The 56,847-nt window shown below is 38.8% G+C and carries 41 protein-coding genes and 1 tRNA gene; 24 read left to right on the top strand and 18 right to left on the bottom strand.

The genetic code is table 11. The features are described from left to right. Positions 1–1,249 precede the first annotated feature (1,249 nt). The 4 genes from LVD51_RS16770 to LVD51_RS16755 all read left to right on the top strand — a co-directional run bounded on the left by LVD51_RS16770 (position 1,250) and on the right by LVD51_RS16755 (position 4,198). A complete protein-coding gene (locus LVD51_RS16770; RefSeq protein WP_236972519.1) occupies positions 1,250–1,801 on the top strand; it encodes a TetR/AcrR family transcriptional regulator in 552 nt (183 codons plus the stop codon). Between the two features lie 62 nt (positions 1,802–1,863). Continuing rightward, positions 1,864–2,295 (top strand): SRPBCC domain-containing protein, encoded by a 432-nt coding sequence (locus tag LVD51_RS16765; RefSeq protein WP_236972518.1) that lies wholly within the window; start codon positions 1,864–1,866, stop codon positions 2,293–2,295. A 287-nt stretch (positions 2,296–2,582) separates the two neighbouring features. After that, positions 2,583–2,999, top strand: coding sequence for a tRNA (adenosine(37)-N6)-threonylcarbamoyltransferase complex ATPase subunit type 1 TsaE (gene tsaE / locus LVD51_RS16760; RefSeq protein WP_236972517.1), 417 nt, complete (start codon positions 2,583–2,585; stop codon positions 2,997–2,999). Between the two features lie 2 nt (positions 3,000–3,001). Continuing rightward, positions 3,002–4,198 carry an alanine dehydrogenase gene (locus tag LVD51_RS16755; RefSeq protein WP_236972516.1) on the top strand — a complete coding sequence of 399 codons (1,197 nt, stop codon included), beginning with the start codon at positions 3,002–3,004 and terminating at the stop codon, positions 4,196–4,198. A 69-nt stretch (positions 4,199–4,267) separates the two neighbouring features. Here the strand turns inward: LVD51_RS16755 and purN are convergent, their stop codons facing one another. The 8 genes from purN to LVD51_RS16715 form a co-directional block, all read right to left on the bottom strand. Further along, complete coding sequence (purN, locus tag LVD51_RS16750) at positions 4,268–4,858, bottom strand: phosphoribosylglycinamide formyltransferase (protein ID WP_236972515.1); 591 nt, start codon at positions 4,856–4,858, stop codon at positions 4,268–4,270. Further along, complete coding sequence (gene porD, locus LVD51_RS16745) at positions 4,858–5,766, bottom strand: type IX secretion system protein PorD (protein ID WP_236972514.1); 909 nt, start codon at positions 5,764–5,766, stop codon at positions 4,858–4,860. Before porD ends, purN begins: the two co-directional genes overlap by 1 nt. Position 5,767: 1 nt before the next feature. Next, positions 5,768–6,964 (bottom strand): bifunctional phosphopantothenoylcysteine decarboxylase/phosphopantothenate--cysteine ligase CoaBC, encoded by a 1,197-nt coding sequence (gene coaBC / locus LVD51_RS16740; RefSeq protein WP_394803188.1) that lies wholly within the window; start codon positions 6,962–6,964, stop codon positions 5,768–5,770. 118 nt (positions 6,965–7,082) lie between these two features. Beyond that, positions 7,083–7,430, bottom strand: coding sequence for a DNA-directed RNA polymerase subunit omega (locus LVD51_RS16735; protein ID WP_236972512.1), 348 nt, complete (start codon positions 7,428–7,430; stop codon positions 7,083–7,085). A gap of 3 nt (positions 7,431–7,433) precedes the next feature. After that, positions 7,434–8,249 carry an outer membrane protein assembly factor BamD gene (locus LVD51_RS16730; protein ID WP_236972511.1) on the bottom strand — a complete coding sequence of 272 codons (816 nt, stop codon included), beginning with the start codon at positions 8,247–8,249 and terminating at the stop codon, positions 7,434–7,436. A gap of 98 nt (positions 8,250–8,347) precedes the next feature. Beyond that, complete coding sequence (locus LVD51_RS16725; protein ID WP_236972510.1) at positions 8,348–9,856, bottom strand: GH3 auxin-responsive promoter family protein; 1,509 nt, start codon at positions 9,854–9,856, stop codon at positions 8,348–8,350. A 30-nt stretch (positions 9,857–9,886) separates the two neighbouring features. Further along, positions 9,887–10,534 (bottom strand): LolA family protein, encoded by a 648-nt coding sequence (locus LVD51_RS16720; protein ID WP_236972509.1) that lies wholly within the window; start codon positions 10,532–10,534, stop codon positions 9,887–9,889. 133 nt (positions 10,535–10,667) lie between these two features. Beyond that, positions 10,668–13,187: an FtsK/SpoIIIE family DNA translocase gene (locus tag LVD51_RS16715; RefSeq protein ID WP_236972508.1), complete on the bottom strand. Its 2,520-nt coding sequence runs from the start codon at positions 13,185–13,187 to the stop codon at positions 10,668–10,670. Positions 13,188–13,371: 184 nt separating this feature from the next. Here LVD51_RS16715 and LVD51_RS16710 point away from each other — a divergent pair. The 3 genes from LVD51_RS16710 (at position 13,372) to xylA (ending at position 16,949) form a co-directional block, all read left to right on the top strand. After that, positions 13,372–13,457: transfer RNA gene (locus LVD51_RS16710), tRNA-Leu, on the top strand. Between the two features lie 670 nt (positions 13,458–14,127). Further along, positions 14,128–15,618 (top strand): xylulokinase, encoded by a 1,491-nt coding sequence (locus tag LVD51_RS16705; RefSeq protein ID WP_236972507.1) that lies wholly within the window; start codon positions 14,128–14,130, stop codon positions 15,616–15,618. A 2-nt stretch (positions 15,619–15,620) separates the two neighbouring features. Then, positions 15,621–16,949 carry a xylose isomerase gene (gene xylA, locus LVD51_RS16700; protein ID WP_236972506.1) on the top strand — a complete coding sequence of 443 codons (1,329 nt, stop codon included), beginning with the start codon at positions 15,621–15,623 and terminating at the stop codon, positions 16,947–16,949. A 245-nt stretch (positions 16,950–17,194) separates the two neighbouring features. On the opposite strand, the gene LVD51_RS16695 is transcribed toward xylA, so the two are convergent. After that, the gene (locus tag LVD51_RS16695) at positions 17,195–18,967 is read right to left on the bottom strand and encodes a T9SS type A sorting domain-containing protein (protein ID WP_236972505.1); all 1,773 of its coding nucleotides are present in this window, start codon (positions 18,965–18,967) and stop codon (positions 17,195–17,197) included. A gap of 1,546 nt (positions 18,968–20,513) precedes the next feature. Next, positions 20,514–22,280: a zinc-dependent metalloprotease gene (locus tag LVD51_RS16690; protein WP_236972504.1), complete on the bottom strand. Its 1,767-nt coding sequence runs from the start codon at positions 22,278–22,280 to the stop codon at positions 20,514–20,516. A 955-nt stretch (positions 22,281–23,235) separates the two neighbouring features. On the opposite strand from LVD51_RS16690, the gene LVD51_RS16685 reads away from it, so the two are divergent. Then, positions 23,236–23,412 (top strand): hypothetical protein, encoded by a 177-nt coding sequence (locus LVD51_RS16685; protein ID WP_236972503.1) that lies wholly within the window; start codon positions 23,236–23,238, stop codon positions 23,410–23,412. A gap of 1,115 nt (positions 23,413–24,527) precedes the next feature. On the opposite strand, the gene LVD51_RS16680 is transcribed toward LVD51_RS16685, so the two are convergent. The 4 genes from LVD51_RS16680 to pgi form a co-directional block, all read right to left on the bottom strand. Next, complete coding sequence (locus LVD51_RS16680) at positions 24,528–25,994, bottom strand: glutamate synthase subunit beta (protein WP_236972502.1); 1,467 nt, start codon at positions 25,992–25,994, stop codon at positions 24,528–24,530. Between the two features lie 14 nt (positions 25,995–26,008). Next, positions 26,009–30,544, bottom strand: coding sequence for a glutamate synthase large subunit (gene gltB / locus LVD51_RS16675; RefSeq protein WP_236972501.1), 4,536 nt, complete (start codon positions 30,542–30,544; stop codon positions 26,009–26,011). A gap of 500 nt (positions 30,545–31,044) precedes the next feature. Then, complete coding sequence (gene manA / locus LVD51_RS16670; RefSeq protein WP_236972500.1) at positions 31,045–32,220, bottom strand: mannose-6-phosphate isomerase, class I; 1,176 nt, start codon at positions 32,218–32,220, stop codon at positions 31,045–31,047. After that, positions 32,211–33,854, bottom strand: a complete 1,644-nt coding sequence (gene pgi / locus LVD51_RS16665) for a glucose-6-phosphate isomerase (protein ID WP_236972499.1) — start codon at positions 33,852–33,854, stop codon at positions 32,211–32,213. Before pgi ends, manA begins: the two co-directional genes overlap by 10 nt. A gap of 142 nt (positions 33,855–33,996) precedes the next feature. On the opposite strand from pgi, the gene LVD51_RS16660 reads away from it, so the two are divergent. From LVD51_RS16660 to LVD51_RS16625, 8 genes are all read left to right on the top strand, one after another. Further along, positions 33,997–34,368, top strand: coding sequence for a YraN family protein (locus LVD51_RS16660; RefSeq protein WP_236972498.1), 372 nt, complete (start codon positions 33,997–33,999; stop codon positions 34,366–34,368). A gap of 1,971 nt (positions 34,369–36,339) precedes the next feature. Then, entirely contained in the window at positions 36,340–36,984 is a 645-nt protein-coding gene (locus LVD51_RS16655; RefSeq protein ID WP_236972497.1) for a hypothetical protein, read from the top strand. A gap of 390 nt (positions 36,985–37,374) precedes the next feature. Then, on the top strand, positions 37,375–38,232 hold the full coding sequence (locus tag LVD51_RS16650) for a hypothetical protein (RefSeq protein ID WP_236972496.1): 858 nt from the start codon (positions 37,375–37,377) through the stop codon (positions 38,230–38,232). A gap of 15 nt (positions 38,233–38,247) precedes the next feature. Continuing rightward, positions 38,248–38,901 carry a hypothetical protein gene (locus LVD51_RS16645; RefSeq protein WP_236972495.1) on the top strand — a complete coding sequence of 218 codons (654 nt, stop codon included), beginning with the start codon at positions 38,248–38,250 and terminating at the stop codon, positions 38,899–38,901. A gap of 72 nt (positions 38,902–38,973) precedes the next feature. After that, positions 38,974–41,295 carry a TonB-dependent receptor plug domain-containing protein gene (locus tag LVD51_RS16640; protein ID WP_236972494.1) on the top strand — a complete coding sequence of 774 codons (2,322 nt, stop codon included), beginning with the start codon at positions 38,974–38,976 and terminating at the stop codon, positions 41,293–41,295. Between the two features lie 12 nt (positions 41,296–41,307). Then, complete coding sequence (locus LVD51_RS16635) at positions 41,308–42,189, top strand: DUF4249 domain-containing protein (protein ID WP_236972493.1); 882 nt, start codon at positions 41,308–41,310, stop codon at positions 42,187–42,189. Between the two features lie 891 nt (positions 42,190–43,080). Then, the gene (locus tag LVD51_RS16630) at positions 43,081–43,656 is read left to right on the top strand and encodes a hypothetical protein (RefSeq protein WP_236972492.1); all 576 of its coding nucleotides are present in this window, start codon (positions 43,081–43,083) and stop codon (positions 43,654–43,656) included. Between the two features lie 196 nt (positions 43,657–43,852). Continuing rightward, on the top strand, positions 43,853–44,071 hold the full coding sequence (locus LVD51_RS16625) for a hypothetical protein (protein ID WP_236972491.1): 219 nt from the start codon (positions 43,853–43,855) through the stop codon (positions 44,069–44,071). Between the two features lie 637 nt (positions 44,072–44,708). Here LVD51_RS16625 and holA read toward each other — a convergent pair. Both holA and hemH read right to left on the bottom strand, forming a co-directional pair. Continuing rightward, positions 44,709–45,713: a DNA polymerase III subunit delta gene (holA, locus tag LVD51_RS16620; RefSeq protein ID WP_236972490.1), complete on the bottom strand. Its 1,005-nt coding sequence runs from the start codon at positions 45,711–45,713 to the stop codon at positions 44,709–44,711. A gap of 10 nt (positions 45,714–45,723) precedes the next feature. Further along, positions 45,724–46,743, bottom strand: coding sequence for a ferrochelatase (gene hemH / locus LVD51_RS16615; RefSeq protein WP_236972489.1), 1,020 nt, complete (start codon positions 46,741–46,743; stop codon positions 45,724–45,726). A 299-nt stretch (positions 46,744–47,042) separates the two neighbouring features. Between hemH and surE the strand changes: the two genes are divergently transcribed. The 7 genes from surE to LVD51_RS16580 all read left to right on the top strand — a co-directional run bounded on the left by surE (position 47,043) and on the right by LVD51_RS16580 (position 52,434). After that, positions 47,043–47,828 (top strand): 5'/3'-nucleotidase SurE, encoded by a 786-nt coding sequence (gene surE, locus LVD51_RS16610; protein ID WP_236972488.1) that lies wholly within the window; start codon positions 47,043–47,045, stop codon positions 47,826–47,828. Then, positions 47,818–48,123, top strand: coding sequence for a hypothetical protein (locus tag LVD51_RS16605; protein ID WP_236972487.1), 306 nt, complete (start codon positions 47,818–47,820; stop codon positions 48,121–48,123). Before surE ends, LVD51_RS16605 begins: the two co-directional genes overlap by 11 nt. Then, positions 48,123–49,253, top strand: coding sequence for a lipid-A-disaccharide synthase (lpxB, locus tag LVD51_RS16600; RefSeq protein WP_236972486.1), 1,131 nt, complete (start codon positions 48,123–48,125; stop codon positions 49,251–49,253). The genes LVD51_RS16605 and lpxB overlap by 1 nt, the downstream gene beginning before the upstream one ends. 19 nt (positions 49,254–49,272) lie before the next feature. Further along, the gene (locus tag LVD51_RS16595; RefSeq protein ID WP_236972485.1) at positions 49,273–49,935 is read left to right on the top strand and encodes a TetR/AcrR family transcriptional regulator; all 663 of its coding nucleotides are present in this window, start codon (positions 49,273–49,275) and stop codon (positions 49,933–49,935) included. After that, the gene (locus LVD51_RS16590; protein WP_236972484.1) at positions 49,928–50,875 is read left to right on the top strand and encodes a TraB/GumN family protein; all 948 of its coding nucleotides are present in this window, start codon (positions 49,928–49,930) and stop codon (positions 50,873–50,875) included. The genes LVD51_RS16595 and LVD51_RS16590 overlap by 8 nt, the downstream gene beginning before the upstream one ends. After that, the gene (locus LVD51_RS16585; protein ID WP_236972483.1) at positions 50,862–51,377 is read left to right on the top strand and encodes a gamma carbonic anhydrase family protein; all 516 of its coding nucleotides are present in this window, start codon (positions 50,862–50,864) and stop codon (positions 51,375–51,377) included. The genes LVD51_RS16590 and LVD51_RS16585 overlap by 14 nt, the downstream gene beginning before the upstream one ends. A gap of 121 nt (positions 51,378–51,498) precedes the next feature. After that, positions 51,499–52,434: a ribose-phosphate pyrophosphokinase gene (locus LVD51_RS16580; protein WP_236972482.1), complete on the top strand. Its 936-nt coding sequence runs from the start codon at positions 51,499–51,501 to the stop codon at positions 52,432–52,434. Positions 52,435–52,901: 467 nt separating this feature from the next. Here the strand turns inward: LVD51_RS16580 and LVD51_RS16575 are convergent, their stop codons facing one another. Then, positions 52,902–54,455: a hypothetical protein gene (locus tag LVD51_RS16575; RefSeq protein ID WP_236972481.1), complete on the bottom strand. Its 1,554-nt coding sequence runs from the start codon at positions 54,453–54,455 to the stop codon at positions 52,902–52,904. Between the two features lie 518 nt (positions 54,456–54,973). Between LVD51_RS16575 and LVD51_RS16570 the strand changes: the two genes are divergently transcribed. After that, complete coding sequence (locus tag LVD51_RS16570; protein ID WP_236972480.1) at positions 54,974–56,011, top strand: outer membrane beta-barrel protein; 1,038 nt, start codon at positions 54,974–54,976, stop codon at positions 56,009–56,011. Positions 56,012–56,634: 623 nt separating this feature from the next. Here LVD51_RS16570 and LVD51_RS16565 read toward each other — a convergent pair. After that, positions 56,635–56,847, bottom strand: a 213-nt coding sequence (locus tag LVD51_RS16565; RefSeq protein ID WP_236972479.1) for a hypothetical protein, incomplete at its 5' end; no start/stop codon positions are given.

Raw genomic sequence — 56,847 nt, 5'->3', positions numbered from 1 at the left:
GACTTTTTTCTAGGAAGGCATCCTTTTCATAGGGTTTCACCCTATGCTATTAGACTACGTCCTTTCAGGACTTTTCTATTGTTATATTATACGATTTACATTTTATGATGACGGAAAAGATTTCGAAAATATTTGGAGTTAGACGAGGCTATGACTGAATATAACTGAATGAAGTCACATAGTGACCAAATACCCTTAATGGGTATTTGATGAGGGCACCAATGTCACCGCGCATTGGGTGGGAGAGGAAAGTGCCATTGACCGTAGATCGGTCAATGATGAAGGAGCCAAAACCTCCGCGTTTCGGGAGGGGGTGCCAGCATAGCCGTAGCTACGGCGAGTATTTTAAACGATGTAAAACTTCAAATAAATCGAAAGATTTCCGTTAATTATAAATGTAATTCGTATTAGATTGGTTTGCCCAAAGCCAGTGGTTAAACCCTAACAAATTACGGGGCAGTCACGCCATTTTGTAGAGGCATGACCGAATGCAGTACAAAGTACCCAATCGACTTAACGTCGATTGGATGATGATGACTGAATGAAGTTGTCCTGTTGGACAACCTGATGGATTAAATATCCATCGGATGAAGGAACCGAAACCACCGTGTTTCGGGTGGGTGGACCTCCCAGTCGTGGGTGGGTTGGCCTTGCGTCTCCTGTCATATATTTTAATGCAGTCTCGTCGCAGCACAGTGGAAATCTGTATAAATCTTATTGATGCCTAGCTGGAGCCAGTGGCTGAGAACCTGATGAATTATAGGGCAGTCACGCCAAACAAACAAAAAGGAGTCCTGAAAGGACGAAATATGTCAGCGTAGGGTGAAACCCTATGAATTAATTGTCATCTTGAAAAGAAGTCCTGAAAGGACGTCATAATAGCATCGGGTGAATTCCTGATTCATATTCTTATCTTTTAATATCAAAACCACACCGGCAGTTTTCACAAATATTAGTCATGCCGCAGTGGGCATGACTTCTCTCATCCGGCTTACCCACCCAAAGCCAGTGGCTTTGGTGCCTTCGTCATTGGTAGATTGACTACCAATGGTCCTGTGGACCCTACTCAGTTAGATTTAGTCCATCGGGTTGCACTTCGTGCAACTGCATTCAGTCATAACTCTGCCTACTTGGCCAACACAAGAATTAACATCCTTCAAAATATTTAATTATAAATTTTTAATAAACGATACCGTTTATTAAAAAAGAACACATACATTTGATTTTATTAAACGACAACGTCTATAAAATGCCAAAAATAATAGCAAAGAAAGAAAACTGGATCAGCCTAGGGTATAGATTATTTTCTGAAAATGGAATCAACGGAATAGTAGTTGAGAAAATGGCCATAAAACTAAACGTAAATAAATCAAGTTTTTACTGGCACTTTAAAACGAAAAAAGATTTTATAAACGAGGTAATTTCTTATTGGGTTTCAATAGATACAAACAGAATAATTACAACTGTAGAAAGTAAATCATCAGGCAGGGAAAAATTTGATGAATTAATCAAAATAGCATTTAAGAAAGAAACCAATTTAGACTTCATTTTTTATCTAAAAAGATATGCGCTCAAGGACCAAAAAATCCAAACATTAATAGATCAAATAGATGATGAAAGAATTGACTACGTCAAGCATATATTAATGGAAATTGGATTTTTGGAACAAGAAGCCTTTACAAAATCATCGATATTCTATAAATATTTAATAGGCTATCACGAAATGATTCGCTACAAAAATCAAACTGACACCTATATAACAGAAGTTAAAAAAGAAATACATCAATTTATAGAGTATTAATTATGAAAATACAATTAGCCCTACTGACAATTATATTAACTGTAAATGCAAATGCACAAAATATGAAAGATTATAAAATTGATATCACCATCGATGCTCCAAAACACAAAGTGTGGAATGCAATAACAGACTTTAAAAATTACCCGTCGTGGAATTCGGTTCTAACCATGGACAATAATGATAGCCTCCTCCTTGGAAGGAATTTTCAAGTAACTATTATTCAACCCAATGGCAAGAAATCACAATTTAAAGCAAAGGCAATGGACAAAGAAATTTTGCAGTCCTTCTCTGCAACTCAAACAATAGTCGGCAAATGGTTTTTTACTGCCACTCACCTATTTACCATAGAAGAAATAGACGATGAACATACACGGTTTATTCAAGAATGGAAACTTAAAGGAGTTCTCGCAGCGCTGTTCCGCAAACAGATATTTAAGGAATTAGTAGTTTTTAACAATATGAATCAAGAACTCAAGGAACTGGTTGAAGAATAATTTATCCTATTTGATATACAAAGGCTGCTGTGGATTTAAAAAAGACTATTCAAAAAATACAGTCAAACCTCAGATCCGCAGGAGAATTTGAAGGCATTCACACTTTTATCCTCCTACTATTGCACCGGACAAAAAGTGTGACAAATCCAAAGAACCATATTCTTTTTTGCCACTGACATCTACTTAATAGATTTTATACCCACAACTGGTATTATTTTTGTCATTCTGGATTTAGAAAACTAATATTGTTTATTTTGTGTTCACAAAATAAAGGAAGCAATTAAATTATGGAATGGGACCTGGATCACGAAAGTGAAATAACAAATATATTACCGGCATTAATGCCCTATATCAATTCCGCAAAAATCGTGCTATTACAGGGCGAAATGGGAAGCGGCAAGACTACCTTTGTCCGTTATTTTAATGATTTTATACAAGCAGAAACAGCGACCAGTCCCACCTTTAGCATCGTCAATGAATACTCTTATCCCCAAGGTCGATTCTACCACTTCGACCTTTATCGGCTAAACAGTGCGGAAGAATTAGATGAAATCGGTTTCGAAGAATACCTTGATTCCAACAATTTTTGCTTAATCGAATGGCCGGAATTGGGAAAAGACTTTTACCCCGAATCCGCTATTCTTCTCGAATTTATTAAAACCACAGCAACCACTCGTAAGTTGGTATTAAACACCCTCCAATAACTATGACTTTTTCTATAAAATCTAAATGGAAAACACAGGAAGAAAAATTGGATGTGAGAAATCGATCCAAGACATGGAGTATTGGTTTACCCTTTGGAGCACAAGACGAAAATAGGATAGGTCTTATACCCTCCGCAGTGTGTACCCTAACCGAACAAGGGTATCGAGTAATCGTAGAATCCAAAGCCGGAATAAAAGCCGGATATTCGGATAAAGACTATATCAACGCCGGCGCGGAAATCACCCAATCGCGCAAAGAAATATACCAAGCCGACATCATCTTACAATGTAGCCCTCCCACAATGGAGGAAATGGAGTTAATGACTCAAGAACAAATCTTTATTTCCCCTCTCCATGTTGCCACCAGGTCGTATGAGCTCATAGAAACCATGAAAAAGAAAAAAATTATTGGTTTGGCTATGGAGTATTTAAAAGACAAAAACGGCACCTTCCCCATTGTGCGTATCCTCAGTGAGTTGGCGGGTACGGCAGCCATTCTCCAAGCGGGGCAATTGCTATCCCAGTCCGATGATGGACCCGGTCTATTACTCGGAGGCATCTCTGGAGTATGTCCTCCCAATGTAGTCATTCTAGGTGGTGGAGTCGTGGCAGAATACGCCATTAGAGCATCACTGGGCCTAGGTCTTCAAATCAGTGTATTCGACAATAATATCTCCAAACTCATGAGGCTTCAAAATATCATTGGTCAGCGATTGAACACTTCGGCGCTGAACTATGAAGCACTGCAAAAAGCCCTTCTTTCGGCCGACGTTGTGATTGGAGCTATGCATTCCGTCAATGGAAGAACCCAAATGATTGTTTCGGAAGAAATGGTTATGAGAATGAAAAATGGTTCCGTGATTATCGACATCAGCATCGACCAAGGTGGATGCATCGAAACCTCAGAAGAAACCAATCATAAGGAACCGACTTTTGTCAAACACGGCGTGATTCACTATTGTGTACCCAATATCTCAGCCAAATATCCAAAATCGGCTTCTATCGCCATAAGCAATATTGTGAGTTCTATATTTTCCGATGCCAATATGGCCAGTAATGTAGGTCAATTTATACTACACTTCGAAGGATTGGCTCATGGAGTCTATATGTACAAAGGAAGTATTACCAATAAATACCTAAGTTCCAAATTTGGACTTACTTATACCGAATTAGAACTATTATTGAATCCAGATATATAATTACATCTTATACGAATTATACCCAATGCAATGGGTATTACCTGCAAGAGGAATGAGAATCAGTATTCACTAGTCAAAATTGATTTCGACTTGCTCCCCCTTCACCAAGTATTCTACAACGACGGGAAAATATCGATGCTCCAAGGTCAAAACTTTTTTCTGAATATCCTGAGGACTTTCATCGGCCAATATTTCGCATTGGGCTTGAAAGACCATTTCTCCAGCATCGTAAACTTCATTGACCATGTGAATGGTAATTCCAGTTACCTTTTCTCCAGCTTTGTGTACAGCCTTGTGTACATGCATCCCATACATTCCCTTGCCTCCATAGGCCGGCAACAAAGCGGGATGAATATTTACTATTTTATCGGGATAGGCCTGAAGCAAATAATTGGGTATTTTCCTTAAAAACCCGGCCAAAACGATAAAGTCGATACCGTAATCTTCCAAGATAGGCAAGACCTTTTGGCTATACTTCCATTCGGAATTTCCAATAACTTCAACATCTACCTTCCAATTTTTTCCGTGTTCCAACACACCGGCATTGGCATTATTGGTCACAATCAATGCAACTTTTATATCGGTAGAAAATTCAAAATATTGTAAAATTTTCTCAGCATTACTGCCTGATCCACTGGCGAAAATAGCAATTTGTTTCATTAGCGAATCAACTTATCGTATTTCTGAGAATTGGCAGCATCCATATTCCTAATCATATTGAATACCTCTATTTTTTCGGCCCGCGCACTTATCGCAAATATTTCATTGAGCTCTGAAGCTTTGGCTAGAAAAAACACATTGATCATCATTGAATTGGGATTTGTACTATGAACCTCTTCCATTTCGTGAAGCGAAGCCAACATTACCTGTTTTCCCGCCTCGGCATCATCGTGCATTTCGTCTAAAGCCAACCGGTGATAATTATAGCTTGCCTTGCGAATGGGTCTCAAACTTGGATCGAAAACTTCTTCGATCAACTGTGCTCTATTTCTTGAATTTCCCGTGGCACTCCATCCCGATTGTCCATCGTTTTGTAATGATGACGGCAATCGCTGCACAATATTCCTCGCCATTTTGAAATGATCATCTCCTCCGTATAAGGAAAAACTATCACCATCCAATCCCAATATAAAATGCATATAAAAAGCGATAATTGCGGAAAGGTTATCCGTATAGGTATTCTCACTATATCTCAGCGCAGAAGATTGGTCATATGAAAAACCTATCTGACGGTCTCTAAAATTGAAGAGTACACTTTCATAACTCGTCCCAAATACTGGACGGCTGGCAATAATATCCATTTCTGCTCGAAAGCTAGTAGGACCTTCTTCCTTGGTAATGGTCAAACTTATATTGCCCTTAATTTTTTCAAAATCTTTGTATTCGACATCGGTCCAAGCCGTATTATTTACAAATTCGTACAATTTGGTTTCCAATGAAGTAAAGACCGCCTTATCGACATTCTCTAGATTAGGGGTATTGATCTTTACTGACATTTTAAACTCCTGAGCCAAAAGCCCATGCATCAGCACTACAAAAAATAAAGTAAGGGGAAATAACCTAATCATACTATTTTAATATTTTGTCCAATTCATTAACAATTTCAAAGGCTACTTTATTTTTAGTTTGAAGGGCAAAATTCTTTATTTCACCATTCGCTGTCAAAAATTTCACCTTATTGGTGTCATGACCAAATCCAGCTCCTGTGTCATTAAGCGAATTTAATACAATAAAATCAAAGTTTTTCTTCTCCAATTTTGCTTTGGCATTTACTTCTTCATTTTGAGTTTCTAGGGCAAAACCGACTAGGAATTGATCCTCGCGTTTTTGTTTACCCAGCTCGGCAGCGATATCCTTGGTTCGCATAAGAGGTAGTGACCAGTCTCCAGATTGTTTCTTTATTTTTTGGTCTGCTATGGTCGTCGGTGTATAGTCAGCTACGGCAGCAGCGAGTATACCCACATCACATTGGGACCAAAGCCCTATGGCCTTGTCATACATGTCAGCCGCAGACTTAATGGAATGTACATGGATGCCGTCCCATTGAGGACGAAGTGCAGTTGGGCCCAATACCAAATGAACATCGGCACCAGATAAATAACATGCTTCAGCGATAGCTATCCCCATCTTGCCCGAACTCCAGTTGCCTATATAGCGGACTGGATCTAAAGACTCATAAGTGGGGCCAGCAGTGATAATTATTTTTTTCCCATTTAGCGATTTGGGACGACTGTATAAAATGGGTAGTATTTCGGAAACAATATCTTCGGGTTCTGCCATGCGTCCATCACCCACCAATCCACTGGCCAACAATCCATGACCTACTTGCACAACCTGAACTCCATCGGATTTTAATTGATTGATATTGCGCTGAGTGCTGGGATGAGCCCACATATCGAGATCCATAGCTGGCGCAATAATTACTGGACAGCGCGCCGATAGATATGATGCCAACACCATGTTGTCGCATATTCCATGAGCCATTTTGGCTATGGTATTAGCAGTGCAGGGCGCTACAATATACAGATCAGCCCACAATCCCAATTCTACATGATTATGCCAAGTAGATCCATCTTGTAAGCTGTGAAAAACTTCATTATTGGAAAGCGTAGAAATCGACAATGTAGTCACAAAGTCAAGAGCTGATCCAGTCACTACAACTTTGACCTCTGCTCCGGCTTTGACCAATTCACGTACAATCAACAACGATTTGTAAGCGGCAATACTCCCGGTAATACCCAATAATATTTTTTTCCCGTGGAGCACTTCATTCTTCATGTCTATCGTCTAATACAAAAATTCGAGCATTAATTTACGGCATCAGATCTCTTTGATTAAAAGACCAGAATCACTACGACATCAATGCTGTAAGCAAAAGAATTGACTAATCTTCCTCAGTTTTCACTTCGGCACCCACTTCTTTGATAACGATTTCGTTGGCCAAAAATTCATGAGTGGCTATAATAGCTGCATTAGGCAACTTTTCGTAGTATTTTGAAATCTCTATCTGTTCTTTATTTTCTTGAACTTCTTCGATAGTATCAGTAGTCGTTGCAAATTCTTCCAACTTTTCTTTAAGCTCGTGCTTAATGCTTTTGGTCAATTGATCAGCACGCTTAGAAATGATAACCAGGGATTCGTAAATATTTCCCGTTTTGGCCACCATTTGTCTAACATTCTGAGGTTGAGCACTTGGTTCTATGGTTTGAACTCTTGATCGGATATCACTCATAATTTACAATTCATTTATTTTTTGAATAGAAAAATCCCTATACTGAATTACCTTTTTCTGATGGTCGCTGTTGGGATATCTTTTAAGAAACGCATCTGCATAAGTATTAGTTTTCAGATATCGTTCTTTTTGTTTTTCATATACACTATTTACCGCCAATTGATATGAAGCATCGACGATCATATATCTTATTTCTTCAGCATTTTTGGTCTCTGGAAAATCTTTTAATAGGTTTTCAAAAACCTGAATAGCCGCTTCATATTTTAATAAATCTTGGTATAGTTTAGCCTCGGCAAATCTTTTCTCTTCCAATTTTTTACGCAAATCATCGATCAACTTATTGGCTTGTTCCACTCTATCACTCGATGGGAAAGTATTGACAAATAACTGAAAAGCATCGATGGATTTGTTGCTATAGTCTTGATCCAATCGATAACTGGGTGACAACAAATAATAGGAATAGGCCATCATAAAATCAGCCTCTTCTCTCAATGTCGATGATGGGAAAGTACTGCTAAAGGTCTCAAATAAATTCGCAGATGTAATGTATAAACCTTGATAATAGCTCGAATAAGCATACTTAAAGTATAGCTCCTCCCCTTGGGCCGAACCTCGGTAAGTACTCAATATCAGCTCCATCAATGTGTTGGCCTTAGAATAATCTTCTTTTTCATAGTATTCTAAAGCTTTCTCATATATCATCTCCGAATCACCGCTGGTCCGAATTTGCTCAAATTCAGACTTACAGGAAAAGATGGATATTGTGAGCCCAAGTATAATAAAGGTTTTAAAACCTGATTTTTTAAGGAATTTCATCATAAGGCGCAAAGATAAAAAAAATTCTGATCAATATTGATAACCAATTAGAAAACGGTTAAAAAGTCTCATTAATAGCAAACCACTGGCTTGACTCCTCATTATAACGTAGAAGAAGATGAAAATGCAGCCAAAGCATCGGCGATTTTTCTGTCATTGGCCAATCGAGGAACCTTATTTTGCCCCCCCAATCGCCCCTGCGACTTCATATAATTTCTAAAGGCATTAGGTTGGAGAACGGTGACTACAAGATGTCTTAGAATCTGACCTTCGATTAAATCGCGATAATATACATTTTGCTCCACCATTTCTTCATCCAATTTACTGACAAAACCCTGTAAATCGTCCGGCATTTCACCAAATTCAATAAACCATTCGTGGTAGGGTAATCCCGAAGCTGGATTGACTTGAGGCGCTACAGTAAATTCCACTATTTGGGCAGGATGGACCTCACAAGTCAGCCTCATAGCTTCTTCTACTTCCTTGCCAATAACGTGTTCGCCAAATGCAGAAATAAAATGCTTTATCCTGCCACTAACCACGACTCTATATGGATTAAGCGAGGTAAACATCACCGTATCCCCAATATTATAGCCCCAGAGTCCGGCATTGCTATTGAGAATAATCACGTAGTTGACATTCATGACCACATCGGCCAGAGACAGTCGACTTGGATTTTCATCGAAAAATTCACTTGCCGGAATAAATTCAAAGAAAATACCTGAGTGGGTATTGAGTAGTAGTCCTTCGTGAGGGAATCGATCTTGAAAGGCGATAAAACCTTCAGATGCGGGGTATGTCTCCACACTGGGAAGGGTCTTGCCCACGAGTGATTCCAATTTATGCCTATAGGGTTCAAAATTCACCCCCCCATATACAAAGACAGAATAATTGGGAAAAACCTCCATCACCGACTTTTTCCCGGTAGCCTTCAACAATCGTTCGTAATACATCTGCACCCAAGGCGGTATTCCAGAAATCAATCTTAAATCCAAATCCTTGGTCTCCTCCACTATGGCGTCTACCTTGGTCTCCCAATCTTCAATACAATTGGTTTCCCAGGTCGGTACTTGATCTTTTTTCAACCAATTGGGCACTTCGTGATTGACGATACCAGATAGTCTTCCATGCAATATCCCATTGGATTCTTCCAACAAAGGCGATCCGGACAAAAAGATCATTTTGCCATCTAAAAAAGACGATTGTTTGGTCTTGATCAAATAGTGAAACAATGCATTTCTGGCCGTATTAAAGTGATTGGGTAGAGAATCACGAGTGATGGGTATATATTTAGCTCCAGAGGTAGTCCCCGAAGTTTTGGCCAAATAAATGGGTTTTTCTGGCCATAGGACATTTCCCTCACCGTCTTTGACTCGGTCAAAATAATTCTTCAGCCCTTCGTAATCCCGGACAGGAATGTTTTTCTTGAAATCGTCATAGTTGTGGATCGAATCGAAATTATGGTCTTGGCCAAAAGCCGTTTGTCTGGCCGTCTCCACAATTTCCTTTCTAATTTTTTCTTGGTCTGCTAGTGCATTTTCTGCCATTTTATCAATGGACTTAGACACCAATTTAGCGAATGGCTTAATAAAGAGTGATTTCCATCTCATAAGTTGTATCGTTCTAGGGCTTATATTGAATTAATCAATTCTTAAGTCCTCAATGTAATAATCTTTAAAATCATTTACATTCCATTTATACATTTTTTCGTCTATTTTATCGGGAAATGATGTTTCGGTAATATTCATTTGAAATCGACTTCCATCCCTTGAAAAAACCTCGATATATTTAATCTGCTTAGACCTAGTATCTTGAGATATCCTTATCTTAAAATAATCACTGTTTTTGTCTAGAGGTATCATTTCTATGATAAACAGCGAAGCATTATTGGTCGCCAAGGCAGATTTATCAAAATACTTAAAAGAATTTTCATCTAAATATTTCAATATTCCGGCGGGACTAGATAATTCCGCACCTTCGGGATCGACAGTGGTTATCTGCACTTCTTTGTTTTCCTTAAAGATCGTCCACTGAGCCTTGCCATTAGAATAGATCTGATAGTCATCGAAATAAACTCCATACTCGCCATTGGATTGATAAAATGCCCCGGAATATTCCTGTACCTCTGATTCGGAATACCTCATGGTAATCTCAAATTTCATCACGGTGTTTTCTTTCGACGTATATTGATTAATTATCGCATCGATATCTTTTTTAAGTCCAGGATCTTGACTGAATGCGAGAAGGCCAATCAACATAAATAATATTATAGACAATGATCTTATCATAGTTGTATTCATTTACATCAAGGACGACTGTGATTTGGAAATCGGCTTGATTTTAAAAGTTTTAACGGAATAATAACGAGTAGTATTTGATTCGCAATGGCCAAAGATACTCAGCAAAGATTATTGTTTACCATTAATTGGTCTTAAAAACCATTTCTAAATGCTCCATTAATTCACTTTCTGTCATGATGTACACTTCCCGTGCCTTGCTGCCTTCATTGGGTCCTACTACTCCAAAAGCCTCCAATTGATCCATTATCCTACCCGCTCGATTGTAGCCGAGTTTTAGCTTGCGCTGCAACATTGAAGTACTTCCCGACTGATTGGCAACAATGAGATGGGCAGCTTCTGAAAACATTTCATCCAATTCAGAGGCTTTAATGCTGCCTGCCCCACCTCCCCCTTCATCGGGATCGGTATATTCTGGTAGTAAGAAGGGCTCTGCAAACCCCCTTTGATCGGAGATAAAATCAATAACTCTTTCCACTTCTGGTGTATCTACAAATGCACACTGCAATCGAATGATATCACTTCCTGAAGCCAACAACATATCCCCGCGACCGATTAATTGATCGGCTCCACCGGAATCTAAAATAGTTCGCGAATCGACTTTTGAAGTCACCTTAAATGCCAGTCTCGCTGGAAAATTGGCCTTAATCACCCCGGTAATAATATTGACCGAAGGTCTCTGAGTAGCTATAATTAAATGGATACCCACGGCTCTAGCCAACTGAGCCAGTCGAGCAATAGGCATCTCTACCTCCTTGCCCGCCGTCATAATTAAATCGGCAAATTCATCGATGACCAATACTATAAATGGTAGATATTTATGGCCATTTAATGGATTAAGATTTCGCGCTGTATATTTCTTATTGTACTCTTTGATATTTCGCGCATGTGCTTTTTTCAACAAATTATACCTTTCGTCCATCTCTATACAGAGACTATTTAAGGTGTGGACAACCTTCTTGGTATCGGTAATAATGGGTTCTTCCTGACCAGGTAAAAAAGCGAGAAAATGCTTATCCAATTTAGAATACGGAAACAATTCCACCTTCTTGGGATCGATCAACACCAATTTGACCTGACTGGGATGCTTGCGATACAACAAGGACATGATAATAGTATTAATACCCACAGATTTCCCTTGACCAGTAGCACCAGCAATCAACAAATGCGGCATTTTTGCTAAATCTGCGATAAATACTTCGTTGCTTATCGTTTTTCCCATGGCTATGGGCAGCTCCATCTTGGCGTCCTCGAATTTCTCCGAATTCATGGTCTCTTTCAAGCTTACAATCTGCTTTTTCTTATTGGGAACTTCAATCCCAATGGTTCCTTTTCCAGGAATGGGAGCAATGATCCTAATCCCCAATGCAGCCAATGACAGGGCTATATCATCTTCCAGGTTTTTTATTTTAGAAATACGAACCCCGGGGGCCGGAACTATCTCATACAGAGTGACGGTTGGTCCGATGGTAGCTCTGATTTTGGTAATCTCTATTTTATAGTGTTGCAAAGTGGTGACGATCTGATTCTTGTTCATCTCCAACTCACTTCTATTTATGGAAATATCGTCGACCATATAGGTATCCAATAAGTCCAAAACGGGACTCACGTATTTGCCCAACTCCATAGTGGGATCATAGGGTTCTAGGAGCTTGGTTTTGTCATCCATTTCTACTTCCAACTTGCGATTTTCTTCCACATCAGCCGTTCTTACCTGGGGTATTGGTTGGGCTTCTTGTGGTTGTACGGGTTGGGGAACTACTTCTTCTACTTCTAAAGGCAGATCGGCGATAGATGTCTTTGATTTTGACTTAGGCACTTCCACTTGAAGAGAGGACATATCCAATTCTATGCCCGGCTCAAGGGACTTGACTTCTTCCGCAGCAGCATTGACTTCATTATTTTGAGGGATAGATGGCAATTCCGTGATGGTATCTTCAAATTCATCTTCTTCCGTTTCTTCTTCCCTGTCATTTTCCGACATAGGATCTACCGATTCAAACATTTGACCGGACAAGAAGGTATCGACGACTTTTTTCTGTTTTGACCTAAATACCGACCATTTAAACTCAAATGTATTTTTGATTTCAGGTAGATATTCATTGTGCCAATAAACCAAACCGATAAAACAGAACAACAGCAAAACTCCAGTACCCACCTTGCCAATAAAGGCCTCGAGGTAATTGTGCAAACTCAATCCGATGGCTCCACCCCATGAAAATTGAGCCTGAGTAAACAGAAAAGAAAACAATAATGGAAACAGTAAAAAAGCTATGGTTAAATACGTCGTCATGCGCAGCAGTTTCATCCAATGTTTGCGTGCGACAATGATAATGGCCGTTCCCAATCCATAAAAAGGCAGTAAAAATGCAGAAATTCCCACTCCCCAAAATACATATTGATGGGCGATTACAGCCCCCAATCTACCCAACCAATTGTCCACCTTCACCTCTTTGGCAAAAAGCAGATTCCACGAAAACTTCAACACCTTATCTTGATCTTGCTTCCACGTATATAAATAACTGGTCAAAGCGATAAGTAAAAAAACCGACAACATAGCTACAAACAAAGCTAGGATTGCTCGCCCTCTTTGATCTATGCCTCGTTTTTTAGTTTTTTTTGCTTTTTTCTTTTTAACTGCCATACTTTGATGTTCATCCTAAGAGTAATAATTGGCTAATATATTAAAAATATATCACATATGTAATATATTGCCAAACAAGTACAAATTTAACACGAATCCCTCTATTTATTCAAATTCAAAAAAAATAATTAGCGCAAGTAAAAAAGTATTATCTTTGTCGTCCTTTAATTCGCACACTTTATATACCCGGGTGGCGGAACTGGTAGACGCGCAAGGTTGAGGGCCTTGTGTTCAATTACGAACGTGCAGGTTCAAGTCCTGTTCCGGGTACATTAAACGGAAATATACATGGATCTTGTATTTTTCCGTTTTTTTTTAGTCGCAGAAATTCTGCATTTTACCATTTCAAATAAAACATTTCCCATCATAATATTTTTTGTCTCTTGGTTGACATGATGATTTCGACGGTGAACAGCGACTGAAATTTTCCTTACTCCTAATATTGAAGAAAGGACTAGGTATTTTATATGAAATCCACTTGGGATAATACAAAATCCACTTAGTATAAGGTAATCCACTACTGAAATCATAGGTATTTTCACTAATAAACACATAAAATGGTGGCCGTAGAAATATATACAATGTCGCCATTTGAATATTCACCTATCGACGTAGTCATAGTTAAGTCTAGATCCAAAGTATTGAATGCTAGATTTTTGCATTGTCGCCGCTACAGGTAATACCTGACGACAATTGTCAGCCCACCAACCTCCTCGTTATCCAACGACCTATCGTAATAACCATATATTAAATCCATTTATCTTATTGTTCCACACTATTATTATAAGGAAACTATACCTCAATGAGAATCCCATTTAATTTAGTACTTTCAATAATTATTTAATATATTCATCGATGAAAAAAGGAGTCAAATATTAATAATTATTAAGTTTGAAATTATCCACATTTTATTTCGAAACACACATAACCCAATTCAGATATGTATTTGTTAGGATATGATATTGGTAGTTCATCTATCAAAGCGGCCTTGGTAGAAGCCGATACAGGACGGACGATATTGACGGTGCAGGCACCCAATACAGAAATGAAAATAGATGTACCTGAAAAAAATCATGCCGAACAAGATCCCAGTACTTGGTGGAAATATATCGTGGAAGCAACACAGAAATTATTGACCCAATACCCCGGGGCGCGAGACCAAATCATAGGGATTGGCATTGCCTATCAGATGCATGGCCTCGTGTTGATCGATGAAGACAAGGAAGTCATTAGACCCTCTATAATATGGTGTGATAGTAGAGCTGTAGAAATTGGACATGGTGTAGAATCCAAACTGGGGAAAGAGACATTGATGAATGCATACTACAACCTCCCCGGAAATTTCACCTTTTCAAAATTACTCTGGGTCAAGGAGAATGAAGCCGATAATTACAATAAAATATGGAAAATCCTTTTGCCTGGCGACTATATTGCTCTGAAATTGACCGATCAAGTCTCTACTTCCATCTCCGGCTTAAGTGAAGCTATTTTATGGAATTTTAAAGAAAACACTCCGGCCTACGAAATATTGAAAGCCTACGACATTCCCCCATCCTTTTTACCCGAACATCATGGATCCTTCCACAATAGTGGATTGTTAACGGAAACAGCAGCCCGGGAATTGGGCTTGTCTCCCGGCATACCGGTGGGATATCGAGCAGGCGACCAACCAAACAATGCATTTTCATTAAATGTCAGCGAAATCGGTGTCCTTGCCGCTACTGGTGGTACTTCGGGAGTTCTATACGGCATATCTGACCAAGCCGTCTTGGACATAGAGCAGAGAACCAATAGTTTTGCCCATGTCAATTATTCCACCGATCACCCATCCATAGGCACTCTGCTATGCATCAACGGAGCAGGTATAGTATATAGCTGGATTCGCGAACAAATCGTGGGCGTTTCCAATTCCTACTTTGAATTGGAATCGAGAGCGGAAAAAATACCAGCGGGATCAGATGGATTACTGACCCTGCCTTTTGGCAACGGGGCGGAACGAATATTTCAAAACAGACAAATCGGTAGCCACATCCTCGGCATCGACCTCAACACCCATAGCCAAGATCACATGATTCGATCGGCGTTAGAGGGCATTGCCTTTGCCTTTGTTTACAGTATAGAAATCATGCAATCTCTGGGCATCCAAACCAAGATTATCAAAACTGGCAACGACAATCTATTTCAATCCAAAATATTTAGTGAGACAATTGCGCAATTGGCTCAAATAAAAATTGTCGTAGTTGAAGCGACCGGAGCAGTAGGTGCTGCCATTGGAGCTGGCCTAGGCATTGGTCATTATAAAGACATAGATCAAGCCTTCCAACAACAAAAACCGTTGCGAGAATATCTTCCATCAAATGCTGAACCCAGCCTAGAAGAGAGCTATAAACAATGGAAAAAATCATTAATAGATCAATTAAATACAAAATAAATATGACTGCACAATCTAACCAATCCGCCTATTTTAAAAATGTAGGCAAGATCAAATTCGAGGGCAAAGATTCAGACAATCCATTGGCCTATCGCTATTACGACAAGGATGCCAAAGTGGGCGACAAGACTCTAGAAGATCATATGAAATTTGCCGTAGCCTATTGGCATAGCTTCTGTGGAGACGGAGGGGATCCTTTTGGCCACCCTACCCGCCCCATGCCGTGGAATATTGGAAATAGTGCGGAGGATAGAGCAAAACAAAAAATGGATGCAGCCTTTGAATTTATTTCTAAGTTAGGACTTAAATACTATTGCTTCCACGATATCGATTTAATAGATGAAGGCGAAAACATCAACACTTTTGGAAAAAGGTTGGACTTTATCACCGATTATGCCCTTGAAAAACAAGCCGAATTCGACGTTAAGGTTCTTTGGGGTACTGCCAATTTGTTTTCACATCCGAGATATATGAATGGAGCGGCAACCAATCCCGACTTTCAAGTAGTGGCCCATGCCGGAGCTCAAGTGAAAAATGCCATCGATGCTACCATTAAGTTGGGCGGTGAAAATTATGTCTTTTGGGGAGGTCGAGAAGGATATATGTCATTGTTGAATACCAATATGAAAAAGGAATTGGATCATATGGCACAGTTCTTACATATGGCCAAAGACTATGCTCGCAAAAATGGATTTACCGGAACCTTCTTTATCGAACCCAAACCAGCAGAACCGACCAAGCATCAATACGATTACGATGCAGCTACAGTTTTGGGCTTTTTAAGAGAATACGATTTAATGGATGATTTCAAATTGAATCTCGAAGTCAATCACGCCACATTGGCTTTGCATACTTTCGAACACGAACTCCAAGTAGCGGCCAATTCCAATGCATTGGGAAGTATCGATGCCAATCGCGGTGATTATCAAAATGGCTGGGACACCGACCAATTCCCTGTCAATTTATATGAGTTGACTCAGGCGATGATGATCATTCTCGACAGTGGTGGTATTCAAGGTGGAGGTATTAATTTTGACGCCAAAATAAGAAGAAACAGCACCGATCTCGAAGATTTGTTTTATGCCCATATCGGAGGTATCGATTTATTTGCTCGTGCGCTAATAATAGCCCATCAAATATTGACTACTTCAGAATACAAATCACTGCTTAGCAATCGCTACCAAAGTTGGGAAACCTCAGCTGGATTAGATTATGAAGCGGGCAAATTGAGTTTGGAAGATTTGGCCAATATCACTGGTGATGGCAGTCATTTAAAAGCAACAAGCGGTCGTCAAGAATATATTGAGAACCTCATCAATCGATATATTTAACAACAAATTTGAGAGGAGTAAAACCGTATGAATTAATAATTATACCAAACGCATTTTATAATGTCGGTTAATATTTGAAGTGTTACTCGATTATGATAATCATAAATAAAAAAAGGAGGTCGATGACCTCCTTTTTTTTTAATTAGATGTACAATTCTTTCTGTTCGGAAATATTCGCGCAAGAAGACCATCTCATCGATATATCCTATCCAGCTGGATAGGTTAACTAGTAATACCAAATGCATTTATAAGATAATTAAACGCTCTACAAATCGAATTTTATCTTGCTCTATCGTCAGTATATAAGTACCGGAATTGAGAAAATCAAAATTCAAATGATTGGATTGAAGATCTCCCTGAGCTATTAATTTACCCGTCACATCGGACAGGGAATACTGAGCGGGTTTCGCTTCCAAATTCCGGATCACAATTTCAGCTGAAGTCGGATTGGGAAATAGACTCAATTCATTGTGATCTCCCCCTGACCAATCGATGGATCGAGTGGGAGAATAGGTATAACTGCCATCGAAATCGTACTGCTTTAGTCGATAATAATTTACCCCTAGATTTGGACTACTATGCAAAAACTCATACTCCTTACTATCTATCTCAGGATTAATATTTTCTACTTTACCCAATACATCAAATTGAGATCCATCTGCACTATATTGAATTTCGAAATAGTCGTGATTTACTTCATTTACCGTTTCCCAATTAAGTTCAACTCCTTCTTCTTCGACTGGACTGGCATAAAAAGCCAGTAAATCTAGTGGTAAAGATTGGTTTTCATAGGCAAAATTGATGCATTCCACATCATAACTTGAAATATCGTTACAGCAGGTTGGATTCATATTTGCTCGATTAGTGCTTGGAATATGACCTAGTCCCAAAGCGTGAGTCATTTCGTGGACGAGCATTGTGGTATAACTGTTATTATTAAAACAACTGCCGACACCATTATTGACCACTACATAACCGACAGCATTTCTATCCCATGAAACTCCATTAAAATCATTATTTGCTCTATAAACATAAACTCCTCCAATGGCCAATGTACCCGAACAATTTGTCATATCTGGAATTTCACTTTTCGGATCATTGTACTGAATAAGGATGGACCGACCTCCATTTTTACCTAAAGCATAACTAAAGAAATGGTTCCCAGTTGCAGAACTATTGTTTCCAGGATCATAGTCATGGCTGCCTGAATATGTCAATAAGATATTATCGTAGCCATTCACGATTTCGCCTACTGCATCGGAGACCAAACTAGCTACCCCAGTTTCATCTGCATCCCCATCTTCGTGAGAATAAACCTCAACAGCATCAGTATCTAAATTTTCCCATCTTGAATTCAATAAATAACTACAATGACTGGGCTGGGCTCTCAATTCTAGCTGAATCCGTTCTTCAAAATCGTAATCTGTAGCGATTTTACTGGCCTCCCATTTTTGAGCATCAGTTGAGACCTCCTTTAGCATAGACAGCAAACTTGTAGTTTTATAGGCTTGCAGAGGTTCAAAAGATTCGTTCGGTTGCAAAGAAATCATCATACTTTCCACTACGGGAACCATAATCTTTTCTTCCTCTTTAACGACCTCTTCCAAGACCCCATAGGACAATAGTTTCGTTCTCCACAATCCCTCAGTAATCGGCTCCAACATTAAGACATATATTTTATCCTCTTGGAATTTATTATCCCCAGAGATTAAGGTTCTCCCTTCTCCAATACGCTTGGACATTCCTCGCACAGAAAAACGTTGACTCATTTGGCCTTTTATCAATGAAATTACTTCAAATTCGGTTTGTTGATAATGAACTCCGTTTTCTTCTTCCTCATAATTGCGAAGTGCTTTGGCATAAACCACAGCATTGGAGTAGAATGCCATTTCACCATAATTATCGTATGGTATGATAATGGAACCATAGGTATGAAATCCATGACCGACAAGAAATATAAATAATAAAAGTGTATTCTTATAATCAAAAAGTCTATTTAAATTAATATATTTTAACATATTGCTGGCTGTATAGAGTTTTAATAAAATTTTTCATTAGTATAACTAAAACACCACCATTATAACATTAATTGTTCTTAACAATAGTTAAAATTACCCCCCCCTTAAACATCAACAACTTATAGATTTGAAATACAAACTGCTAGAAATCATGAAGATAATTAGCATTACACAACCAATTTTAACAAATCCAAATATTTTAATTTAAAACAATTTATAAACACCTGCAAAAAAACAACAACTTTACACAAATTATCTATAGAAAAAACATGTAAACTAATTGCTGTTATCCTCACAAGCAGTCCTGATTGTCATAACTATTACCAAATAGGTGGTGTTAGGAGACGCAAGGCCAACCCACCCGAAACGCGGAGGTTTCGGCTCCTTTTTCCTGGCATCCCCATCCACAACACAGTGGTCGTCTTCCCTCATCAAAGGTCGATTTACGACCTTTCCTCACCCACCCACAGCATGGTAGCTGTGGTTATCTCACCATTGACCGATTTACGGTCTATGATACTACGTATTATGTTCGATAATGTACTGCATTCGGTCATCCGTTCAGGGCATTTGGTAGTCTTTCAGACTACTTCATTCAGTCGTGTCTCTACGTGAGGCGTGACTGCCCCATAAATTGTCTGGTTCTCAGCCACAGTCCCGAGGTGAACGAATGAAGTTGCACAAAGGGCAACCCGATGGACTAAATCTAACTGAGTAGGGTCCACAGGACCATTGGTAGTCAATCTACCAATGACGAAGGCACCAAAGCCACTGGCTTTGGGTGGGTAAGCCAGATGAGAGAAGTCATGCCCACTGCGGCATGACTAGTATTTGTGAAAACTGACGGTGTGGTTTTGATATTAAAAGATAAGAATATGAATCAGGAATTCACCCGATGCTATTATGTCGTCCCTTCAGGTGACTGAGCATAGTTGTCCGAAGGACAACCAAATGCCGTAAATCGGCATTTGGCGAAGGAACCGAAGCCATTGGCTTCGGCGTGATTGCCCTGTAGTTCGTAAGGATTTTAGCCACTGTGCTGCGACTAGAGTGCATAAAATTCGGCAGCGAAATTCCCCTCCATTGGAGGGGTGTCTGACTTGTCAGACGGGGTGGTTCGATTGAAAAAAAATATATTTTAATATTACCTGCAGAATTTCCTAACCACCCCGTCAGTAAACTGACACCCCTCCAAAAGAGGGGAATTGTCTAGGATGACCGTGCGTAGTTGCTCTTTAGAGCAATCATTGATCCTAAACGGATCAATGGTGAGGATGACTGCATTCGGTCATCCGTTAAGGGCATTTGGTAGTCTTTCAGACTACTTCATTCAGTCGTGTCTCTACGTGAGGCGTGACTACACCGTAAATCGTCATGTTCTCAGCCACAGTCCCGAGGGGTGATTGCCCCGTTAATCCTATGGGCAACACTATTGCATCGTGAGATGATCTATAATTCCATATGAGGACATAGGTACAAATCGAATTATAACAGACGCTAATAGAGGTATTTGAAATTACTGCCTTGTTTTGTATGCTACATACCTCTATAAAATAATTAAACGCTCAACGAATAGATTATTATCTTGCTCTATCGTCAAAATATATGTTCCAGCATTGAGAAAATCAAAATTTAAAGAATTGGATTGAAGGGCACCCTGAGTGATTAATCTACCTGTTACATCGGACAGTGAATAATGAGCGGGTTTCAATCCCAAATTCTGTATCACTATTTCAGCTGAAGTCGGATTGGGATAAAGACTCAATTCATTCTGTTTTCCCCCTGACCATTGGATGGATCGAGTGGGAGAATAGGTATAACTACCATCGAAATCGTACTGCTTTAATCGATAATAATTCAGTCCCAGTTTGGGATTACTGTGCAAATAATTATACTCCTTACTATCTATCTCTGGGTGTTGATTAACCATCTTGTCCAATACATCAAATTGATATCCGTCCGTACTGTATTGAATTTCGAAATAGTCGTGATTTACTTCATTTACTGTTTCCCAGATAAGTTCAACACCTTCTTCATCGATTATACTGGCATAAAAAGCCAGTAAATCCAATGGTAAAGATTGATTTTCGTAGGCAAAATTCACACATTCGATATCATTGTTGGTAATACTATTACAGCAACTAGGATTCATATTTGCCCTCTTGGTGGCTGGTATATGATCAAGGCCCAAAGAATGAGTCATTTCGTGAATCAACATAATTTCATATTGACTATTGGACAAACAATTACCCACTCCATTGTTGACCAAGACATAACCTACAGTAGAACTATTCCATGTGACTCCATTAAATTCATCATTTCTAGCTGAATAATACATCCCTCCATAAGCCAATATGCCATTACAATTGTTCAAATCATCGATTTCATCTTGGGGATCGTTGTATTGAATTATAATAGTTCTTCCCCTATTTTTGGACCATGCATAAGAATAAAATTGACCATCTAAAACTGAATCATCCAATGTATCTGGACTATAATCATGGCTTCCAGAATAAGTCAATAAGATATTATCGTAATTGCTCATCATATCGCTTATCGCACTAGACACTAGATTAGAAACATTTGAAATACTTGTATCTCCATCTTCATGAGAGTACACTTCAATGGCATCACTATCCAAATTCTCCCATCGTGAATTGGCCAAATAAGAACAATGACTGGGCTGTGCCCGCAACTCAACCTGTATTCTTTCTTCCAAATCGTAATCCACAACTATTTGGCTGGCATCCCATTGAATGACACCAGTGGACACTTCTTTTAACATAGACAACAAACCATTGGTATGATAAGCTTGCAATGGTTCAAATGATTCATTCGGCTGTAGAGATATCAGCCTGCTTTCTAATACGGGAACCATTATCTTAACCGACTCGCTTTCGATTTCTTCTAGCACCCCATAGGACAACAGTTTCGTTTTCCATAAAGCCTCATTGATGGGCTCCAACATCAAGACATAAATCTTATCTACTTCAAATTTATTCTCACCGGAAATTAAGGTATGCCATTCACCAATTCGTCGAGACATTCCTCGGACGGAGAAACGCTGACTTATCTGGCCTTTTATCAGCGATATAACTTCAAATTCAGTTTGGTCATAGTGAACACCGTTTACTTCTTCCTCATAGTTCTTAAGTGCTTTGGCATAAACCACTGTACTGGAGTGGAATGCCATCTCTCCATAGTTGGAATAAGGTATGACAATTGAAGCTTGAACTCGACTTCCTTGACTGAATATAAATATTAATACTAAATATTTATATTCAAATAGTCTCGCTAGAAAATTATTTAACATACTGCTGGATATATGGAGTTTTAATAAAATATTACCATTATTATAACTAAAACACAACACTTATAATATAAATCACCTTCAACAACAGTTAAAAATAAGCAAATTAAATGACAAATACATAAGACAACAACATAAAATTCAATATATATCATAGGAATATTTAGTATATACCATAGGAATATTTAGTATAAATTAGATAAAAAGACAATAATTCTATATTTAAATTTAAAAAAACCCATAAATAATTAAAAAAAACAAGTTCTTTACAAACATTATTCAACGATGAAAAATATGTAATGTCATTGTTGTGATTTTAACAGAACCCTAGTTTATATAGCTGATCAAAGACCCTATCAACAGTTAATTAATAATTCGAACTTTAATCAATAAAATAATATATACCTCTGTTTATATATTTTAAAAATACTGATAAAACCACTCAAGGTTTATTGACAAATTTCCAGAATTCTATACCAAAAATGACCTTTCGTTTCTAACTACACCTTGGTTTTGACGGAGTGAAGTTGTTCTTTAGAGCAATGTCTAAGAGGCTGCATAAGCTATGGAGAAGTGAAGGGAGCCGAAGCCACTGTGCTCCGGCATGGTATTCATAAAAATTCATGACAATCATTATTGTGCTCCAGCATGGTTGTCCCGTTAATTCTATGGAAAATACGATTGCATCATGTCCTAATCATGTTAATTGATTTTGAAGACGTGATTGCCCCAAAAATTGTCAGGTTATCAGCCACTGGCTTTGGGCAAACCAATCTAATATAACAATAGAAAAGTCCTGAAAGCGGCGCACTGAGCTTGGTCGAAGTGGACGCAGTCTAATAGCATAGGGTGAAACCCTATGAAAAGGATGCATTCCTAGAAAAAAGTCCTGAAGGGACGAAGTAATTCATTTCTATTGACAGCAAACATCATTTTTCTATTAAAATCAATGAATGATGTGAATAGAATGATAACATGTATGGTGATGGTCATGGATTTGTCACATTTATTGCCCAGCATCTCTTATGTCCACCGCTGGCGGGGGTTAGGGGGTGGATATGCCATGAAATTTGTATTAATATTAGACTACCGAGTATATCGACAGCAAACATCATTTTTCTATCAAATTCAATGATTGAGGTGAATTGAATGACACCATGTATGGTGATGGTCATGGATTTGTCACACTTTTTGCCCAATCTATTCTATTATATAATTACAGGGAATGAAAAGATATGACCTCTTCTTGTCAGAAAATTGACAATGCAAAAAGTCCGCCAAATCAACATTGTTTGATGCTTTATACACCTCACCCACCCGAGGGAATAATCCCTCGGTTCCCTCATCAAATGCCTTTAGTAGGCATTTGGCTCTTCGAGCTTCATTCGGTCACCCACGGCTATTAGACTACGTCCTTTCAGGACTTATTTATAAAGATGTCTGGGTATGACTGAGTATTCTATGATAGAACCTAATTAATTAAGCTGTTCATTTTACAAAAGGTTCATCTCGATTGATTACTACATAAAGACGTATTTGCTTGGTCGCCTACTTAAAATATATGACAGGAGACGCAAAATCTTGCGCCTCTACAAAATGGCCTGACTGCCCCAAAAATTGACAGGTATTTTATCACTGTGCTCCGGCTAGGCATCAATGAAAATTCAAGATATTCATTATTGTGCTATGGCGAAAATCCACCGTAAATATACAGCAAATTTCATGGAATCTCGTCATGCCACGGTTGCGTACCCACCCGAGGCGCAGTGGCCTCGATCCCTTCACCCAATCGACATTTAGTCGATTAGATGCTGCGCATTTCGCTCAGTCACATCGTAGACCGATTTACGGCACTCTTGCCCACCCACGACACAGTGGTCGTGGCTCCTTCATCAGATGAACATTTAGTTCATCTGGCTGCTCTTTGAGCAACTTTATTCAGTCGTGTACTTCATTCGTTCACTCCGGCTAGGTATTCATAAAAATTTAAGACATTTATTATTGTGCTCCAGCATGGTTGTCCCGTTAATTCTATGGAAAATACGATTGCATCATGTCCTAATCATGTTAATTGATTTTGAAGACGTGACTGCCCCAAAAATCATCAGCAAATTTTATGCAATTTCGTCATGCCCACCATGGTATATTTGCAGATCATACCCCAATCAACAAAGGCTGTCCCAAATCAATGGAACAGCCTTTGTTATTATAATTTTAATTCAAGACCATTTCGGTCTTCAGATCTACCTTCTATACCAATGCCGTTCTGGCCTTGTTTTTGCTTTCTAAGCTCGACACGCCCATAAGGTATTGATCAACTTCTCTGGCCGCTTCTCTACCTTCAGATATCGCCCATACCACCAAACTCTGACCTCTTCTCATATCACCGGCAGCAAAAACACCTTCCATTGATGTAGCATAATTTTCAGCCAAAATATTGCCTCTATTATCGTACTCTACACCCAATTCATCCAACATGCCAGCATGCTCCGGATGAATAAACCCAATAGCCAATAAAGCCAATTCACAAGGAATCTCTCTTATGGTATTTTCTAATTCTACAATATCATTTCGACCTGTCTCTGGATTGTGCCTCCACTCAATCTCTACGATTTCTATACCTTTTAAATTGTTGTCCGCATCTCCTACAAAACGTTTTGTCATCAACGACCACTTGCGCTCACATCCTTCTTCGTGAGAAGTAGAAGTTCGCAATTTCATAGGCCACAATGGCCATGGTGTAGAAGCATCGCGCTCCAATGGTGGTTTGCCCAACAACTCGATTTGGGTAATGGACTGAGCACCGTGTCTGTTCGATGTACCTACACAATCCGATCCAGTATCCCCACCACCAATAACCACTACATTTTTTCCACTGGCATGGATCTCTTCTGTTTTAATCTCTTTTCCTGCAACTCTACGGTTGTTTTGCTCCAAAAAGTCCATGGCAAAATGAACGCCTTTTAATCCTCTTCCAGGGATACCTAAATCTCTTGGAATAGTAGAACCTCCAGCCAAAACAATGGCATCAAAATTTTCTTTTAAATCTTCTACAGCTACGTTGCGGCCCACATAGGCGTTGGTCTGAAATTTAATCCCTTCAGATTCCATAACCCGAATTCGTCGCTCAACCACTGACTTTTCTAATTTAAAATCGGGAATTCCATATCTCAACAAACCACCGACTTCGTCATTGCGCTCGAAAACCGTCACCGTATGTCCCGCTCTATTGAGCTGAGCTGCAGCAGCTAGTCCAGCAGGTCCACTTCCGACTACGGCCACCGTTTTCTCCGTTCTTACCACAGGAGGCACCGGTCGTACATATCCTCTTTTAAAAGCTTCTTCTGCTATACTTTTCTCTATATGTTCAATAGCTACAGGGGGTTGATTGATACCCAATACACAAGCGGTTTCACATGGTGCTGGACATATTCTCCCCGTAAATTCTGGAAAGTTATTGGTCGAAGACAAAATTTCATAAGCCTCCTGCCAATCTTCTCTAAATACCGCATCATTGAAATCCGGGATAATATTCCCCAATGGACATCCATTATGACAAAATGGAATACCACAATCCATACAGCGAGCAGCTTGTTGATTGGTCTCCTCATGGGTAAATGGAATATCAAATTCCTTATAATGTTGAACTCTATCCTTTGGATTTTCCTTTGAAGGAAGTGCTCTGTCGTATTTTAAAAATCCTTTTGGATCTGCCATGTTATATACTTTTACTAGCCTACAGCTACTTTTTTAGTAATCTCTTTTTCCTTATTCAATTCCATCACCCGTTTCAAATCCTTAGGCATCACTTTAATGAAATGCTTCTTCAAACGATCCCAGTTTTGGAGGATATCCAAAGCTTTTTGGCTTGAAGTATAATTAAAGTGGTTTCGAATCATTTGACGGACTTCTAATAAATCTTCCCCTTCTGGTCTTTCCAAATCAACCATCTCCATATTACAGGTCTTGTGGAAGGTCTTATCGATATCGTAAATAAAGGCTTTACCTCCACTCATACCAGCGGCAAAGTTTTTGCCCCACGATCCGATATTGATAACCAAACCACCAGTCATATACTCACAACCGTGATCTCCCATTCCTTCAACGACAGCTTTTACCCCAGAGTTTCGCACTGCAAATCGCTCTCCAGCCATTCCGTGGATATAAGCTTCTCCAGAAGTAGCTCCATAAAGCGCCACGTTTCCAATAATGATGTTTTCAGAAGGTACAAAGACGGCATCTCTATCCGGTGTAGCTACAAGAACAGCTCCAGACAATCCCTTACCGAAATAATCGTTGGACTCTCCCTCCAATCGGAACAATAACCCCTTGGCAGAAAAAGCACCAAAACTCTGTCCCGCTGAACCTCTAAATCGATAATCGATAGTACCATCAGGCAATCCAGCACTTCCATATTTCAATGAAATCTGATTACTCAACATGGCACCGGTAGCTCTATCCGTATTTTTAATTTTAAATTCTCCCGCGATTTTATTCCCTGATTCTAGGGCCACTTTAGCGTGTTCTATAAGTTTTCGATCCAGTACATCTTCGATTCCGTGATCTTGTTCTACCTTCTTATATTGACCTACAGATTCTTCTACAGGCTCTTTGTATAAGATGGGACTTAAGTCGAGGTTTTTATACTTCCAATGCGTAATTTCTCGCTGCATTTTCAACATCTCTACTTTACCGACCATTTCGTTTACCGTACGGAAACCCAACTGCGCCATAATTTCACGCAATTCCATAGCCAAGAAAGTAAAGAAATTCACTACATAATCCGCATTTCCTGTAAATCGCTTACGCAATTCTGGATCTTGGGTGGCGATACCTACAGGACAGGTATTCAAATGACACTTACGCATCATAATACACCCCTCAACCACCAAGGCAGCGGTAGCAACTCCCCATTCTTCTGCTCCCAAAAGGGTAGCTATGGCCAAATCCTTACCGGTTCTAATCTGACCGTCAGTCTGCAAAGTCACACGATCTCTTAAGTTATTGCGCACTAGGGTCTGATGAGATTCTGCCAATCCCAACTCCCAAGGCAAACCAGCATAAGAAATAGAAGATAGTGGCGATGCCCCTGTTCCTCCATCGTGACCAGCGATCAATATCGCATCGGCATGAGCCTTGGCAACACCGGAGGCGATAATACCCACACCGGCTTTTGATACCAATTTCACATTGATTCTAGCCAATGGATTCGCATTCTTAAGATCGTAGATCAATTGAGCCAAATCCTCGATACTATATATATCGTGATGCGGAGGTGGCGATATCAGACCTACCCCTGGAGTCGAGTGTCTCACTCTCGCAATCCACTTATCGACTTTGTGTCCGGGCAACTGTCCGCCTTCTCCTGGCTTGGCTCCTTGAGCCATTTTTATTTGTATTTCAATGGCATTGGTCAAATAATGACTGGTCACCCCAAATCGCCCAGAAGCAACTTGTTTGGTGGCCGACTTCATTGAATCACCGTTTTCCATCGTTTCATATCGGATTTCATCCTCTCCTCCTTCTCCACTATTACTCTTACCTCCTATTCTATTCATAGCGATGGCCAGAGTAGTATGGGCTTCGAAACTAATACTACCAAATGACATGGCTCCAGTTGCAAATCGCTTAAGGATTTCTTCCACAGGCTCCACTTCCTCGATATCTATGGATTGTCCCTTTCTAAAATCCAACAGTCCTCTAAGTGTGATCGCCTGATCAGCTTGACTATTGATCAACTTAGAATATTTTTTAAAGATTTTATAGTCTCCACTTCTGGTAGAATGTTGAAGCAGGTGAATGGTCTGTGGATTGAATAAGTGATCTTCTCCCCTTTGTTTCCATTGATATACTCCCCCTTCATCCAATCCCGAATGTACAATGGCCGATGACGGGAAGGCCATGGAATGCCATTTCAATGTTTCCTGAGACAACTCGTCAAATCCAATACCTTCGATTCGACTTACTGTACCGCGGAAACATTTTTTCACCACGCTGGAATTCAAACCGAGGATTTCAAATATTTTCGCACCTTGATAACTCAACACTGTAGAGATTCCAATCTTGGACATGATTTTCAATAAGCCATTTTCTACAGCATATATATATACCTTGATGACCTCATCTAGAGATGCTAGATCTCCAAATTTATTGGCTTTGTACAAATCGGCCAAACTGGCATAGGTCAAATACGGGTTGATGGCATCGACACCATAACCGATCAAGGTAGCAAAATGATGAGTTTCACGCACATCTCCCGACTCGATAACCAATGAAGTCAAGGTACGCAAACCTTTTTCTATTAAATGATGGTGGATGGCTCCTACCGCCAACAAGGAAGGTATAGGGGCCAAGAAAAAATCTGAATTTCGATCACTCAATATAATGATATCGCAGTTATTTCGAACCAAATCTTCCGCTACAGCACATACGTGATCCAAAGCGGCTTCAAGCCGACCTTTTTGTTTATCTGCTTTATATACTATATCAACTACTCCTACCTTATGGTCTGGGTGGTTGATAAATTTGATCTTATTGAATTCGTCATTGGTTAATATTGGCGATTTCAATCTAATAAATTTCGCCAAATCTTCTGTGGGTTTAAGCACATTACCACTCTTACCCAATTTGGCATGCAATGACATAACCGATCGCTCTCTAATAGGGTCAATCGGTGGATTGGTTACCTGAGCGAACAATTGTTTAAAATAATTAGATATATGCTGGGCTCTACTTGACAAGACGGCCAATGGAATATCTGCCCCCATCGATCCAATTGGATCTTTTTTGGAAGTAATCATCGGTGCCAATAAGAAATTGACATCTTCTCTAGTGTAACCGTGTAATTTTTGTTTACGCAACAAGGTTTTTTCATCGAATTCGATAAAACCTGGGATATGTTGATCCAAGTCGTCCAATTCAATGGTATTGTTGTCCAACCAATCTCTATAGGGCAATCGGCTACAAATCACTTTTTTCAGTTCATCGTCTCCGATAATTTTCTTCATTTCCATATCGGCAATCAATATCTTGCCGGGCTGCAAACGTCCTTTTTGAACTACTTTAGATTGCTCTACAGGCAATGCACCTGCCTCTGAAGCTACGATTAAGGTATCGTCCTCCAGCAAACAATATCTAGATGGACGCAAACCGTTTCTATCCAATGTTGCCCCTACCAATATACCATCGGAGAAACAGATGGACGCTGGTCCATCCCAAGGCTCCATCAATTGAGAGCTATATTCGTAGATGGCTTTTTTGTGATCTTCCATATGCGGATCGTGCTCCCAAGCTTCTGGGATCATCAACATCATGGCGTGGGGTAAAGAATAACCGTTCAACACCAAAAACTCCAATACATTGTCAAACGATCCCGAATCCGATAGACCTGCCCATATAATAGGCTTCATCTTATTTAATTCATTTTCTGAAAACACCTCTGATTCAATGATGTGTTCTCTCGCCTGCCACCAGTTGATATTTCCCTGAATGGTATTGATTTCACCATTGTGGGCAATATATCTAAAGGGCTGAGCCAATCGCCACTTGGGCACGGTATTGGTAGAAAATCTTGAATGAATCAATGCAATAGCCGAAGTAAAGTCCGAATCCGAAAGATCTAGAAAATACTCCTTCACTTGAAAAGTGGTCAATTGACCTTTGTATATGATAGTCTTATAAGAAAGAGAACAAATATAAAATTCATCTTCAGCTTGGGGGAAGGTCTGCCATATATTGTGACTGGTAAACTTTCTAAGGATATACAGCTTTCGCTCCAAGGTCTTGGGATCGACATCTTCCTTGGGCTTAACAAAAACCTGTTCTATCTTGGGCTCAACACTCTTTGAGCTCACTCCTAAGATTTCGTTGTCCACTGGTACCTTTCGGTAACCCAACAATTCAAATCCAGCTTCGTCTATATAATCATTAAACAATACTCTACACTGTTCCCTTAGACTTTTATCTCTGGGAAAAAACAACATGCCGACTCCGTATTTCCCAAACTCGGGTAGGTCTATCGACAATTCTTTACACTTCTTCTTAAAGAAAGTATGTGGGTTTTGCAACAATATACCAGCGCCATCCCCAGAATTGGGATCGGCCCCAATGGCTCCACGGTGCTCCATATTACTTAACATAAATAGGGCATCCAGAACCAGTTGATGTGTTTTGTTCCCACGCAAATTTGCTATGAGTCCTGCTCCACACGAATCTTTCTCTAATTGAGAGCGGTAAAGCCCGTTCTCAGCTTGTTTCATTCCCTTCATCCAATATGATGTTTAAATCGATTCAAAATTTTCAAAAAGCAAATATATTACTAAAATGTATAAAAAATTGAATACTTGGCAACATTATTTACTATTGGTTAATACATTATGAAAAAAAACCCTGTTTTCATGAATTGACTTAAAAAGGCCTAAATTCCTTTTATTTCGCCCAATCTCACTTGGATTTCTATTAAATTCTAATGCTCTCAACCGACAATATCCTCCAATTTGATCATTTTAAATCGTGGCCATTCGGCCTGAAAAAATTTATTTCAAAAATATATTATAATTTTCTTGCATATGTAAATAAGTCATTCTATATTTGTAATGCAAACATATTAAAACAAAATATAATACGATATATAAATTCTAGTTTAGGTTCTTTTTAGGTTTTTTCATTCACAGAGTCAAGTTCAGTTTTGGACTTGACTTCTTTTTTTTACCCCATTCACAAGACCTCCTAAACTACCATATCCCCAGTTCTAACACTTTTTACACCATTAATGATTCACTGAGATGCAAAAAATTTCTCCCATCTCCTCTAAAATCAACCTAATTCGCTGACCAGCCATCACTACCAGAGCGCTTCCTCCTTCCAATTCAACCTCTGAATCATCCACTAAAACCCTGAATTTGGGCATGACCGAAAATATTACAGAGACAGCTTTCACCTCCAAAATCAGGCCTTCTTCGGGGATTTCACTATAGACATCCAATTTGAAATCTTCTACCGGAGGCAAAAAAGAACGACCAAATGCTGTATTCCGAACCGGCATCAAACGGTGAACCGATCTATCCTCAAAATCCATGAGTTGGATCAAAGCTTCGTGATTGATGTATTTTTTGGTCAATCCTCCCCTAATCACATTGTCGCTATTGGACATCACTTCCACATTTTGCCCTTCGAGATAGGCATGTGGAATACCAGCGCCTTGAAAAACAACTTCACCTGGAGACAATACCAATAGTTTCAACAAATAGATGGACAACAATCCGCGATCTATATCTGAGTCCATATCAAAAGTAGAAAGTGCTCGCAATGCCCAAAAATCCGGATGACTCTTGTCCTCTACTTGACCGCGCTCAATGACATAAGATTTGAGCGGAGATAAAAAACGATTGACCTCTTCTTGATCAGCCCTCATAAATTCGCTGTAAAACTCCATCAAACCTTTATCCAATATAATATCCCGAGCCCAATGTAAAGCGGGAATTTCACCCAACACATCGAGAAGGTCATCAGTCTCCCGAAACCCGTGCAACAGATAGAAGGTAGACAGTGCATACATTAATTCGGGTTTGTGATTGCGGTCTTTAAAACTGCGATCAAACGCCGTCAATGACACCTCTCGCTTGCTTTCATCTTCATAGCCTTTTTCTGCCGCCTGTTTGGAAGGGTGAAGTTGAATAGACAACATATCCTTCACATCCAATATCTTACAGAGGTAGGGCAAGCCCTTTAAAGTCATGGTTTCTTCAGCTATCATCTCCTCTGTCAACCACTGACCTTCACTTATAGAAGAAGGACAGGCGGGATGGTGGCCAAACCACAATTCGGCAAAGGGGCGTTTATCTATATTTTCTACGTTTAATAGTTGAGGCAAAAAACTATACCCCCCCCAGTCATAATGTTGAATACAACCCCAAATCTTAATTATTTTTTCATTTACTTCCATTGACGATACAATTGAATCAACCCCTGAGTAGATACATCGTGACTATCAATATCACTTTCTGTTTCCAGTTCAGTAAGTATTTTGTTAGCTAAAGCCTTACCCAATTCCACTCCCCATTGATCAAAAGAGAATATATTCCATATCACACCTTGGGTAAATATTTTGTGTTCATACATCGCCAGCAACCATCCCAAAGATCGAGGAGTCAAATCCTTCAACAAGAAGGTGTTGGTCGGTCTATCTCCGGTAAATTCTTTAAAAGGCAGCAAAAACTCTATTTTATCTTCCGCCATACCTTGGGCCTCTAATTCTTCTCGAACCTCTTCTTTTGACTTACCCACCATCAGGGCTTCTGTCTGAGCAAAGAAATTGGCCATAAGTATATCCTGATGGCGGTCTGGCTGATGAAAACTGCGGGCAAATCCTATAAAATCACAAGGAATCAACTTGGTTCCCTGATGGATCAATTGAAAGAAAGCGTGTTGTCCGTTCGTCCCTGGCTCTCCCCAAATCACCGGCCCTGTTTGATATCCTATGTAATCACCAGATCGATCTACGCCTTTGCCATTACTCTCCATATTCCCTTGTTGAAAATAAGCGGGAAAACGATGCAAATATTGAGCATAAGGGATAATGGCTTCTGTCTCAGCCCCAAAAAAGTTGTTGTACCACAATCCGATCAAGGCCATGGTCACCGGAATATTTTCCTCAATGGGAGTTGTTCGAAAGTGCTCATCCATCTCGTGCAATCCAGACAAAAATTCAAAGAAGTGGTCCGGACCTATTGCACACATGACGGGCAACCCAATGGCAGAAGACACCGAATATCGGCCTCCTACCCAATCCCAAAATTCAAACATATTAGCGGTATCGATGCCAAATTCAGCCACCTTATTTTCGTTGGTCGACAAGGCTACAAAATGTTTGGCGACATCGGCCTCACTAGCTCCAGCTTCCAACAACCATTTTTTGGCTGTTTGTGCATTGGTCATAGTCTCTATCGTGGTAAATGTTTTGGAAGCGACCACAAAAAGGGTTTCTTCCGCCTTCAATGAAGACAATACCTCAGCGATCTGATTGCCGTCTATATTGGATACAAATTCACAGACTATACCTGTACTGTGATAGGGTTTCAATGCCTCATAGACCATTACCGACCCCAAGTCGGATCCTCCAATGCCTATATTGACCACTGTCTTTATGGGCTTGCCTGTATATCCCGTCCATTGTCCGGAACTCAATCGATTGACAAAATCGGCCATTTTATGCAATACCCGCCACACTTCAGGATTGACATTCTCCCCTCCTATCATGGTTTCACTCCCTTCTGGTGCTCTTAAAGCGGTGTGAAAAACACTTCTACCTTCGGTTTCATTAATGGCTTCACCGGCAAACATACTTTTAATACCAGCTTCCAACTTACACTCCTTAGCCAGTCCACGCAACAAAGACAATGTCTCCGTATCTATTAAATTTTTGGAAAAGTCAAAATACAAGTCTTTAAATTGCAATGAAAATGCGTCGAAACGCTGGTCGTCAAATAGATCGACGATGGATCGATCTTTTAACCCCTCAAAATGAGAGGTCAACAGCGCCCAACTTTTGGTATTCGTAGGATTAATCTTTGATAACATGGTCTTTTTTTTCTGTAAATATATAAAACACCATCGGAATAGAAGGACTAATCATCTCATTTACCTATGGTCTAAAGATTAATTTTAGGTTGGCAGTCTGTGATTAGGCTCCAGTTATTTTATGTAATATTAATCATAATATATGGTTAAATTAAGCACATATGAATTGGGACAAAAAGGTGAGAGAATAGCTGCTGCCTATTTGAGGACAAAAGGGTATACCATAATAGCTCTCAACTGGCGACAATCCACATTGGAAGTTGACATTATCGCCCAAGATCAGAATATCTTGGTTTTCATAGAAGTCAAATACCGGAGCGATGAGCGGTACGGTAGACCGGCAGAATTTATCACTGAACGACAAATGCAAAATCTGGCCATTGCAGCTGGGCATTATTTAGAAGAACATAAATTTGACGGTCCCTGTCGCTTTGACGTCATTGGCATCGTAGCCAAAGCCCCTCCTCACTACAGTATTAGGCATTACGTAGATGCTTTTTTCCCTGGGTGGTAAATTGTCCAATACAATAACAACATCACCTTAAAAACATTAGAGATTATTTCGATTATACCAAATGCATATATAATTATCGGTTATACTTCGATTTGTTTCTACATCTTCAGAGTAAGCGACCAAGCAACTACGTCTTTATGCAGTAATCAATCGAGATGAACCTTTTGTAAAATGAACAGCTTAATTAATTAGGTTCTATCATAGAATACTCAGTCATACCCAGACATCTTTATAAATAAGTCCTGAAAGGACGTAGTCTAATAGCCGTGGGTGAAACCCACGGTATTGGCATCAAACAAGGTTGATTTGGCGGACTTTTTGCTCTATAGGCTTTCTTTGACAGATAATCATTGTTTTAATTCAATGATACTAGATATAATATGATTATTTCGGCAAAAAGTGTGACAAATCCATGAGCATAACCATTCATGGTATCATTGAATTCACATCAAACTTTGATTTTAATAGAAAAAAATGTTTGCTGTCGATAGAAATGAATTATACGAATTACATTTTATAATGACGGAAAAGATTTCGAGAGTATTTGAAGTTTGACGAGGCTAAAAACACAGGCATAGCCGTAGCTACGGCGAGTATTTTAAACGAAGTAAAACTTCTAATAAATCGAAAGATTACCGTTAATTATAAATGTAATTCGTATTACTTCGTCCCTTCAGGACTTTTTTCTAGGAAGGCATCCTTTTCATAGGGTTTCACCCTATGCTATTAGACTACGTCCCTTCAGGACTTTTCTCTTATTATATTAGATTGGTTTGCCCAAAGCCAGTGGCTAAAAAACTATCGAATTACGAAGTAATCATGCGAAACCAGCTTGATAAATAAGTCCTGAAAGGACGAAATATGTCAGCATAGGGTAAAACCCTATGAATTAATTGTCATCTTGAAAAGAAGTCCTGAAAGGACGACATAATATATTAAAGTAGAAACCTGATGAATTAGAGGGCAGTGTCTTCACAGCGCAGTGGCTATAAACCTATCGAATTACGTTGCAATCACGCCTCGACGTAGAGACGCAATGCCTTGCGTCTCCTAACACCACTTATTTGAGACGCAAGGCATTGCGTCTCTACGTCTTCAAAATAAATTAACAATATCACGTCTCGGCATGGTAGATAACACTATCGAATTATGTTGCTGTCACGCCTCGGCACAGTGACCTTGGCTCCTTCATCCAATTGATATTTAATCAATTGGGTTGCACTTCGTGCAACTGCATTCAGTCCCTGAAAGGATGATATGTTAAAACCGTGGGTTACCGAATGCAGCTCAAAGAGCCAAATGCCTACTAAAGGCATTTGATAAGGGAACCGAGGGATTATTCCCTCGGGTGGGTGAGGTGTATAAAGCATCAAACAATGTTGCTTGGCGGACTTTTTGCATTGTCAATCTTCTGACAAGAAGAGATCATATCTTTTCATTCCCTGTAATGACATAATAGGATAAATTGGGCATAAAGTGTGACAAATCAGATTCTGACAATTCAATATTTACCATTTTTGATTCATTCAATCAGATAAGACATTTGAGATCTTCATAAATCTTATAAATGACATGCCGGAGCACAGTGCTTCGGATGAGTTGATCTCTGTGTTTAGGATGAGTTGGCCTTTCGTCTCCATTATCGATCTTTATTAAACATTCCATTATTATAAAATCGTAATTATTTAAATAAATACAAACAACACAATCCATTTCAGAATTACATAAATAAATATTGACAAATAAAATTATTTTTTAAAAATAATCATCACATTCAATCACGAAAACAAGCAACAATTCGTTTAAATTTAACCCAAAAAGACACACAAATTAATTTACACCTCCCAAAAAACGCTTTAGCAAATTCAATAAACGACCTACTACCTTAAAATAGTCTCAGACATAGATAAACATAATTAAACCGATATTATAAAGCAACTCATGCATTAAAAAATAAACCAATCACACAATATGAAAGTATTTACCATTACCACCATTTTACTATTTTGTACTTTTTTCTCGCTAAATGCTCAAATCAAACTAAATGCCGTACTCGGAGGAGGAACTACTTACCTAGAACAATATTATGATGCATCAAATATGGTAAGAACAAAACCTGATTATTCCATCAATGCTGGATTTAAAGCGACTAGTAAATTCCGAAAAGATGGAATGCTCGGCATTGAATTGGGAGCGTTAATCAGCTATACCGGATTTAAAAACATTCCCGTGATAGATGTGAAAGATGGTGATCTGGTATTCGATGATGACCACCCTATTTCCGTTCGCAGCCTCTACTTAAAAGTCCCCCTGACCCTTGACTTCAATGTCTATGAGCGATTTGGCCTACTTTTGGGTGGACATCTCAACATGAGATTGACTAATAAGGAAGAAATTAAAGCCTTACATACCGTCCAAGGCTCCCAAGGGAAGTTTAGGAAATACATTCCTGGCATACACTTGGGATTCTACGGCAAGGTCAATGACAGAATACGGATTGACGGCCAAGTATTCTCCGATGTCCTACCACGACTACAAAACGACAAATTCGTTGACAAACTTTATTTTATGGAATTAGGGTTTTCAATTAATTGCCAATATCGCTTGAATCCATAAAAATGATTCCTTTTTAAATAATTAACCTAAACAACCCTAACCAAAACAATATTTAAATATATATACCACCGATTACATTTATATGTAAATTATTTATTTATTTTTTTTAACCACTTTTAACAATTAAAATCATATTTTAGCATTTTCAATTAACTCACTCACTTAAAATCATAAAAAAATGAACAAACAAACAAACAAACAAACAAACTAGGACTTTTCACCTTACTCCTAGCAGTCACTTTATTTTTCTCATGTGATGAGCTTGAATTACAGCCCAATTTTCAAGAAATATCAATTGAAACAGGAATTACAAATGTAGTTCTTAAAAATGGAGCCCTCCATTTTACCAATCCTGAATCATTTAGGGAAGACCTTGACAAAATTTTAAATATGAATGAAGAGGAATTGGATCAATGGGAATCAAAATCTGGATTTAAAAGTCTAAGAACATTAATCTCAAACGCAAATGACGAATTTGGCGAGCTAAAGACTCAAGCAGAATTTATAAAATGGAAAACAAAACATCAAGACATCGTTACCATGTTAGATAGTACGGTAACTCCCCTTATTGACATAGGTCACTACAAGACCATAGTTAATAGGAATCAAATGTACTGGGTAGGAAAAAGTCTACATAAAATATATCCAGACAAATTGGTCATCATAGAAGATGGGGATTCTGAAAAACTAGTCTATGCAGAGTCACTTTATGAAAACGATAGCATAAGAGGTATATACATTATAGATTACAGAATAAATAAAACAATCCAATTTCGAGATGGTGGAGACGAAAATTGTGAACGATTAAAACACGATAGTTATTATCAAGTAGGGGATAGAAAAGCGTTCCTAAGCATAAAAGCATATACTGCACCAGATGGACTATTAAGATATACTAAAACTGAAATTAGAGTTGCTGGCCATAAAAAAAGTTGGGGAGGTTGGCACGATTACAAAACAAATTTATATGCAAGAAATATAGCCTTCTCAGTAACGGATGCTGAAGAAAAAGACTTCATTTTCGAATGGAATCGAGGATATCAAAGTAATTCAAAACAACTGGTTAAATATAATGATCTAGATGCTTATGAAATCTATTATGAATTTGATAATTCTAAAGTAAAAATAAATTGGAGTGTAGGAAGAGGTACTACAGGAGGAACTGGAACTATGTGGGCAACCTTATGTTGTAATAATCCACCTAGACCATATAATTCTTGCCCAACCACCTATAATTTCTGGGATTAAATTAATACGATAAAAATGAATAAAATTTCAATCTTAACTACAATTGTGACTTGCATTGTTTTAAGCGCACAAGCACAAATCAAACTCGATGCCGTACTCGGCGGAGGAACTACTTACTTAGAACAGTATTATGATGCATCAAATAAGGTAAGAACCAAACCTGATTATTCCATCAATGCAGGTTTTAAGGCAGCAACTAAATTCCGAAAAGATGGAATGCTCGGCATTGAATTGGGAGCATTAATCAGCTATACAGGATTTAAAAATATTCCACAACTTAAAACACAGGATGGAAACCTAGTATTCGATGAAGACAATCCTATTTCCGTTCGCAGCCTCTACTTAAAAGTCCCCCTGACCCTTGACTTCAATGTTTATGAGCGATTTGGCCTACTTTTGGGTGGACATCTAAATCTGAGATTGTCTAAAAAAGAAGAATTCCAAGCCCTAATTACGGCCCAAGACCATTCTGGGATAGATTCTAAATTTAGAAAAATCACTCCTGGCATACACTTAGGATTCTACGGTAAGGTCAATGACAGAATACGGATTGACGGCCAAGTATTCTCCGATGTCCTACCACGACTACAAAACGACAAATTCGTTGACAAACTTTATTTTATGGAATTAGGGTTTTCAATTAATTGCCAATATCGCTTGAATCCATAAAAATGATTCCTTTCAATTAGGATAATATAAAAGCCCAAAGAATTACTCTTTGGGCTTTTAAAAAAAAAAGCAATGAAAAGAACCTTATTTTTTCTCTTAGCTTGCTTACCCCATTTGCTCTGGGCGCAAAACACTACTTTTACCATCACCTCTGCTCAAACAGGGGAAGCGCTTTACCTCGCATACATAGAAAACAAATCAGATCACAGCTATGTCAATACCGATGCAGCAGGCAAAGCCCACCTCATCACCCACATAGGAGACTCCATCAAGGTCAGTTACGTAGGTTTCAAAGACAGCCTATTTCAGATCAAGGAAGTAGCTCCTCAACTCAACATAGCCCTCACCAATCAAGAATTGGCCACCATAGTGATCTACGGCCAAGAGGCCTACCATCGCAACGCCGCCAACGGGCACCAAGACATCCCCATGGAATTTCTATCCAGTCTGCCCTCCTTTATCGGCACTTCGGATGTCATAAAATCCATCGCCTTTCTACCCGGCATCAGTGAAGGCAGAGAAGGCTATGCCCAGCTCTATGTTCGCGGTGGAGATCAAGACCAAAACCAAATTCTCTTCGACGGCGCCACCCTTTACAATGTCAATCACATCGGAGGCTTTATCTCCATATTTCACTCCGAAATGATCAATTCTGTGGATTTTTATAAAAGTTACTGGCCCTCTCAATTCGGTGGGCGATTGTCCTCCGTCATGGATATACGGTCAGCTCAGGGAAATTTTAAAGAACATATACAGTACTTAGATCTGGGTTTTATTTATTCAAGGGCCAAGATAACAGGCCCTCTATGGAAGGACCGCATTAGCTACTCCCTTGGACTACGACGTTCCCTAGTAGACCTAGTTACCGGTCCGATTACCAAGAAAAAAAGAAGAATTATGAAGGGCAATAGCTTCAATTATCGATTTCTCGACTTCAATGGTCGTATCGATGCTAGAATCAGCCCTCAGCACCACCTATCCTTGAGTTCAATAATAACCGACGACCACATCGATTTTCTCGACGGCGATTCCGATGAAATTTTAATTAATAAGAATTCCGCCCTCGCATTAAATTACAGTTTCTACCTCAACCATAAGACGACATTAAAAGCCCATGCGAGCTATTCTAAATACAACCATGAATACCTCGACCTAGAAGATCCATCGGGAAACATATTCAGTGGTTACGGCAGTAATGACACCCTATCTAGATTTATATTAAGACAAGAAGGATCGGGAAATTCCATCCAATCCTATAAATGGAATGTAACAGGAGAGACTGAATTCAATTCCCAAATAAAACTAAATTACGGTATTGAAAGAGAAGTAATGGATTACAGCATATTTAGCTATAGGAAGGAAGAAGAAAAAATAAAAAATGTAGTATCTACCAATTTTGCTCTATCGGACACTCTTAGCCAAAGGTCCATCTCTACCACTGCGGGTTTTGCAGATATGCAATACACTTTCAATCCTCGTTGGTTCATTAAAACAGGGATACGACTGCCCTTTTACAACGCCCCTTCGACCGTCCGACTACTCCCAGAACCAAAAATCTTAACCACATACCACCTCAACAAAAATTCCTCCTTTAACGCTGCCTATAATTATCAACAACAGACGATGGCCTTGTTAGGGTATACAGATTTAACTGGTCACTATCGAGAATACTACGCCAGCGCCAACGATGAAATACCCATTTCTACTTCACATCAATGGTCACTTGGATATTTTCAAACATTAGATCATTTCATAGACCGATTAAGTGTAGAATTCTATGTCAAAAGGCAAAACAATTTGACCAAATTCATTCCGTCGTTAGACGAATACCAATCCATTATTGAATACCCCAACCACCTTCACCGCAATGGGATGAATCGGAGCTTGGGCTTAGAACTTATGATGCAAAAAACCCAAGGAAAACTTCATGGATCTATATCCTACACCTACGCCCATTCCAAAGCACAATATCCCACTCTCAATGGAGGAAGGAGTTTTGCCGCCGACTTCGACTATCGCCACAGTCTCAACCTCCTAGTCATTTGGAAATTTAGAAAAGACTACAAACTGTCAGGCCAATGGATCTATAAAAGTGGTCGGCCTTTCACCGTCCCTAATAGCATCAATTCTGATAGTGACATCATATCGTCAAACTTCCCCATTATTGGAGAAGTCAATAATTTGCGTATGCCATCATACCACCGATTGGATATTAGTCTTGATCGAGAATGGCGAACCAAACGCAAGGATAAAAAGCAATGGTTTGGACTGGGGGTCTACAATGCCTACGACAAAGTCAACCCCTTCTATGTGGCACCAGAGGAAAGCGGGCAACTGCGGGTCTATGGATTTCTGCCTTTATTTCCTACTGTGAATTTTGGATTTGAACTTTAAATAAAAATGAACATGATGTGTGATTTCAACCGCCCATTTCTCCATTTGTTTTCTTTCGTCTTGATCACCTGCCTATTTTTCTGCAGTTGTGATCGCAGTATCGTAGTCCCAGTAGATCTTCCTGTTTACCAACCTCATTTACTCATCTATGGTCATGCCAGCCCACAAAATGGAGCCAGAGTAGAGGTTCAATACAATAGACCCCTTCAAGGACTCACTGCTGTAGTACCCCCTGTTCCCCCACTTGAAGTTTATCTATTGGAATCTGGAATAAAAAAATATAAATTGACAGAGGACTCTACTGGTTACTTTAGTTTGCTTCCAGAAGAAATACAATTAAATATAGACGAGACCTATAGTATCTCTGTTCATGACCTACAATCCAATCGAGTATATGAATCACTTCCAGAGTCCCTGCCTGTTCAACCGATATATTCATCTATCGAACTGGCTCAAGCTATAGACACAAATACTCAAGTAACTTTGGTTGAATTAGTACTAGGCAAAATTGAAAAACCCATCGGAGCCTACACCATCCTTACTTCACCATCGGATTCTACTGGTCAATATCTAGATCGCCCCACTTTTAGTAAAAAATTATTATTTATGGATTTTTCAGACGCCCTTATATGGGACTCCAAACCAGAGTTTTTAATTGTAAATATTACTGACCCTACAGACCCAGAAGGGAGAGAGCTTGCATCCTATATCAATGTAGAAACCACTTATTTCTCAGAAGCATGGATCTTATTCCAAAAAGACAATAGGCAATTCTTTTCTTTTGGAGAAGATATCTATCAAACGGTTCAACCTATTTACTCCAACATTCCTGGCAATCACGGCGTATTTGGTTTATACAACGAATACATTCAAAGGGTAAAAATTGAATATTGATACATACTTGCGACATCATCTTAGCTATCCGCTTTTCACCTATTACCAAATAATACCAAATGCATATATAATTATCGGTTATACTTCGATTTGTTTCTACATCTTCAAATGTAATAGAAAATTGCCCCACGATACTATGGAACATCCCATAAGATTAACGGGGTAATCACGTCGTAGCACAATAATGATTGTCTTGAATTTTTATAAATACCATGCCGGAGCACAGTGGCCTCAGCATCGTGACGACACTGCATTTAAATTGACAAGTTTAAGTACTTGTCACCGTAAAAATATTATTGTATTCAAGAAGCCGAGGTCACTGCACCTCGGATGATTAGGATTCCCACCGCGTTACATTGCCCACACAGCACTTCAACCCCAATAAACCACCATCAGCAAAACTTTATTTTTAAATAAAACACACTACACAAATAAAATTTAAACAAAATTTAATATATTGTATAGCGCCCAAAACACACTAAAGTGAAAATTTAAATACATTATTTTGTTTTATTATGTAATTATCAAATAAGACATTGTCTATATGATGGATATGGCTGCAACAGAGAAACACCATAAAGCGATCACACAATTGGATTAGAGTAATTGATTGGCTAGGCTGAAGACAGCAGATTACTCATTTTTTATGAAGCTAGGTGTGGCCTCTAAAACAAACTGTTTTTTTCCTTCAGCGACAACATTTAGACTCACGTTTTTCAAGGTCTTTATACACAACATCGATAATGGTAATTCAAATAAAATGATTGTAAGATTTAGGAACTAGAAAAGTATGCATTACCGACGCAATTGGGCTTCCGCTTGGTTACGGGAACCGAGAATACTACGGAACACATAGATGTAATAACCACTTTTCTATAAAAATATGAAATTATGAAAAATTTAAAATCACTAACCTTCTTTTATTCAATTATCATTTTATGTTTATTGCTTATCTCATGTAAAAATCAAAGTGAAGATTCAAGCCAAAAACACAAGTCAGATGCATTTTATCAGTTACTAAGTAAATACGATTTGACAGTCGCTGATTTAGATGGTATTATATCAGAAAAAACCATCGCGGACGTAAATTTGGTAGAAATGGATTCTATATTAAAACAATGGGTATCCATTCATAAAAGATTAAATCCGGAAAGAGAATTTATAGCCTATCTATCAAAAATTGATTCCAAATTTCAGGAAAAATTAGACTCTTATTCAAAGGAAGAAATTGACCAGATGCTCGAATTAAAACAAAAGTTATTTATGGAGATTAAGGATTTAGATCAAAAATTTAATACCACTCTGGAAAATGATTATCCTCCTTATGATTATTATGAGCAACATTATGAAATACGTTCAAAACCTATTTACGAAAAATTATATCAAGAAAACGATATGGCAAAACTTTCTGAACTATTATTAAATGTGAAGGACAGTATTCATTCAAAAGAATCAAATTTAGAATAGTTCAGATGCGTTCGAAATATTAAAAAGGATTGCTGCTAAGGAAATACAAAGATTGGATTTGTCATGATTAATACCCTACAGTGCCACCTGCGAATTAATAATTTGAAGAAAAGACAAGAAATATCTTTTGGATAGATTAAACTAAAATCGGTATCCTTAATAGATGATCGAATGTCATAAAGCAATATTCTGACAAATGTATTCTGACGATTGGAAGTCTAAACCACCAAAGTCAGATTTCGTAAAGTATAGTCATGCCGCAGAGGATGACCGAGTAAAGTGCGTAGCACCATTGATCCTAAATGGATCAATGGCGAGGGAACCACGACCACTGTGTCGTGGGTGGGGATGCCAGGATGAAGGCGCCAATGCCTCTGCGCATTGGGTGGGAGAGGAAAGTACCCAATCGACTTAACGTCGATTGGGTAATAGGATAGATTGGGCAAAAAGTGTGACAAAATCAGGAGCATTATCATTCAATTCATATCAATCTTTGATTTTGATAGGAAAATGATGTTTGCTGTCGATAGAAATGAATTACTTCGTCCTTTCAGGACTTTTTTCTAGGAAGGCATCCTTTTCATAGGGTTTCACCCTATGCTATTAGACTACGTCCTTTCAGGACTTTTCTCTTATTATTAGATTGGTTTGCCCAAAGCCAGTGGCTGAAAACCTATCGATTTACGGTGCAATCACGCCTCGGCACAATAATGATTGTCATGAATTTTTATGAATATCATGCCGGAGCCAGTGGCTGAGAACCTGACGATTTTTGGGGCAATCACGCCTCGGCACAGTGGCCTCGGTTCCTTCGCCAAATGCCGATTTACGGCATTTGGTTGTCCTTCGGACAACTATGCTCAGTCACCTGAAAAGACGAAATAAGATCAAAAGTAATCGTATCGAATTACGGTGCAGTCACGCCTCGACGTAGAGACGCAATGCCTTGCGTCTCCTGTCATATTTTTTAATGCCTACCCACCCGGAGCACAGTGGCTCCGGTTCCTTCATCAAATGCCCATTAAGGGCATTTGGTCACTACGTGACTTCATTCAGTTACATTCGGTCATTCGGATGATCAACTCCTTGACCAATCCACCCTTCTCCCCAGATGGATTGCCGATCCCCTTACTGCGCAAATCGAAATCTTGAAGCAACCGCAACACCTTCTCACACTTGTCCAAAGGATAGTTTTTACTGGCCTGCTCAAACTCTTTGAGGAAAAACGCAGACCCCAAACCTAACGCCTTCATCTTCTCTGCCGGCGGTGACTGTTTCAAAAAATGAAACATATATATCTTCGAAAAATAATTAAACAATATAGACACCAACATGACTAAGGGAAAATCCTTTTCGTTGTGCGCCATATGCTCAGTAATCTTAATCACTCTCCCATGATCCCTTAAACCAATAGCCTTTTGTAATTCAAAAATATTGTAATCCTTACTGATACCGATGTACTTTTCGATATCGTCTCCAGTAATCTTGGCCCCAGGACCTAAATTGATGGTTAATTTTTGAATTTCATTGACCACCTTATTTAAATCCGAACCCAAATGCTCAGCAATCAACTGGGCATTTTGAATACTGATATCGCCTTTCTGACTCTTAATATAGGCCATTATCCAATTGGCAATCTCATAATCCCGAACCTTCTTGGATTCAAAAGCGGTATCCAATTTCGCCAAATGTTTAAAATGCTTTAAACGCTTGTCGATCTTATTTTTGTACTCTATAATAAATACTGTAGACGATTGAGGTTGGGCAAAATAAGTATGCATCATATCAAACTCCTTCATCCGCTGAGCCTCACGCAATACCACCACTTGATGTTCTGCCATCATAGGATATCTCGATACGCTGTCCATAAGGTTGGCATAGGATGCATCCTCTCCATACAACAACATAAAATTAAAATCCTTCATGGCTGGCTCCACCGTTTGCTCCACAATAAATGCGGACAATTGATCGATAAAGTAGGCCTCTTCCCCGTATAAAAAGTAAATGGGCTGATAAGGGTTTAACTTAACTTTGTCTTTAAATTTTATAAAATCCATTCAGTTGTTATTACGATTCGTGAACCATATGAGCCAGCGTACTCACCCATTGATCTGAAGTGTTTAGACTTTCAACCATATCAAAAACTTCACCACCCGATTCCAGAAACATTTCCTTGTATTCCATGCCCAATTCTACCGTTGTTTCCAAACAATCAGCTACAAAGGCAGGACTAAAAATAAGGATCCTTTTACATCCTTCTTCCGCCAACTGATGTATAGTCGCTTCGGTATAAGGCTGGGTCCATTCGGATTTACCGAGCCGGGATTGAAAAGTAGTAATGCATTTTTTGGGATCCAATTTCATCCGCTCTATCAACAACCGAGTGTTGTGAAAACACTGTGCCGAATAACAAAATTGATTGCGTTCAGAAATCTGCTGGCAACACTGACCGTCGGCCTTACAGTACTGATGACTATCGGCCTTAAACAATTGCCGCTGTGGTATACCGTGATAACTAAACAATATTTTATCGTAGCTGTCGGCATCGTACTTACTACCTATAGCAGCCCAAGCCTCAATAAAATCACCTCTGTCATAAAATTGATTAACCATACTTAGGGCCGGAAAGGTCTGTCTGGACTTCAGTTGGTCCATGACTTCTTCGATAACAGATCCCACCGTTGCACTTGCATATTGGGGAAACAATGGGATGACGATTAATTTACCTATATCTTTGGCATACAATTCATTGATAGCACTTTCAATCGATGGACTCTGATACCTCATTCCGAGGACTACATGAAAATCCTCACCCAAAACGTTTTGCAATTTATCTCTTAACTCAAAACCATAGATTTTGATTGGAGAACCTGCACTTGTCCACAATTTTTCATACTCTTTTGCCGACTTGGGTGAACGAAATGGAGCGATAATTCCCCTGACCAAAAGTTGTCGATTCAACGGGGGGATATCGATCACTCTGCCATCTAATAAGAATTCTTTGAGATACTTGCGTACATCACCTACACGAGCACTATCTGGGGTGCCCAGATTTACTAAAAGAACGCCAGTCTTCCCTTTTTGCATTTGTATTCTAATAAATTATATAATAATTTGATCAATTGGTTCACGATGTATTTGTTCACAAAAACACAACATCATTACCCATGTAATGACGAAGAATGCATCGTCAAAGATCTGCTTTCCACAAAATTGACTATTTTTGACAAAAATCTCCCAAAAGAGAAGCTTTATTTTAAAACTTGGTTTATTTTTTTATTTATATACTATTTCTTTAGAGTATTGGCTAGATAACGGATAGCAATAAAATAAAAGTAAGCAAAGCATAGTTGTCCCTAGTAAATATTTTACAAATTCACTTAAAAATGGTTCAAAAAACACCTTTAATATTAATTACCAATGACGATGGTATGTTCGCTCCAGGTTTGAAAGCCTTAGTCCATGCAGTCAAAGATCTCGGCCGTATTGTAGTCGTCTCTCCCGACTCACCACAGAGCGGACAAGGTCATGCCATTACCCTAACCGACCCCATAAGGATCAATCCCGTTGACCCCTTTCATGGAATAGAAGCCTACGAATGCAGTGGCACTCCGGTGGACTGTGTCAAAATGGCCAAACACGTTATCCTCAAAGAGGATACGATTGACCTATGTGTTTCTGGTATCAATCACGGCGCCAATCACTCTATTAATATATTGTATAGCGGAACAATGTCTGCTGCCATGGAAGCGGCATTGGAAGGCATCCATAGCATTGGATTTTCCTATTTGGATTATTCCTATGAAGCGGATTTTACCGTAGCCAAAAAAGTGGCTAAACACCTCAGTGAATTTTTATTGAAAAAGCCGGCCAATCCCATTCACCCCATATTGCTAAATGTCAATATCCCTATCAGCGCCGACAACACACTTAAAGGCATCAAGGTCTGTCGACAAGCCAATGCGCGATGGGTGGAAGAATTTCAGCAGGGTGAAGACCCACGCGGGGGAAAATACTATTGGCTACACGGTCAATTGGAAAATCGTGACGCAGGTAGTGGGACAGACATTCAAGCCCTACAGGAAGGCTATGTATCTGTAGTTCCCTCCCAATACGATTTAACCGATTACAAAGCTTTTGATAAAATAATGGGCCTAGCTGATGTTCAATAGAAAATATGACACTTTTTATTTTGGTATTTTAATCGGAACGATTACACCGATTTTTATTTTTGCCCTATTTTATTTTTTATTTGACACCTTTATACATAGTGAAGATCTGTCAAACAATGGCTTCGGTTTTGGGTTTCGAATTCGTACCTTTAGTTTGGTGAGCTTGGCCAGCAATGCAATCTTAATGCAATATTGTAGAAAACGCTACGCCATCAACGCTATGAGAGGAATAACCATTCCTACCTTTGTATTTATCATAATTTGGTTGATTTATTTTTCAAGTGAAATTATTTAATGAAAAAATTTTATTTAATAGCTGGGGAGCCATCGGGAGACCTGCATGGAGCCCACCTAATCGACGCTTTAAAAGTGAGTTTTCCCGATGCGGAATTTTATGGATTTGGAGGGGAGAAAATGCAAAAAGCTGGTCTGGAAATTCATCAATCCATAGATCAACTCAGTTTTATGGGCTTTTCTGAAGTGATTGCCAATCTAGGCATTATCAGAAGAAATTTTAAACTGGCCAAAGCGAAAATACAAGAAATCCAACCCCATGCTATCATTTATATCGATTTTCCGGGCTTCAATATGAGGATGGCCAAATGGTCTCATGCCAAGGGTTTCAAAAACTATTACTATATCGCTCCCCAAGCCTGGGCTTGGAAACCCAAACGCGCATTGGCCCTCAAAAAACATATCGATCAATTGTTTTGCATCCTTCCTTTTGAAAAGGCCTTTTTTGCAAAATACGACTACCAAGTCAACTATGTTGGCCACCCTTTGGTAGACATCATCGACCAATATAGAAAGGAAGACAATACAAAAATTAACATAGAGTCTGATAAAAAAATAATAGCTTTACTACCGGGAAGCCGTCGCCAGGAAGTTGAAAAAATCTTGCCAATTCAACTGCAGGCCGCACAGATGATGAAGGATTACGATATATATATTGCCAAAGCAAGCCACCTCCCCTCTGGTTTATATGAAGACTTAATATCATCTTACAATGTGGAAGCAATCATTTATCATGGCAAAACTTACGACTTATTATCCAGTGCTACACTAGCCTGTGTAACCTCGGGAACAGCGACCTTAGAAACTGCTTTGTTTAAGGTACCAGAAGTGATATGTTATAAAGGCAGCCAAATATCTTATGAGATTGCGAAAAGACTGATTAATATTAAATATATTGGACTGGCCAACTTGATTATGGATAAGGAGATCGTAAAAGAGTTGATTCAAGCAGAATGCACAGTAAACCGACTGTACGAAGAATTAAAAAAATTGGAAGACTTAGAGATTCTTAATACATTACAGGAGGAATACAAAATACTTGAAGTAAAACTAGGTGTTGGTGGTGCTGCGAAAAAAACCGTAGAAGTCATCGTACAAGATTTGAATAGGAATTTCGAAAAAATTAAATAAATAGAAGTTTTAGACAGGAATGACACTAACGAAAAGAGAAGAGAAAGAATTGCAGATTCTAAAATCGGCTGAAAAATTATTTTCAGCGCGCGGATATGAAAACACCAAAATGGATGATATTGCCGTAGATATCAGTGTGAGCAAAGGTTTGGTATATTTTTATTTTAATAGCAAAGAAAATCTTTATATGGCTTTGACATACCGATGTATGTTGAAGATGAATGATTTGTTCTACAGCATATTTTACAAAAAACAAAGTAATTCTGGATTTGAATCCGTGGTTGAATTGGTAGAGGCCTATGTTGGTTTCTTAAATGAAAATCCTTTTTATTTGGAGCTATTGCTCAACTATACTCGATTGGTTCGCTCTACCAGCCAACAAACCAATCAACTTACTGAGACCATGAAGACCAGTATTTATTTTAGAAAAATAAAAGACATTCACAATATTCCCATTACTATATTTCAGGAAGAAATCATTAGAGGTCAACAGGATGGCTCAATAAAAAATAAAAACTCCCCGAGTTTATTGTATATGTCGATGTGGAGTTTAATTATCGGATTTAGTCAATTGCGATCGGCTGCCAAACTCAACAATCGAATGACTATGTATAAATTGGATCTAGAGGAATGGAAAAACTATGTGATTCACATCATCAAGAATACCTTCCTCAATGATTAGGAAATCCTATATATGGACTTTTCTATTGGCCATGACATTGGCATTGGTAATGTCGTGTGGGCTCAAAAAAGACATCGTTCAAAAAAATGCTGCACCGGTATTGGAAGATGCAGTTCTCTGGGAAATAAATCATCCCAATCTGCAGGAGACATCGTATTTACTGGGCACCATACACTATGTCCCCAATGAATATTACCTGTGGCCAGACATCTTTGAGGACAAATTTGCGTCATGTAGTCAATTGGCGCTAGAAATCGACCTCAAAGAAATGCAAGGTGGCAATATGTTGGGACTATTGGACAAATTTATAATGAAGGACGATCTTTCGATTTCCGATATATTATCTTCAGAAGATTATCGAACCGTTTCTGATTTTTTTAATAAAATGGGTCTCCCACTAATATTGTTTGAACGTCTTAAGCCGTTTTTTCTATACATCTTAACCATGGCCGACTTCAACAATATGGATTCAGGCAATATGAAGTCCTATGAATTGGAATTACTAGATAAAAGTAAAAAATCGAATATACCAGTGGTAGGACTAGAGACTATTGATTATCAAATCAGCATTTTCGACAGTATTCCCTACAAGACCCAAGCCGACATGTTGGTCAATGCCATTAAGGATAAAATAGAGTTGGATGGAGAGGTCGACGAAGATTTAAATACATTGTTTCAAGCCTATCACCGACAAGATCTAAATGCCATATACGAGATTTCGTCGAGTACCGATAGTACTATGATGGAGTACAACGAATTGTTGATCGACAATCGAAATCGTGATTGGATTTCCAAAATCAAGAGCCTCATTGCCGATCAACCAACCTTTATTGCCGTTGGTGCCGGCCATCTAGCAGGTCCGGCAGGGGTCATTCAATTGATGCGCAATGAAGGCTATATTCTCAAACCCGTAATCACAAACAACCATGGCTCTCATTAAATCTTTACGCGGTCACACACCTCAATGGGGGAAAGACTGTTTTATAGCAGAAAATGCCACATTAATCGGAGATATCATTATGGGTGATCAATGCAGCATATGGTATCAAGCCGTTGTGCGAGGTGATGTCAACAGCATTCGCATTGGCAACAAAGTCAATATCCAGGACGGTGCAGTAATCCACTGTACATACAACAAATCCCAAACCATCATTGCCGACAATGTCTCTATAGGACACAATGCCATTGTACACGGCTGTGAAATCCACTCCAATGTACTTGTGGGCATGGGATCGATTATTATGGACCACGCCATCGTGGAAGAATATACGATAATAGCAGCTGGGGCAGTAGTTCCTGCCCATACGCGTTGTGAATCCGGTCACATATATGCCGGTGTGCCGGCCCGCAAGATTAAAGCATTGCCCGAGGAGTTGAAAACAGGTGAAATACAGCGGATTGCCAACAATTACGTTCTTTATGCCAGTTGGTTTTCAGAGTAAATTGTCGAATTCAACCCTATTCTCTTCTTTTTTACTGATAAATATTTCAAGTGCTCCCAATTACTTTATGATTAATCGGAAGGAAAACTTACTTTTGTAGCCTAATACAAATTGAAACTCCATGGTTGACGTCAAATTATTTTCAGGTCAAAATTCAAAGTATCTAGCAAAAAAGATTGCTGATTTTTACGGTCAAAATCTATCTAGATTAGATCTTCAAAAGTTTAGCGATGGTGAAATGCACCCGATTATTCAGGAGTCTGTGCGGGGCGCCTATGTGTTTTTTATACAATCGACTTTTTCACCACCGTCCAATATTTTGGAATTGTTGTTAATGATCGACGCTGCAAAAAGAGCTTCGGCTGGTTACATCACGGCAGTGGTTCCCTATTTTGGATATGCCCGTCAGGACAGAAAAGACAAACCTAGAGTACCGATTTCAGCCAAGTTGATAGCCAATTTATTGCAAGCTGCTGGAGCGGATAGAGTAATGACTATGGATTTTCACGCCGATCAAATTCAAGGATTTTTTGACATACCAGTGGATCACTTGCGGAGTGAAGCCGTTTTCATGCCCTATTTAGAACAATTTGATATGACCAATACCATCTTCGCCTCACCAGACGTAGGTGGTGTTAAAAGAGCCAGAAAATATGCCAAGGTATTTAATACCCCATTGGTTATCTGTGACAAATACCGAATCAAAGCCAACGAAATAGCTGGGATGACAGTCATTGGTGATGTCGAAGGCAAAGATGTAATCTTAGTCGATGATTTAGCAGATACCGCTGGCACATTGTGTAAAGCAGCCGATGCCCTTATCAAAAAAGGTGCTAATAAAGTAAAGGCTTTATGTACGCATGCAGTATTGTCCGGGACAGCCTATGACAATATAGCCAACAGCGCTCTTTCGGAAATGATAGTTACAGACACCGTTCCCCTAAAACAAGAATCAGAAAAAATTAAGGTTTTGGAAACTGGTCAACTTTTTGCCAGAGCCATACGCAACACCCATGAACACAAGTCGATAGCAGCTTTGTTTTTGGAGGATCTATAGATCAGTAATTGCGTTTTATTTTATTGAAATGTTATGTTCAGCCCTGATCATAACAATGGTCTTGCCTATAAGGTACATCACTATTTTGTAACTAGTGTCGTCATATTTTATCCATAAATATTTAAGTAATCCTATTGTTATACTAGTTTCTACCCCTTGGCTATATAGTACTCTATCGTCATAGGGTAAATTTTATCCCGTCCTTGTAATGGCCAATTAACGATTATTAATCTCAGCAACATCCCGTTTATAACCCAATATTAGAATACCGCAAAATATATTCTTAAGACTATTTCCATAGTCACTCTACAATGTAATCTTATCTAGAAAGTAAATGATAGCAATTCTACTGAAACATTGTTTTCTAGACAGAAACTCTTCTCCTATATGGAGAGCGCAGATATATACCTAAGCTTATAAAATACTACAATGTTAAATCAAAAATACAATTCCAGACATCTGTAATATTACATAAATGTAGAACCCGATTGACGACGTTTAATCAACTCAATGGAGGTATTGGTCAGTTTACTTTCTGCCCATATGCGCGCATCTAAATACAACAAAGCCTTGCCTTCATAGGGATCTTTGGCATATTCATCCAAAGTGAGGATCAACTCCTTATAGGCCTTTCGAGTCATTGAGTGATTGGGGCGCAATCTGGTTTTTACAAATTTCATCAAAGCCTCTTGAACCTTATTTTTCTCTTTCATTTTTTCAAAGAAATTCGAAGCCGATTTAATTAAGTGGGTTAAAAGGGCGAAATTTTCCTGTTCAAAATGGCAGAGAATAAACAACAACCAGCTATAGCACTGAATATCTTCTCTTAGGTGTTTAACACTGAGGCTCAAAATTTGATTTAGATAGTTAATCGCCAGGCCGTACTCTTGACGAGCGAAATAAGTCCAAGCAAATTTATAATAAAACTGTAATACTCTATGGTTGTCGATATGGCGCTCGTATTCTATCAATTTGGGCTCAATTTCTCTGCGCAGAGCCACACTTAAATCGAATCGACCATTGAGATTGGCAAAGTCCAATTTGGCATAATAACTATAGAGGAAATGAATTATTTCTGAAGTCTTGTTGAAGCCATCCTTTTCTCGTTCATAAAATTGATCAAAAGCTTTGACCGTATCCTCATAGCCATTGACATCATTCAAATGATACAATGCCGTCAATTTATAATGAATGCCCCTCATATACAGATCGGGATTGACCGACTGCATATTCTCCTGCTCTTCAAACATGGCCACCCATTCAATGGCGTGGTGTAAACATTTTTCAAAATCTAAAAGAATATAATAGAGCCATACATTAATTTGATGTAAGAAGACTTTTTCAAAAAATCCTAACTCCTCGTAATTCAATTCTGGTTTATGGGCATTGTAATATTCCATAACGCGGTCGGCTTCGGCCTGATTTTTCACATGTCCACCTTTGATATACAGACCGTGAATATTGAGTTTAAGGCTGGTGAGACTTGATTCCAAGGTCACCATTTTGTTTACGTGTTCTGATTGTTCTATCAGATCCTCAATTTTGCCCTGGGTTCCCCTACTACGGGTAATATGTTTTTCCTCAATCCTCTTTTCAAATTCTAAGATTTCAAAATAAAGCATATTTTGATGAGACTCTGAGGCAATTCCCTTTACTCTTTCCAATATTTTAAGACTTTGCATATACAAACCTTTGGCATAAAGGATTCTGGCAAAGTCCAATTGTTCGCGAATCTCGATATCCAATTCTTTACCTATATAGATATAGCGCAAGGAGGATAAAATCTGGGTATATAAATGCCTTTTTAAATTGGAAAGCTGGGATTTATTAATTTTTCTAATTTTCTTAAGAACTAGTTCCTCGTCAAATTCATCGATAGAGTCAAGAATGTCATATAACTGGATAAATTTACTGACACCTTGGTTATGGGAGCGTTGAGCAAAAAGCTTAAAACTCCTTTTCTCCGATTTATTCATGCTTTTAATTAAACTAAAAAGCTGTTCTGAATTGGATATGGGCATAACAAATTTTTAATTTCAAATTATTATAAATCAATGATTTAGCCAACATAAAAGACCATTTTGTTATCACATGTTTGCGTAAAATGTCGTTTTTAAGAAATAATTATGGTCTTACATTAGCTTATGCTTATTAAAAGTAGGTCGATATGAAGCGTGCCTACAAATATTTTTAAGAATAAAAAATGATAACTTATGCAAACATTTATTACCAGCCCAACAGTGCCTTATTGGCAATACTATCTCTTCCAGTTCAAGCCAAAACCGCTGAATCTTACTTAAAACATAAAGATAAGGCGATAAATTAATTCAAAAGGGCTAATTGGATATTTTTTAATTAATGAAACAAAACCTACTATTACTACATAGTGGAACGGTCATCCTGTGCTTATTGTAAATTGTCTTAGGATACTAAACACCGATTTATTTAAGCAATTCCCCAAAATTTAAGACAAAACTTAATCCCTTATGATTTCGATCAATAAGCAGGGCTGACATTTTTTATCAAAAATGGATACAATATGAAAACTTTAAATCTAACTCTATTATTTGCTATTTTATTCACATATTCTTATGCACAAGACGAGGCGAGTTCTCTCCCCTTTGAAATGTCTGGATCAGTGGATTTATACTATAAATACGATTTTAGTGGCTTTCAAACTGAAGATGGTTATGGAAATATAGCTACTAGTTTCGCAGGTCAGAACAATTCGATATCAGTCGGAATGGCTAACCTAATACTTGAAAAGACGGCTGGAAAAGCTTCCTTTGTAGCTGACATGGCATTTGGTCCACGGGGACAAGCCAGTTCTATTCTCAATGGAAGTGACGGAAACAGTTTTCACCTTCAAAACTTATATGTTTCATACGAATTAAGTGAAAAAGTAAGTTTGACTGGTGGATTCATGGGTACATTTGTTGGATATGAAGTTATCAGCCCTGCTGACAATTTCAATTACTCCACATCATACTTATTTTCTGCAGGTCCTTTTCAAAATGCGGGGATTAAGTTGAACTATGAAATCAACGACAAATTCGGTTTAATGGTTGGTTTGTTTAACGACTGGAATGAATACCAAGATTTAAATGGATTAAATGACTTTGGAGCACAATTGCGTATTTCTCCTGTTGAAAACTGGGATGCATATGTCAATTTTGTTTCAGGAAAGTACAGTGGAACGGAAATCGATCTTACTACGACTTTCCAAGTCACTGAGAAATTTTTCTTGGGTTTAAATGCGGCAGACTATACTGTAGCTGATGGAGACGCTGGATTTTCTGGTGTTGCACTATACGCTCAATTGGCCACTACAGACTGGTTGGATTTAGGTATAAGAGCTGAAGCATTCTCGAACAAAGATTATACTTCGGAAGGGATAGATTTCGAAGGAGAATCTGTAACCGCACTTACATTGACAGGAAACATCAAAGCTGGTCCATTAACAATAATTCCAGAGTTTAGACATGATTTTTCCGATCAAACTATTTTCATGAAATCGACTACTGAAACAAGTAAAAGTGCAGCACAGTTCTTAATCGCAGCTGTATACGCATTTTAATTACAAAACACTCATCGCTTCATATTAAAATAGGGCAAACAGGAATTATTATTCATTAATTTGTAGTCAATTGAATAATGCCCTTGGAAAGCCGGACTTGTCCGGCTTTCTTTTTTTTGTTTGTAGCCTATAGTATCGGCAGCGAAATTCCCCACCTAAGGAAGGGAGTCTTACTTGTCAGACGGAGTATTTCGATTGAAAAAAAATAAATTTTATTATTGCCTGCAGAAATTCCAAACCACCCCGTCAGTAAACCACCCCGTCAGTAAACTGACACCCCTCCATTGGAGGGGAATTTGGCTATCGAATTACGTTGCAGTCATACCGAGTTCAAAGGAATTTTACATAGATTTATGGGGCAATGATGCCTCGGAATAATCGTATTTCTCATAGGATTTATGGGGCAATCTCATCGTATTACATGAACGATTGTCTTGAATTTCTATTAATGCCTAGCCGAAGAACTGGTGCTGATAACCTGACGATTTATAGGGCAATCACGCCTCGACGTAGAGACGCAATGCCTTGCGTCTCCTAACACCACTTATTTGAGACGCAAGGCATTGCGTCTCTACGTCTTCAAAATAAATTAACAATATCACGTCTCGGCATGGTAGATAACACTATCGAATTATGTTGCTGTCACGCCTCGGCACAGTGACCTTGGCTCCTTCATCCAATTGATATTTAATCAATTGGGTTGCACTTCGTGCAACTGCATTCAGTCCCTGAAAGGATGATATGTTAAAACCGTGGGTTACCGAATGCAGCTCAAAGAGCCAAATGCCTACTAAAGGCATTTGATAAGGGAACCGAGGGATTATTCCCTCGGGTGG

The sequence above is a fragment of the Membranihabitans marinus genome, assembly GCF_021729155.1.
In the GTDB taxonomy this organism is placed as follows: Bacteria; Bacteroidota; Bacteroidia; order Chitinophagales; family Saprospiraceae; genus Membranihabitans; species Membranihabitans marinus.
Note: the sequence above shows the minus strand (reverse complement) of the source record. Positions and strands in the feature narration are given on the sequence as shown.

Coding starts and splice junctions, on each gene's coding strand:
- LVD51_RS16770 (WP_236972519.1), top strand. CDS start 1,250: ATGCCAAAAATAATAGCAAAGAAAGAAAACTGGATCAGCCTAGGGTAT.
- LVD51_RS16765 (WP_236972518.1), top strand. CDS start 1,864: ATGAAAGATTATAAAATTGATATCACCATCGATGCTCCAAAACACAAA.
- tsaE (WP_236972517.1), top strand. CDS start 2,583: ATGGAATGGGACCTGGATCACGAAAGTGAAATAACAAATATATTACCG.
- LVD51_RS16755 (WP_236972516.1), top strand. CDS start 3,002: ATGACTTTTTCTATAAAATCTAAATGGAAAACACAGGAAGAAAAATTG.
- purN (WP_236972515.1), bottom strand. CDS start 4,858: ATGAAACAAATTGCTATTTTCGCCAGTGGATCAGGCAGTAATGCTGAG.
- porD (WP_236972514.1), bottom strand. CDS start 5,766: ATGATTAGGTTATTTCCCCTTACTTTATTTTTTGTAGTGCTGATGCAT.
- LVD51_RS16735 (WP_236972512.1), bottom strand. CDS start 7,430: ATGAGTGATATCCGATCAAGAGTTCAAACCATAGAACCAAGTGCTCAA.
- LVD51_RS16730 (WP_236972511.1), bottom strand. CDS start 8,249: ATGATGAAATTCCTTAAAAAATCAGGTTTTAAAACCTTTATTATACTT.
- LVD51_RS16725 (WP_236972510.1), bottom strand. CDS start 9,856: ATGAGATGGAAATCACTCTTTATTAAGCCATTCGCTAAATTGGTGTCT.
- LVD51_RS16720 (WP_236972509.1), bottom strand. CDS start 10,534: ATGATAAGATCATTGTCTATAATATTATTTATGTTGATTGGCCTTCTC.
- LVD51_RS16715 (WP_236972508.1), bottom strand. CDS start 13,187: ATGGCAGTTAAAAAGAAAAAAGCAAAAAAAACTAAAAAACGAGGCATA.
- LVD51_RS16705 (WP_236972507.1), top strand. CDS start 14,128: ATGTATTTGTTAGGATATGATATTGGTAGTTCATCTATCAAAGCGGCC.
- xylA (WP_236972506.1), top strand. CDS start 15,621: ATGACTGCACAATCTAACCAATCCGCCTATTTTAAAAATGTAGGCAAG.
- LVD51_RS16695 (WP_236972505.1), bottom strand. CDS start 18,967: ATGTTAAAATATATTAATTTAAATAGACTTTTTGATTATAAGAATACA.
- LVD51_RS16690 (WP_236972504.1), bottom strand. CDS start 22,280: ATGTTAAATAATTTTCTAGCGAGACTATTTGAATATAAATATTTAGTA.
- LVD51_RS16680 (WP_236972502.1), bottom strand. CDS start 25,994: ATGGCAGATCCAAAAGGATTTTTAAAATACGACAGAGCACTTCCTTCA.
- gltB (WP_236972501.1), bottom strand. CDS start 30,544: ATGAAGGGAATGAAACAAGCTGAGAACGGGCTTTACCGCTCTCAATTA.
- manA (WP_236972500.1), bottom strand. CDS start 32,220: ATGGAAGTAAATGAAAAAATAATTAAGATTTGGGGTTGTATTCAACAT.
- pgi (WP_236972499.1), bottom strand. CDS start 33,854: ATGTTATCAAAGATTAATCCTACGAATACCAAAAGTTGGGCGCTGTTG.
- LVD51_RS16660 (WP_236972498.1), top strand. CDS start 33,997: ATGGTTAAATTAAGCACATATGAATTGGGACAAAAAGGTGAGAGAATA.
- LVD51_RS16655 (WP_236972497.1), top strand. CDS start 36,340: ATGAAAGTATTTACCATTACCACCATTTTACTATTTTGTACTTTTTTC.
- LVD51_RS16650 (WP_236972496.1), top strand. CDS start 37,375: ATGAATGAAGAGGAATTGGATCAATGGGAATCAAAATCTGGATTTAAA.
- LVD51_RS16645 (WP_236972495.1), top strand. CDS start 38,248: ATGAATAAAATTTCAATCTTAACTACAATTGTGACTTGCATTGTTTTA.
- LVD51_RS16640 (WP_236972494.1), top strand. CDS start 38,974: ATGAAAAGAACCTTATTTTTTCTCTTAGCTTGCTTACCCCATTTGCTC.
- LVD51_RS16635 (WP_236972493.1), top strand. CDS start 41,308: ATGATGTGTGATTTCAACCGCCCATTTCTCCATTTGTTTTCTTTCGTC.
- LVD51_RS16630 (WP_236972492.1), top strand. CDS start 43,081: ATGAAAAATTTAAAATCACTAACCTTCTTTTATTCAATTATCATTTTA.
- LVD51_RS16625 (WP_236972491.1), top strand. CDS start 43,853: ATGTATTCTGACGATTGGAAGTCTAAACCACCAAAGTCAGATTTCGTA.
- holA (WP_236972490.1), bottom strand. CDS start 45,713: ATGGATTTTATAAAATTTAAAGACAAAGTTAAGTTAAACCCTTATCAG.
- hemH (WP_236972489.1), bottom strand. CDS start 46,743: ATGCAAAAAGGGAAGACTGGCGTTCTTTTAGTAAATCTGGGCACCCCA.
- surE (WP_236972488.1), top strand. CDS start 47,043: ATGGTTCAAAAAACACCTTTAATATTAATTACCAATGACGATGGTATG.
- LVD51_RS16605 (WP_236972487.1), top strand. CDS start 47,818: ATGTTCAATAGAAAATATGACACTTTTTATTTTGGTATTTTAATCGGA.
- lpxB (WP_236972486.1), top strand. CDS start 48,123: ATGAAAAAATTTTATTTAATAGCTGGGGAGCCATCGGGAGACCTGCAT.
- LVD51_RS16595 (WP_236972485.1), top strand. CDS start 49,273: ATGACACTAACGAAAAGAGAAGAGAAAGAATTGCAGATTCTAAAATCG.
- LVD51_RS16590 (WP_236972484.1), top strand. CDS start 49,928: ATGATTAGGAAATCCTATATATGGACTTTTCTATTGGCCATGACATTG.
- LVD51_RS16585 (WP_236972483.1), top strand. CDS start 50,862: ATGGCTCTCATTAAATCTTTACGCGGTCACACACCTCAATGGGGGAAA.
- LVD51_RS16580 (WP_236972482.1), top strand. CDS start 51,499: ATGGTTGACGTCAAATTATTTTCAGGTCAAAATTCAAAGTATCTAGCA.
- LVD51_RS16575 (WP_236972481.1), bottom strand. CDS start 54,455: ATGCCCATATCCAATTCAGAACAGCTTTTTAGTTTAATTAAAAGCATG.
- LVD51_RS16570 (WP_236972480.1), top strand. CDS start 54,974: ATGAAAACTTTAAATCTAACTCTATTATTTGCTATTTTATTCACATAT.